31 protein-coding genes and 2 pseudogenes are annotated in these 46,533 nt (G+C 41.9%); 16 read left to right on the plus strand and 17 right to left on the minus strand.

Features of this window, described 5'->3' with window-relative positions:
* Positions 1–293: 293 nt before the first annotated feature.
* From BCU84_RS08415 to BCU84_RS08425, 3 genes are all read right to left on the minus strand, one after another.
* The gene (locus BCU84_RS08415) at positions 294–842 is read right to left on the minus strand and encodes a hypothetical protein (RefSeq protein ID WP_241906393.1); all 549 of its coding nucleotides are present in this window, start codon (positions 840–842) and stop codon (positions 294–296) included.
* Between the two features lie 170 nt (positions 843–1,012).
* Positions 1,013–3,361 carry a YgiQ family radical SAM protein gene (locus tag BCU84_RS08420; protein ID WP_102527647.1) on the minus strand — a complete coding sequence of 783 codons (2,349 nt, stop codon included), beginning with the start codon at positions 3,359–3,361 and terminating at the stop codon, positions 1,013–1,015.
* A gap of 215 nt (positions 3,362–3,576) precedes the next feature.
* The gene (locus tag BCU84_RS08425; protein ID WP_102527648.1) at positions 3,577–3,972 is read right to left on the minus strand and encodes an MAPEG family protein; all 396 of its coding nucleotides are present in this window, start codon (positions 3,970–3,972) and stop codon (positions 3,577–3,579) included.
* Positions 3,973–4,188: 216 nt separating this feature from the next.
* Here BCU84_RS08425 and BCU84_RS08430 point away from each other — a divergent pair, with 216 nt between their 5' ends.
* The 3 genes from BCU84_RS08430 (at position 4,189) to BCU84_RS08440 (ending at position 8,770) form a co-directional block, all read left to right on the plus strand.
* Positions 4,189–5,412 (plus strand): threonine/serine exporter family protein, encoded by a 1,224-nt coding sequence (locus BCU84_RS08430; RefSeq protein WP_102527649.1) that lies wholly within the window; start codon positions 4,189–4,191, stop codon positions 5,410–5,412.
* 358 nt (positions 5,413–5,770) lie between these two features.
* A complete protein-coding gene (locus BCU84_RS08435; RefSeq protein ID WP_102527650.1) occupies positions 5,771–6,523 on the plus strand; it encodes a putative porin in 753 nt (250 codons plus the stop codon).
* Between the two features lie 726 nt (positions 6,524–7,249).
* A complete protein-coding gene (locus tag BCU84_RS08440) occupies positions 7,250–8,770 on the plus strand; it encodes a ShlB/FhaC/HecB family hemolysin secretion/activation protein (protein WP_102527651.1) in 1,521 nt (506 codons plus the stop codon).
* Between the two features lie 103 nt (positions 8,771–8,873).
* On the opposite strand, the gene BCU84_RS08445 is transcribed toward BCU84_RS08440, so the two are convergent.
* The 3 genes from BCU84_RS08445 to BCU84_RS08455 all read right to left on the minus strand — a co-directional run bounded on the left by BCU84_RS08445 (position 8,874) and on the right by BCU84_RS08455 (position 14,526).
* Positions 8,874–9,539, minus strand: a complete 666-nt coding sequence (locus tag BCU84_RS08445) for a transporter substrate-binding domain-containing protein (RefSeq protein WP_157936208.1) — start codon at positions 9,537–9,539, stop codon at positions 8,874–8,876.
* A gap of 357 nt (positions 9,540–9,896) precedes the next feature.
* Positions 9,897–10,313: a DUF6491 family protein gene (locus BCU84_RS08450; protein ID WP_241906390.1), complete on the minus strand. Its 417-nt coding sequence runs from the start codon at positions 10,311–10,313 to the stop codon at positions 9,897–9,899.
* Between the two features lie 364 nt (positions 10,314–10,677).
* A complete protein-coding gene (locus BCU84_RS08455; RefSeq protein WP_133146627.1) occupies positions 10,678–14,526 on the minus strand; it encodes a S8 family serine peptidase in 3,849 nt (1,282 codons plus the stop codon).
* A 531-nt stretch (positions 14,527–15,057) separates the two neighbouring features.
* Here BCU84_RS08455 and BCU84_RS08460 point away from each other — a divergent pair.
* From BCU84_RS08460 to BCU84_RS08480, 5 genes and pseudogenes are all read left to right on the plus strand, one after another.
* The gene (locus BCU84_RS08460) at positions 15,058–18,702 is read left to right on the plus strand and encodes a S8 family serine peptidase (protein ID WP_102527655.1); all 3,645 of its coding nucleotides are present in this window, start codon (positions 15,058–15,060) and stop codon (positions 18,700–18,702) included.
* A gap of 351 nt (positions 18,703–19,053) precedes the next feature.
* Positions 19,054–21,135: a winged helix-turn-helix domain-containing protein gene (locus BCU84_RS08465; RefSeq protein ID WP_102527656.1), complete on the plus strand. Its 2,082-nt coding sequence runs from the start codon at positions 19,054–19,056 to the stop codon at positions 21,133–21,135.
* 350 nt (positions 21,136–21,485) lie between these two features.
* Positions 21,486–23,936, plus strand: a complete 2,451-nt coding sequence (locus tag BCU84_RS08470) for a prolyl oligopeptidase family serine peptidase (protein WP_102527657.1) — start codon at positions 21,486–21,488, stop codon at positions 23,934–23,936.
* Between the two features lie 245 nt (positions 23,937–24,181).
* Positions 24,182–25,239, plus strand: a pseudogene (locus BCU84_RS08475) (zinc-binding alcohol dehydrogenase family protein).
* 141 nt (positions 25,240–25,380) lie between these two features.
* A complete protein-coding gene (locus tag BCU84_RS08480; protein ID WP_102527658.1) occupies positions 25,381–26,001 on the plus strand; it encodes an antibiotic biosynthesis monooxygenase in 621 nt (206 codons plus the stop codon).
* Between the two features lie 74 nt (positions 26,002–26,075).
* Here the strand turns inward: BCU84_RS08480 and BCU84_RS08485 are convergent, their stop codons facing one another.
* The 7 genes from BCU84_RS08485 to BCU84_RS08515 all read right to left on the minus strand — a co-directional run bounded on the left by BCU84_RS08485 (position 26,076) and on the right by BCU84_RS08515 (position 35,124).
* On the minus strand, positions 26,076–27,026 hold the full coding sequence (locus BCU84_RS08485) for a LysR family transcriptional regulator (protein WP_102527659.1): 951 nt from the start codon (positions 27,024–27,026) through the stop codon (positions 26,076–26,078).
* A 177-nt stretch (positions 27,027–27,203) separates the two neighbouring features.
* Positions 27,204–29,228 carry a Fe(3+)-hydroxamate ABC transporter permease FhuB gene (gene fhuB / locus BCU84_RS08490; RefSeq protein ID WP_102527660.1) on the minus strand — a complete coding sequence of 675 codons (2,025 nt, stop codon included), beginning with the start codon at positions 29,226–29,228 and terminating at the stop codon, positions 27,204–27,206.
* The gene (locus BCU84_RS08495; protein WP_102527661.1) at positions 29,228–30,241 is read right to left on the minus strand and encodes an iron-siderophore ABC transporter substrate-binding protein; all 1,014 of its coding nucleotides are present in this window, start codon (positions 30,239–30,241) and stop codon (positions 29,228–29,230) included. The genes fhuB and BCU84_RS08495 overlap by 1 nt, the downstream gene beginning before the upstream one ends.
* A complete protein-coding gene (locus BCU84_RS08500) occupies positions 30,235–31,002 on the minus strand; it encodes an ABC transporter ATP-binding protein (protein ID WP_102527662.1) in 768 nt (255 codons plus the stop codon). Before BCU84_RS08500 ends, BCU84_RS08495 begins: the two co-directional genes overlap by 7 nt.
* The gene (locus BCU84_RS08505) at positions 31,002–31,751 is read right to left on the minus strand and encodes a siderophore ferric iron reductase (protein WP_102527663.1); all 750 of its coding nucleotides are present in this window, start codon (positions 31,749–31,751) and stop codon (positions 31,002–31,004) included. Before BCU84_RS08505 ends, BCU84_RS08500 begins: the two co-directional genes overlap by 1 nt.
* Positions 31,752–31,854: 103 nt before the next feature.
* Positions 31,855–34,062, minus strand: coding sequence for a TonB-dependent siderophore receptor (locus BCU84_RS08510; RefSeq protein WP_198589550.1), 2,208 nt, complete (start codon positions 34,060–34,062; stop codon positions 31,855–31,857).
* A 171-nt stretch (positions 34,063–34,233) separates the two neighbouring features.
* A complete protein-coding gene (locus tag BCU84_RS08515; protein WP_102527665.1) occupies positions 34,234–35,124 on the minus strand; it encodes an AraC family transcriptional regulator in 891 nt (296 codons plus the stop codon).
* A 368-nt stretch (positions 35,125–35,492) separates the two neighbouring features.
* Between BCU84_RS08515 and BCU84_RS08520 the strand changes: the two genes are divergently transcribed.
* From BCU84_RS08520 to BCU84_RS08530, 3 genes are all read left to right on the plus strand, one after another.
* Positions 35,493–36,047, plus strand: a complete 555-nt coding sequence (locus tag BCU84_RS08520) for a carboxymuconolactone decarboxylase family protein (protein ID WP_102527666.1) — start codon at positions 35,493–35,495, stop codon at positions 36,045–36,047.
* A gap of 85 nt (positions 36,048–36,132) precedes the next feature.
* The gene (locus BCU84_RS08525) at positions 36,133–36,780 is read left to right on the plus strand and encodes a DsbA family oxidoreductase (protein WP_102527667.1); all 648 of its coding nucleotides are present in this window, start codon (positions 36,133–36,135) and stop codon (positions 36,778–36,780) included.
* A gap of 172 nt (positions 36,781–36,952) precedes the next feature.
* On the plus strand, positions 36,953–37,924 hold the full coding sequence (locus BCU84_RS08530; protein WP_102527668.1) for a sensor domain-containing diguanylate cyclase: 972 nt from the start codon (positions 36,953–36,955) through the stop codon (positions 37,922–37,924).
* A 74-nt stretch (positions 37,925–37,998) separates the two neighbouring features.
* Here the strand turns inward: BCU84_RS08530 and BCU84_RS20975 are convergent, their stop codons facing one another.
* The gene (locus BCU84_RS20975; protein WP_241906391.1) at positions 37,999–39,483 is read right to left on the minus strand and encodes a lytic polysaccharide monooxygenase; all 1,485 of its coding nucleotides are present in this window, start codon (positions 39,481–39,483) and stop codon (positions 37,999–38,001) included.
* A 640-nt stretch (positions 39,484–40,123) separates the two neighbouring features.
* Here BCU84_RS20975 and BCU84_RS08540 point away from each other — a divergent pair.
* On the plus strand, positions 40,124–41,230 hold the full coding sequence (locus BCU84_RS08540; RefSeq protein ID WP_102527669.1) for an acyltransferase: 1,107 nt from the start codon (positions 40,124–40,126) through the stop codon (positions 41,228–41,230).
* A gap of 786 nt (positions 41,231–42,016) precedes the next feature.
* On the opposite strand, the gene BCU84_RS08545 is transcribed toward BCU84_RS08540, so the two are convergent.
* The gene (locus BCU84_RS08545) at positions 42,017–42,670 is read right to left on the minus strand and encodes a pseudouridine synthase (protein ID WP_102527670.1); all 654 of its coding nucleotides are present in this window, start codon (positions 42,668–42,670) and stop codon (positions 42,017–42,019) included.
* Positions 42,671–42,781: 111 nt separating this feature from the next.
* Between BCU84_RS08545 and BCU84_RS20605 the strand changes: the two are divergent.
* Positions 42,782–42,898 (plus strand): annotated as a pseudogene (locus BCU84_RS20605) (hypothetical protein); the annotation flags it as partial.
* A 22-nt stretch (positions 42,899–42,920) separates the two neighbouring features.
* Here the strand turns inward: BCU84_RS20605 and BCU84_RS08550 are convergent.
* Both BCU84_RS08550 and BCU84_RS08555 read right to left on the minus strand, forming a co-directional pair.
* Complete coding sequence (locus BCU84_RS08550) at positions 42,921–43,598, minus strand: haloacid dehalogenase type II (protein ID WP_102527671.1); 678 nt, start codon at positions 43,596–43,598, stop codon at positions 42,921–42,923.
* Between the two features lie 56 nt (positions 43,599–43,654).
* Positions 43,655–44,251 carry a TetR/AcrR family transcriptional regulator gene (locus BCU84_RS08555; RefSeq protein ID WP_102527672.1) on the minus strand — a complete coding sequence of 199 codons (597 nt, stop codon included), beginning with the start codon at positions 44,249–44,251 and terminating at the stop codon, positions 43,655–43,657.
* 296 nt (positions 44,252–44,547) lie between these two features.
* Here BCU84_RS08555 and BCU84_RS08560 point away from each other — a divergent pair, with 296 nt between their 5' ends.
* From BCU84_RS08560 to BCU84_RS08570, 3 genes are all read left to right on the plus strand, one after another.
* Positions 44,548–44,943, plus strand: coding sequence for a hypothetical protein (locus BCU84_RS08560; protein ID WP_102527673.1), 396 nt, complete (start codon positions 44,548–44,550; stop codon positions 44,941–44,943).
* A 161-nt stretch (positions 44,944–45,104) separates the two neighbouring features.
* Positions 45,105–45,800, plus strand: coding sequence for a HupE/UreJ family protein (locus BCU84_RS08565; protein ID WP_102527674.1), 696 nt, complete (start codon positions 45,105–45,107; stop codon positions 45,798–45,800).
* A 71-nt stretch (positions 45,801–45,871) separates the two neighbouring features.
* Entirely contained in the window at positions 45,872–46,504 is a 633-nt protein-coding gene (locus BCU84_RS08570) for a hypothetical protein (RefSeq protein ID WP_102527675.1), read from the plus strand.
* Positions 46,505–46,533 lie beyond the last annotated feature (29 nt).

Here is a 46,533-nt window from a genome sequence, read left to right on the forward strand (position 1 = left end):
TACTAACAAGTTTTGGGGCATAAGCTTGTTAGGGATTTAAGAAAACTCAGCATATTTATTATTAAGCTACTCGTTATCCAGCTCTCGACCCTCTGAATAATCAACTCACTCTTGAGCTTTTATTAGAAAATGCCAGTAAGTTAGTATCAAATAAAAAACCTCTTCCCACACAAAGTAAGAAGAGGTTTTACTGCCTTTCGGCAGGAGTATCAAAATCGACTTTTAAGTCACGATTTTCGCGTGTTTTAGCTGCCTATGATGTCATTTATGCAGGCTTATGCTTTGAGCAACAGTTACTCATGACCCCAAGGCGTTGGCGGTAATGCCACTGGCTTAGTTAAGTCAAAATCGACTCTAAAATCACGGTTTTCACGTGTTAAACGATAAGTAAATACACTTGGTTCAATATACATGTGCCACACGTTAGTCACCGAAGCTGTTAAACCATTTTCGTTAAAGTTATCAATCGACTCTTGGTCAACAGGAAATGATTGCTGTGTAGCAGTGCCCATATCTGCAGTATCACCGCCGTACATAGTCACTTTGTCTTCAGTGCCATCTTCATGGCGATGATCATGCTTTAAGCGCAAGCCAGTCTCTGTTTTAGTAATAACCCAAGTACGCGAGTGATCATCACCCACATGAAATGGGATTTTAAGTTCTGTATTGCTGCATTCACGCACATGCATAACCAATGCTTTGTTGCTGAATGCTGAGTCAGCTTCATTGCCAGCGGTCACTTCACCTGCGAACGCTTTACCGCAATGGGCAGCAATGGCATCAAAATATTGATGTTGCGGGTTTTCTTTAGGGGCATGAGCCATAGCCATCGCAGGCACCATGCTGCTGATTACACCAGCGACCAATATTTTTTTCATTATTATTCCTTTTGGTATCGATCAATTAACTTTTATTAACACACCACAGTAACAGTGATTGTTTAATTTAACCTGAAAAAAAACCGCCTGCAAAGACGGTTTTTTATATGAGACTCATGACTAGCTATCAGGCTTTATTTCGCTTTAGCTGGTCGTTTACCTTGCTTATGGCTGGAGTTAGCGCCATTGTTAGCCCCTTTTGATGGGCCTGAACTTTTAGATCCGAATGGCTTTTTCTTTTGCGACCATCCCGTTTTTGCTTTGCCCGCAGTGTTATCTTTACCATGACCTTCACCAGCAGCTTTGGCTTTATTCGCAGCGGTTGGCTTTTTACCTGATGACTTTCTATCATCAAACTGATTACCTGAGAAGCGAGTGAAAGCTTTTTTACTGCCATCATTCTTACCGCCACCTTTACCATTTCGATAACTTTGACGTTCATTGCGCGACTCTGGCGGTACGATATGCTGCACGCCATTACCAATTAAGTGCTCTTTGCCCATAGCAACCAGCGCTTCACGAATAAGTGGCCAACCTGCTGGGTCGTGATAACGCAGTAATGCTTTATGTAAGCGACGTTGACGACCCTTTTTAGGCACGGTGACTTCTTCACTGGTATGTTTTACGTTTTTGAGCGAGTTCAGCTCAGTATGATAAATCGTAGTGGCATTCGCCATTGGCGATGGGTAGAAGTTTTGTACTTGATCAAGTTTGAATTTCTCTGATTTCAGCCAAAGCGCCAAGTTCAACATATCTTCATCAGTTGTACCTGGATGCGCCGAAATAAAATACGGGATCAGGTACTGTTTTTTACCCGCTTCTTTCGAGTAAAAATCAAATAACTCTTTGAATTTATGATAACTGCCCATACCCGGCTTCATCATCTTACTTAATGGGCCATCTTCGGTATGCTCAGGAGCAATTTTTAAATAACCACCCACATGATGTTTGGCTAACTCTTTAACGTAGCGCGGATCTTCAGTGGCTAAATCGTAACGCACACCAGATGCAATTAAGACCTTTTTAATCCCAGGGACATCACGAGCTGCGCGGTATAAATCAATGGTGTGTTTATGGTCTGTACCTAAATGGCCGCAAATACTCGGATAAACACAAGATAAACGACGACACGTGGTTTCAGCCTTAACACTGGTACAGCCCAAACGATACATGTTGGCTGTAGGGCCGCCTAAGTCAGAAATAACCCCGGTAAAACCTGGCACTTTTTCTTGAATATCTTTGATTTCTTTGATGATTGACTCTTGCGAGCGGCTTTGAATAATCCGTCCTTCATGCTCTGTAATAGAACAGAATGAACAGCCACCAAAACAACCTCGCATAATGTTAATCGAGGTTTTAATCATGTCATAAGCTGGAATGACCGCTTTACCATAACTTGGATGCGGCACACGCTGATACGGTAAATCAAATACCGCATCCATTTCATCAGTATTTAATGGCCATGCTGGCGGGTTTACCCATACTGAGCGGTTGCCTTGAGCTTGGAATAATGCCCGAGCACAACCTGGGTTTTGCTCTTGATGTAAAATACGCGAAGCATGGGCATACAAAAATTTATCGTCAGCCACTTTTTCATATGCTGGCAGCAACACATAGGTTTTTTCCCATGGCTTTGGTCTTGCAGGCTGCACACTGATGGCTTTAGGCGCATCATTGTCAAAAATTTTCTTATCTGTTGGGCCAGAAAGCTTTTCACAACCCACATCATCCGCGCCATAGGGGTTAGGAATTGGATCGATTTTATGCAGTTGGTCGAGCTTGCGAGAATCCATGCCTTTCCAGCCCGGCAATGGCTCGTGACGAATGACGGCTGTACCACGAATGTCGTGTAAATCGGCCATTTTCTCGCCGTTAGCAATGCGATGAGCCACTTCCACCAGCGGACGCTCTGCATTACCGTATATCAAGATATCGGCTTTGGCATCAAAGATGACACTACGACGCACTTTGTCAGACCAATAATCATAATGGGCGATACGGCGCAAGCTTGCCTCAATACCACCAATTACTACTGGCACTTCTTTAAAGGCTTCTTTACAGCGCTGGGTGTAAACAGTCACTGCGCGATCTGGACGTTTACCGCCTTCATCATTTGGGGTGTAAGCATCATCACTGCGAATACGGCGATCGGCAGTGTAACGGTTAATCATCGAGTCCATGTTGCCTGCGGTAACACCGAAAAATAAATTCGGGCGGCCTAGCTTCATAAAGTCGTTTTTATTCGACCAGTCAGGCTGACAAATAATACCAACACGGAAACCTTGGGCTTCAAGCATACGGCCAATAACAGCCATACCAAAGCTTGGATGGTCGACATAAGCGTCGCCGCTGACAATGATAATGTCGCAACTATCCCAACCAAGTTGATCCATCTCTTTTCGAGACATAGGAAGAAACGGCGCCGTGCCATAGCATTCGGCCCAGTATCTTGGGTAATTAAATAACGTGGATTCAACTTGCATGAGATTTGCCTACATTAAAACATCATCAATCTGGTGAGTTGCACTACATCAAGTTTAGTTCAACTCACCCAACTTTTTTCTGGAGGCGGAGTATAGCAGTTACGCCACAGCAAGTGTGACTAAAAAAACACCAATTATGGTGTTTTTGTTGTTTTAGGATAATAATATAACCTTATTAAAAACAATGACTTTATAAATTTTGCAGCTTAACTATCTTATAAACCGATAAAAAAACCAATATTTACAATCGCTAAGCCGATAGTCACCACCCAAGTCAGTAAAACACCCCAGATCCGTCCAAAATGCACGCCGCCTTTTCCTGCTGTCAGTCCGATAGCATGTAATAACCGCGCCACAATCCAAACCGTACCAAAACAATGTAATAGTGCCGCAGACAAACCGTTATATTCTGCCAGCAAGAACAAAATCAGCACCATAGGTGCGTTTTCAAGTAGGTTCTCGTGTACTCGTTTTGCTAAGGCTAAATCGCTATTGCCACCAGTGCCGATACCGACTTTGTTAAGTCGTCTTTGTTTAATCACTCGTATCGATAGCCCAATGGCTAATAACGCTGTGATACTTGCGTAAAAGCCTGAAATCATCAATGACATGTTCGATATTTCCTTATTGTTATTTTTTACAGCATAAAGCCATTTAGTGACTACAATGGAGTATTCATTCTATACAGATTGAGCCAAAATGGAATTATCACATTTTTAACAAAGATTTGATGATTTGATGATTTGAAGGTATTCAGCCACCCCCATTTCGGTTACTATTCGCGCCAATGACCCACTACCGATGTTAACTAGAGTGACCAACGCCAAATGAACGATGACAACTTCATTGAAAAACGCAGATTTATCATAAGATTAGGCAAAGCGCTGCACAAGTTTGGTACCCCAGCTTATCGGTTAGAATCTCATCTTCAAACCGTGTCTTCTACACTGGGAATTGAGGGTTATTTTTTAATATCGCCAACCTCTATGACATTCGTACTCCAACATGACACCGAGCAAGAATATAATCATGTTGCGCGAGTGAAACCTGGCGACTTGGATTTAGGCTCTTTGGCACGTACGTTCGATTTAGTTGAAGAACTCAGCACGGGTCAACGCACACTGTCTGAAGCATTAGACCGATTAGAAGAAATCAGCAATAAACCTAATCCATATGGTCATGGACTTACCCTAATGTCATTTGGCATTAGTGCGGGTGCTTTTGCCATGCTGATGGATACCAGCTGGAATGACGTATTTTGGTCAGGCATGCTCGGATTACTTGTTTACGGTTTGGTTTTTTGGGCTGAAAGATCTAAGCGTGTTGCAGAAATGCTCGAACCGTTAGCCGCGGTTGTTTGTGCAATTTTAACCTGCGGCATTGCTGCTGTGATTGACCCCAGCATCAATATTCCGGTGGTGATTTTATCTGGCATCATTATTTTTGTGCCCGGTTTAGCGTTAACACTCGGTCTTGCTGAGCTTGCTGCTCGCGATTTAATATCAGGAACCGCGCGCATCATGGATGCGATAATGCTGTTATTTAAACTGTATTTTGGCGCCGTCCTTGGAATGACACTGGGTAAAGTAATGTTCGGCGAATCGGTATATATTGAACCAGACGCCTTGCCTCGCTACGCCTCTTGGGCGGCTGTTCCGCTATTATCAATGGCATTAGTTATCATCTTTAAAGCACGCATAAAAGATTCACCATGGGGCATTTGCGCTGGTATCGTGGCGTATTTTTCAGCCATGTTAGGTGGCCTTTATTTAGGCGAATCTATTGGTATTTTTGTAGGTGCATTGGCCGTTGGTATTTATTCAAACCTTTATGCTCGTTGGATGAAAGCGCCAGTTTCTATCGCCCTGCTTCAAGGTATCGTTATCTTAGTGCCCGGAAGTAAAACCTATATAGGCTTAAATACGATGATTTCGGGTGAAACCATGCTGGATCAAGCGCATATTGGTACCCAAGTCTTCTTAATTTTCATGTCCTTGATCGCAGGGCTGATTTTTGCCAACGTTATCGTGCCACCGAGAAGAAGCTTGTAACTTAACGGTTAGCGCTTGATCATAAAGGGAGCATTTAGCTCCCTTTTTTTTGTTTAAGCACAATAGTCATCTCTAGTTGCCGCTAAAAATAACGCCCTTCACTAATACTATTTGTTGTACCCAACGGTTACACCCACCCTAAATAATTAGTAAAAATCATTTATTTTCAGCAATTTAAATAAAATCGTTTCTTTGTTTATCAATCTATATTACCTTGTGCGCCGCTAGGAAAGCATGTGGCCCGACTATGACGTTAGGCTGCATTTAGGTTTATGGATGAATAACCTTTTTTTGACTTCACCATTGCCTATCTTGCTTGAATTACCTAGCGACAATAAATCAAATAAAGGAATGATTGATGAAAAACGTTACAGCTTTAGCACTTTTAACTAGCTTATTCGCATTACCTGCTATGGCAGCTCAAGATGCACCATTTCAACATGAAGCGGGTCTTAAATACTCTGCTAATTCTGAAGAATTCGGCGACGGTACTTGGAATGCAAACTACCGCTACTACGTGGCACCAGTATCTCAAGATAATGGTCCTTATGCGCTAAACGGCTTCCTAGCTCAAACGACAAATATTGGCGCAAACTACTCAATGTTTGATGCTGCTGACACTGACACATTCGGTATTGATGGTACTTATGTGTTTGACAATAACTGGTTTGTTGGTGGTGAATACCAACGCTTTGAAGTCGGTGACTTCAGTGGCAACCTTTATAAGCTTGATGCTGGTTATTACTTCAACGACAGCTCAAAAGTAGCTGCATTTTACGTTGATGGCAGCGATAATTTCGAATCTGTCTATGGTCTTGAAGTTCGTAGTTTCCTTGCGCTTGAAAGCACTTCAGGTATCGATTTAGGCGCGATGTGGACTCACACAGATAACGACGATATTTTCAATGTAAATGCTGACTGGTATGTGACTAAAGCATGGTCTGTTGGCGCTGGATATGAAGATGATGGCTTTGATGATAACTTTGCACTAAAAACAGCTTACTGGTTACGTATGTCAGATTCTTTCTCTGCAACGTTTGAACTATCAAAAGTACTTGATTCTGATGCTGATGGTTTCGGCGCTGGTATCGGTATTGTAGGTCGTTTCTAAACATTAATTGCAATCTTAACAATGGATGATGATCATCGTCCATGGTGACCCCTTCTAAAAGGAGCCCTGATGAGGCTCCTTTTTTACGTTTACAATACGGATGATAAAGTTCATCGCTGCGCAGCTTTAATCAAAAAGCGCTAGGGCCAGCTGACCTTTGCAGGTTGAGCTTTGCTGGTTATTTTTTGTTCGAAACAAAACAAGTTAAGCGCGTTGAGTGTATTTCTGCCTAACAATCTAAACACTCTTTGTTCGCAAGAATTAACTCAACCAAGCATAATCCGTTTATAGCCGCCCCTTCAGGCAGCGTTTGTTGCTCATTTTATTACCTTATAGGCTTTTTCTGTAGCATGACTACACCACACAGCTTTAGCCAGTCTAAGTGAACAACAGCTCGCAGCAAAAACAATCTTGAAGGATCTACAACCCGTAATTATTATTGTAAAAAATCAGCGAAACTTTGAATACCCGCCATACTTGTTAAAGGTAAATAATTTCAAGGTTCAAGATTAAACCTCTATTTACTCAATAGCTTAATTAGCATCACCTTTAATAATAATTGGGTAGGTATTAATAATAAAAACAAAACAAATAGCGATAAATTTATCTCAATGCGCACTGAGACTTATCGTTGTCAGCATACTCCTTCTGCCCATTCATACGGCAAATGCTAACCAGCAGCCAAAAGCAGAAAAAGCGGTAGCTGAAAAAAACCAACAAGCCCCTATGACAGTCGATAACATTGTCGTGGTCAGTAATGCTATTTTCGATGAAACCGATCCCGATGCTTTTTTTATCCATCACTGGGCTAATTGGCTACACATTAATACCACTGAACCCACTATCTTAGACAAACTCACTTTTGAAGAAGGTGATGTTGTCAGCGAGAAAACCTTTGCAGAATCCCAACGCCTATTACGCGCTGAACCATATTTACGTGACGCCAAAATATATACTTCGAAAAAAGCCCCTGATGCCGATACTCACGAACAAACTGTGGTTGTCGAAACCTGGGATAACTGGTCTTTACTCCCCACTTTTAGCTTAAGCTCTAGCGGCGGTGAAACTAAATATTCAGTAGGGATAAAAGAAGATAACCTCATGGGACTGGGGATTAAAACGCGCCTAAAATATCAATCAAATGCTGATAGAACCGGTTATAAATTTGGTGTTAGCGCGCCCCTTAAAGTCATTAAACACGCCACTGTTTCAGCCAATATTTATGATAATAGTGACGGTCAAGCAGTGCATCTTTATTTTAATAAGCCATTTTATTCGCTAGATAGTCAAAATCAGTATTTTGCTGAGTATTTAACAGACCAAAGACTCGATACCCTAAGGCAAAATGGCGAAGACATTAATGAATTTGAACATAATGTTGATTATGCCGCTCTATCTTATGGTTGGCTGTTAAATAAAACTGAAGCAGACTTATCAAGGATCACCCTAGGTATCACCCAAGATAAGCATCAATTTGCCCCCAGTGACACTTTTCCAAATGGCGCTTTACCTCAGGACCGCGACTTTATTTATCCTTGGCTTGGGTTTGAATACCTACAAGATGATTATCATGTATTTACTAATATCCATCTTATTAATAACAACGAAGACTTTAACCTAGGCTGGCGCCATTATGCACGGCTTGGGATTGAGACTAACGATGTCGATGAAAACTCCTCTGTAGGCTACCATCTGAATATGAGTTCTAGCAGGGGGTATCAACAAGATAAAAACCTGCTACTCCTAAACTTTAGTGGCCAAGCCAGCTTTAACACCAGCCAAAAAGACTTTTATAACATCAGTGCACAAGCTGAATACTTTTATAAAATTCACCCCAAGTGGACAGCCTATGCCAAAACCCGTATTGCGACCTCACAAAATAACTATCTCGATAAGCCATTTGCTTTAGGTGATGACACCGGCGTACGTGGCTACCCCAATAATTATCAATACGGTGATAATCAATGGCTGGTCACTGGCGAAGTCAGATATTACCCAAACATTAATTTGTATCAGCTAGCCGAATTAGGCTGGGCAACTTTCGTGGACATGGGGCATGCCTTTGGCGGAACAGATGCAAACAATGAAGTCACGACTCCCATTGGCAGTGTTGGGATTGGTGCTCGGATATATTCTTCTAAATCGAGTTACGGCAGTGTTGGCCATATTGATTTAGCGGTGCCTTTTACCAACGGCGAAAATGTCGATGATTGGGAATGGCGATTTCAGGTTAGAAACCGCTTCTAGGTAAACCTTTAATGCTAAATATTAAATGATAAGCGCATGCCTACTTTACACAAGTCAGCATTATAGAATGACACAAGCGTGACATGTAAAACAAAGCAGTAATTTAAAAAGAATTGCTTTCAGCTTCTAAAATAATATTGTTCATCTCACCTGATGCCATAAGCTTGTTGATTGTATTATCAATAATTGGCGCTAATTCAGCATGGTTAGGATGAATATAAATATACAAAGGATGGGTATCAGTTACCGCTGACAACTCAACAAAATTATCAGCTCTCATTGCGGTAATGGTGGCTTTACCATCAACATAACTACTCACAATCGCATCAACTCGCTTTCTGGTGAGCAAGTTCACAAGTTGCTGTGGCGTTGAAGCTTTAATCACACTTTTTGCCTCAATAGCTAAGTTTTGGCTATGTTTAACGCCTTCTAACACCCCTATCGTCAGCCCCTTTAAATCTGCGGAGGTTTGAACGTTAATGTCACTTCCTGTTCGAACATACACTGCCGTTTTAACACTGTAATAAGATGTAGGTACTCTAATAAAGGTGGGATGTTCTTCACCGTAACTCCACACTCGCATCACTTCACCTACAGCCTGTGAAGCAACCATACTGCGCTCAGCACGAGGTGCAGGTAGCATTTCAACATCGCAATTTAATTGTTGTTCAATGCACAACTGTTGAAAAACTAACTTACCGATATTTTGAATAGAAGAGCCTTCAACTCCTACAAAATGATAGTCCTCAGCCACCGTTTGTTGGCTCAAGATTATCATTGGCAACGTTAGTATGATTTTACTCACTATAGATTTAGTAGCTTGAGCAAGATTCAATATTGAACTCAAAATGGCAAATGTGGATTTTAAGACCTTATAAGTAAATGATGTTTTAGCTAACAATGTGAACTCCAATTCCATTCTTATTAGTATAATTTTATATTGAACTGAATAAATAGTAGATACGCATCTATATAGCGTAGTTTATGGAAATTAAATTGCAGCAACTTCCACTAATTAAATCTAACCATAGATTATGGCTGATAATAACAAAAAAGCCACATATGCAATGTGGCTTCATCTGATATCCCACACAGACAGAGTGAGTGAGTGAAATATCTTAATCAATTAGTCTTCTTCAGAAAACGACTCAATTTTCGCTCTAACCTGTTGCTCTTGTTCTTTACTTTCGATGCGATAAATTTTCTTTATCTGGGTTTTAGATCTTGGCTCTGAACCTGTTGAAACGCTATCAAACCCCGTAGAGACTTTACCCATTCTTGACGAGACCACTAAAGCTTGAGCAAACTTCAAATTACTATCAACACCATTTAATACTATTAAGTATGTTTCCCGAGGCCGACTATCAACAAACACGGTGCGATTATCCATAGTGCGCCAACCATCCATACGAAAATTATCGATTGAATTGACTTCAACCAGCTCATCAAATTGATAAAGCGCAGCTTTCTTTTGTGCTGACTCAGATGCTGTACAGGCTGTCAGTAGCAGCATTGAGCAGATAAGTATTAATCTTTTAATCATAAACATCCCCTTTCACCTTAATCGACTTAATTAGCCATCACCATGCTCTAACGTTATGACATTTATATGAAAATAAACAATAGCACCTTTAATATATATTTGAGTATAGTGAAAAAAGATCACTCAATGCACTTTTAAGAAGTTAATGCGATTACATCATTCCATAACTAGATTTTTAATGATGTATTGAGTTGAATTCCTGTATCCGACTAAGTGCCAAGTCAATGATATAAAATCTTTGATATCAAGTCGCTGACATAAAAACAGCCAAGCTTTTTCAAGTAAGTATTCAAAACCTTAGAAATAAAAAAAACCGCATCAAAAGATGCGGTTTGGTAACAAGTTTATGCCTCTTAGATTCGGTTTATTTTGACGCTTTTTTACGTCTAAAGCCTAATAAACCTGCTAATAGGATAAATCCTCCCATTGCACCACCACTTGAATCTGAACCTGATTCAGGCTCTGGTGTCGGTGCAATCACCTCAGCCGTGATGGCAATATTAGCCACTGCCGCTACTGCGGTTTTATTACCGTTACTCACCACTAGCTCAATTACTGCCGTACCGTCAGCATCAACGGCAGGTAGCGTTAGCTCAGTTTCCATCGCTGTTGCATCAGCAAAGGTTACCACAGGGCCAGAAACTTGAGTCCAAGTGTAAATCAGCTCGTCGTCAGTATTTGGTGCTGTACTACCAGCAGCAGTTAATGTCACGCTAGTAGACTCATCAGCGGTTAATGACACCGAAGTGGCACCATTAATCATGGCAACAGGGATCCCTTCAAGCATCACTGGCGCAAGCTCATCAGATAAGCTTAGCTCTCCTACCTGATGAGACACGTTAAACGTTAATGCTTGCGACATCACAATGGCTTGAGTATCAAAAGCTACAACAATCGTTTGCCCAGCTTCATTCGCTGCTTGAACCATTTCCCAGCTGATCATATCACCTTCAAGTGTTCCTTCATGGCTATCACTATCAATACTTAACCCTTGTGGAATGGTTGCTGACACAGTAATGGTACGCTCTTCATCAGTGATATTATCTGTTAAGGCAATAGATAAAGTGACGATATCACCTGTATCGGCAGCATCAACATCAATACTACTAAAAGCAAAACTTGGAGTGCGATAAAGCTCAATAGGCATTAAACCGATATTGTCTTTCACATCTACACCAGTACCTAACTCCAATACCGTAGTATATAAGGTGTCTGACTTTAACGGCTTATTCCAATTTAGCACCAGTTCAATATCTTCATTACTACCGACTTCCGACTTATAATCTACTGTCAACGCGCCATCATCTTTACCAATGATTGCAAGCTCTAAAATCATTTCATCTTCAACATCTGAAGGTGCTGAAAAGTCACCGAAGTTATGCACTGTTACGTAATATGAACCTGGCTCTGGATCATTAATCTCACACACTTCATAAGCTGTTTCTGTTGCACTCATACATATCAGAGGGTCCATCTCTAATGCATTATCAGGACGGCCGTTATAGTTACTATCTCGACCAATATACATATCTAAATCTGGTGAGCTAGTATGCTTTACTCTTGCCACAATACGTTTAGTATTTGGGGTCACATTAATTAACTGAGAATAATATTTACTAGGGTCATTATAGACATTAGTTGGCCAGTATGAGTTATCACTGTCATCACGCGGAATGGTCGTTTCAATCACTTCCACTTCAGCTAATTCAAATACACCTACCTGTAAATCACTTGATCCAACGGTAGTAATTCCTGAGATTTCTGCACTGCCATTATCTTTTGCTGTTGATAATTGCACATCGCTTGGGAAACTCCCTGCAACAAAGCTACCAATAATCGGCATTTTTGAGGGTGTTAAACCATTATCGCTTGGGGTTAATACTAAATGCCCCATGCCATATTCTGATGCGTAGCCATTACCAATAGATGCTGTCACATCGAGAGTAATACTTTCACCCGCTGCCAATGTAAAGCTACTTGGTGTAGCGCTTACTGACATACCCGTTGTATCAGAAGAACCAGTCACAGCCCAAGTTGAGTCTGCAGTTGCTGTAAAGGTACGAGTCCAATTACATTCCATCATGCATTCATTTTGTAATGCAGATGCTATGTTCATGTCTTCAGGGACACCGTCTAAGCCAGGGTTTGCATTAAGGTAATCGTCATGAGACATGTCCATTAATAAACCGGCATTTAGCGCAGCATTAATACGTGCACTACCTGCTCCAGCAACGAAGAAGTCAGAAGGGGTCACGCCATCTTCTAGTAAAGTATCGGTTTCAGCACTGAGCATTAGCGCTGACTGAGCCTGCGCAGGTGTCCATTCAGGTCGCAATGCGGCAATCAAGGCATAAGCGCCAGTAATATGTGGTGTCGCCATTGATGTACCATCCATGAAGGTGAATGGTGATTCGTTTTTATTAGCGTCGTCATGCCAAGGCTGGTATTCAGTATTAGCCGCATAAATTGCCACACCAGGCGCTGCAATATGTGGCGTTAACCAACGATTCATAATTGATTCTGGACCGCGAGATGTAAACGAAGCGGCAATATCGGCTTTAGAAGGATCTTTTTCCATCACTGATGCACCAATGGTGGCGGTGTGGTCACTACCTAGTGCTAACCAATCCATGAGCGACTGACCCTGGTCAATATCCAGATGAATCGCGGGTAATACATGTAAATCTGCATCAACGGTTTCATCAACACTGGTGACATTAACAAGCACTAACCCACTTGCACCACCAGCAAGCACATTTGTTCCCTTACTCACTCGAGCAATTTCACCACGTTCACATACAACAATTTGATCTGAGAATGTGCCTGCATCAAATGGCTCAAGACAACCCGCATCCCCAAAATCACCAGCAAACACAATATCCCCTGATATTCCGCTAGTCGCTCCTTTACCTGATAGTGCTTCTAAGTCGTAATCTCCTCCTGTAAGGGTGACGTCCTTGTCTGTGAAGTTACGATCATGGGTATAAGCCGCTACGGTGGTTAACCACGGAGCATTACCCGGAGAGCCAACAGTTTCAGCGCCAGGGCCGTCATTGCCCGCTGCCACAGCAACATGAATGCCCGCTTCACGTGCTGCTAGAAATGCCATTGCATCGCTATCATTCCATGGATCGCTTGCGCCGCCACCGATTGAATAGTTAATGGCTTTTACACCATGCTCAATTGCATGCTCTACGGCATCAGCAGTGATGTCAGTCCAACAACTACCATCAGCCACACACACCTGATATGAAATAATATTTGCATGAGGAGCAACACCACTGATTTCGCCTAGGCTAAATTCTGCTTCCTCGCCGACAGCATTAAACACTGGGACATTTTTAACCACATTACCAGCTGTGGTTGATGCTACATGAGAGCCATGCCCGTTATGATCTATGGCAATTAAATCGTCACCTTCAGGGGTATAATCAGCAAGAAGTTCAGGATGCCCCCAAATGCCGATGAGCTTGTCATTACAATAATGTGCTAACTCTGACTTGGCACAATCACCGGTGTAAACTCCTTCGCCTAATGGATTAGTGTGGTCATAACCATCTGCACCAACGTCAGCAAATGAAGGATGCATTGCATTAATACCGGTATCAAAAATCGCTACTGTGATACCTTCACCCATGCTGCTAACACCAGTTGCAGTGCCATCCCATGCACTTGGTGCTTCAATATGTGACGGGCCGCTATCTGTATTGATGTGACGTAATTCGACTTTTTTAACGCTTTTAATCCCAGCAACTGAAGCAAGCGTTTGTGCTTCTTTATCTGATAGTTCAGTACTAAACCCATTTAAGGCAATTTGGTATTCACTTTTAATTTCGATTTGACGATTGAGTCGTGACTTGGCTTGAGCAAGCGTTTGTTGTCTTTGGCTTTTTAAATACTGAATATAGTTCTGGCTGGCGGCACTGTTAATATTTAATACGCCATTACCTTTACGGCTATTAGTTGGATTACTTAGCAAGCTCGTCGCCGCTAAATTATCAACATCACCACGGTATGTTGCCAATGGCTGATCATCTAAAAGCACAATATAAAGATTTTCAATATTACGCTTACTTGTTGTAGCTAAGCGCAGATTAGTTACATTTCCATCCGTATCCAAGCCTCGAGTATCAATAACATTGGCATTGATGCTAGGGGCGAAAGCTAAAGATAATGCAGCGGCTATTAAGCTCTTTTTATAAATCGACGTCACAATGTCTTCCTCGTTATCATTATTATTTATCTCACAAACCGACCGCGGATAATCTTGAGTGTTAGCCTGCAAATTGGAATGTTGTTGTTTGCTATACCTTGATACTCGATTGATTTATTGCGAGGCAAATATACGGCGACTATTCGATTTCATTTAAGCTTCAATTTTCTTTCAATTCCTTTTTTTTCATGCAGTTACAAACCACACTTGTATCCATATGTATCAAACTATCACTAAAAAAAGTCATTATGGCTCCTAACACAAAAATATGACAATTATCTGGTAACTCATCAAAGAAACCTCAAAAAATGCAATCTGTATCTTATTGTTTTAAAAGCAATTGAAAGTTTTATGAAACATAAAAGAAACAAAATCAACAGCGTTTAACTTGTGGTTTAGCTGCAATTGAATGAAAACCTTATGTACGAGTGTTGAGCAGGACTGTTCTGACTTAACTCGCCGAGGAAGCAAGAGGCTACTCAAGCAAAAAAATAATAAAACGATTAAACGTTAACTTTGAAGGGAAACCCTATGTCATTTAAGAAGTCAAAACTCGCAAGCTGTATCGCGCTAGCAGCATTAGCACCTACTGCAGTCTATGCCGCCACACAAACAGATACCTTAACTGCATTTTCAAGTTCTGTAGCACAAACCCAAAACGCCACTCTATTTGTTTACCTGTCAGAACAGGGTTCATTGACTAAGGCAACGATCAATAACAAACAAAAATTTGCTGCATCTTTAAAGCACATCGAAACCAATCAACAAGCAATAATTAACGATATAAAAGCGCTTGATGGCAACATTAAAACACTACCTGGCTCAAAGCTTGTCAGTAATTTCATTCGAGTTCAGGCAGACAGCAGCTACATCGAAAAAATTAAGAAAATGCCAGGTGTTCAAGCGGTTGTCGTTGCAGCCTCTCCTATTCAAGTTCCTCGAAATGCCCTTAAAACAGCCAACACTGCAAAACCAGCAACAGATTCAATTAAAGCACCTGCATTATCAGATGATTTGACCGCTGGCGAAGGCGTTAAAGTCGCCATTATTGGTAGTGGTGTGGATTATACTCACACATCATTAGGCGGCGATGGCACGGTTGAAACTTATGCCACCGCGATGGAAAACTCGATCAATGCTTTTGATGGTTTTCCAACAGAGGTCGTGGTTGAAGGTATGGATTTAGCCAGTGATGCAGGCTGGGGAGTTGACCCAAACCCAATTGATCAAAATGTTTATTTTACACGTGATTATGATGGTGCAACTCACAATACGGGCCACGGCACACGTCTAGCGAGTGTGGTACATGCCTTAGCACCAGCTGCAAAGATAGCAGCTTATAAAACCTCTAACGTGTCAGACCCATACGGTTATGGATATAGCCTTGCAGCAGAAAGCTCAAGCAGCTTTATGATGGCATTAGAATACGCTTTAGATCCAAACCAAGATGGCAGTTTTGATGACAGAGCCGACATCATTGTCGTTGATGCCCTCGGCGGTAATGCATTCTATGCCGAGCATGATGATGGCGTTTCTAGCGCTGTGATTGAAGCATATGCTATTCAAATGGCCTCAGCATTAGGCAGTTTAGTCGTGGTTAATGCTGGTAACGGCGGAGAGTGGTACGACAATAACTTCAATATGACATGGCGTGGCGCGGCACCTAGTGCCCTAAGTGTTGGCGGTATCACAGCTGACGCTGAAGACAATATGATGGTGACTGAGAAAACACCTTATGGCCCTGTGCGTGGAGCAACCAATTACACTAAACCTGATATGGTCAGTTATGCTGAAAACATCGACGTGGCTGTTGTCGGTGGCGGTGATGAGATGGACACCGAGTCTGACACCGTCATGGCTGCTGCACGAGTGGCTGCTGCCGCTGCGATACTAAAATCTAAACGCCCTGAATTATCAATGATTGAAATCAAAGCTTTATTGATGAACACGGCCAACAACGCGGTAATGGATCGTAATGACAAGCAAGGTGAAATTACCCTCATAGGTAGCGGTGTCGAGAACATTGACGCTGCATTAATGTCAAATGCCGTAGCTTGGGAGAAAGGTAGCTATCAGCCGAATTTAAATTTTGGCTTCCACGAAGGCACTGGTACTCAGCGCTTCATGAAAGAAGTGCAACTTAAAAACTTATCAGAAGAAACCGTCACCTATGATGTTGCTTTAAATAGCATAGAGAAAAGTGGCACTCCTGCTCTAACATGGGAATACCCTTCAACCATCAGCGTACCAGCAGGTCAAACTGTTGTATTCCCAGTGACCATGGTGGTTAATTTTGACCAACTTGAAAACTGGCCAATGAAAATGGGTACAGACTTAACCATAGAAAATTGGCAGGCGATTGAACTATCGGGTCAATTACAATTAACCGCAGATGAAGTGCCGACGATTGCCATTAGCTGGTTAGCCAAGCCACGTAACAGCAGTAAAATAGCTCGTAACTTTAATACTTTTGAAGAGCACTACGGTACTGAATTAACAGCAAAATTTAGCGCAGATGCTGGCGCCCATGTTCAGCAGTTTAGTAATGACAGCACTACTGACACCACCTATGCTGTATTCCCTGCCATGTATAACCGCACACAAGTTCCTGTAGGCAAAGAAAACACCCAAGGCAACATGTTAAAAACCGTAGCAGGTGGTGTTTATGATGAAGCGATGTGTTCATCAGGTAAAAAGATGGTTGTGGCTGGTCAATTTTTTAAACCTAACGATGTCGGCATGGCAAACCACTTTGATAAAGCGGGCGTAGCACTCGTTTATTGGAGCGCTTATCAAGAACAATTTGTTATTGATCAAGGATTAGATCAAGAAGTCACTGGCGATCCATATATGTGGGATGAAGCGACCCAAGCAGCCATGAGCGGATTTATTGAAGTCGATGAAAATGGTCAACCACAATCTTGGTATATTGATTACAAGAAAGAGTATGACTGGACAGATCATTATGGTCGTTACACTAAATCGACCCTTCCGACTTATTTTACCGGCCATGGACAAAACTTTGTGGCGCAATACTGTATGGAAGAGCTTTATCACGGCGAAAACATGGCTAGCATTGAAGACTTTGATCAAAACCAAGGTTGGATATTTGGTACTGACCGTGACGCTGCAGATAGCTTAGGTGAACCTATCATCATGTTCAACCCTGTGAAATACGGTAAAACCGTAACATCTGAAGTATTTGATTGGATGACAGGTGAGATGATTGAAATCGAATCTAATGGAGGAGCCCTGCCTCTATTATCTCGCCCAGTGGAAGAAGGCGACACCAAACAATACAGCCCAATGGAAACATTAGCCCCCGGTGAAAGTATTGAACTTGGTGTGGCAAGCACCTGTAGCTTTAGCTTTGGCTTTGGCAGTGTAGGTTGTGATAACCCTGGCATGCTATTAATGAGCCTTGAAGATAACTGGGCAATGGCGACACCGGTTGGCCAAGGCAGCTACGCCTTTATTCCGCATCCTAAAGACGGTCAAATGCACACTATTGATGAAGATGCAGAAATGGGTAGCGTGGTAGCTACAATTGAGCTTGATGCTGAAAGTTTCTTTGCCAACGGTAACTTTGAAGCTGAATGGTCTCCTTACTCTATTTCTTTGGCTAAAGCGATTCCTGGGGATCCATTCACTGTGACCAATATCGGTGAGATTGTGGTCAATAACCCTGAAGCATTAGACTATGATGCTGGCAACACTAGCTATGAGTTGGAAGTGATCGGCAAGCAAGGTCAAGTTTTCACGGCAGTATCTAAAGTGATGATTAACATCAATAATGTTAATGATATTGCTCCTGTATTAAATGAAGCTATGCCTGCGGTCACTATGGCTGACCAACAAGCTGCTGAAATTGATGCATCAATGTACTTTAGCGACGCTGAAGGTGATGCATTAACATTTAGCGCCACAGGCTTACCAGAAGGTATCAGCATTGATAGCAAGACAGGTATGATTTCAGGTACCGCTGCTGCGGGTACTTATGAGGTTGTTGTCACCGCTGACGATACCGTTAATAAGACTGAAGCAAGCTTTACCATGACGATTAATGCCCCTGTAGTTGTACCAGAGCCAGAAGCGGATAATGATGATGGCGGTAGCCTAGGCTTTTTAAGCCTTAGCTTATTAGCTTTATTCGGTTTACGCCGTAGACAGAAATAATGAGTTAATTTCATCAAAGTGAATAAAAAGCGCCTCAGGGCGCTTTTTTATTCTTTAGGATACAAATTGAAACATATAATTAACATTTGATTAATAACAATTAAATCCATGTTATTAAAGGCTAAAAATAGCAAATAGTTTCATCGCCTCAAATTTAAAAACTCATTGTTTGTTTCAAAAATTAATAGATCGGTTATGTTACTCAAGGTTATTTAGTAATGCGTAAAACGCATCAATCAAATATGACGACTAAATGAAAATCAAATAAAACTTCATTTTTAGCCGCTATGACAAAATAATCCTCTGAACATAATAATAATTAGAAAATACTCAGGAGTTTATGCTGCATTCATGATTTCTCTTCCATATCAGCGATATCAAATTGGTCAATGCACTATCAACTGTTATGACATGACCATCACTTCAAATGACAATACGGTTGCGTTACCTGCAAAAGTATTCGAATTTTTGAAGTTATTGATCTTGTACCCTGAACAAACTGTCACTAAAGAACAGGCAATTGAACAGGTATGGCAAGGTAATATTGAAGTCGGAAAACGTGGCACTGGTAATGCGATTTGGCAGCTGAGGAAGTCCTTTTCTGAGCTAGGGCAACAGCCTGAACATTATTTTAAAACCGTCACTAAAGTCGGTTATCAGTTATTAATACAGCCCACCCCCATCATAAAAACGAATAGCAATGTCATTCGCGAAACCGTCGAACATAAAAAAAATGTTTTCATCGCTGTTACCGTATTAATGCTAGCCGCAATAGGCTTATTTGCGGTGCAATCAGCTGATAAACTGACCCAATCAAATACGGTAAACACGTCTATCACGCCACAGCGCATTACCAACTTTGAAGGAGTGGAAGAGCGCGCAGCGATTTCGCCAGACGGACGTTTTATGGCATTTCAATGGCGTAAAGCCAATGCAAAGGGCCACTTGTATATTAAAGATCTTGATGATGATAAAGCGCCATTGAGGCAAATTTCGATGAGTAAAGACACTGAAGGCGTACCGACTTGGTCACCTGATGGACACTCATTGGCATACATGCGCCATACTGCAGATAATCAGTGCTTCATGCATGTACGGGATTTAATTACCAACCAAGATAAACAAATAGATTCAGGTTGTATAAGTAAAGGCTATTTACACAGCCTTGAATGGTCGCCCAACGGCAAATATTTAGCATATTCAAAAGCAAAAGAAAATCGTTCAGTCATTCATCAATACCGCTTCAGCGACAACACCGTCACGGCGCTCACCTCGCCTATTGCCGGTGAACACGATTTGATGGTGACTTGGTCAGCTGACTCAAGTCAATTAGCCATCATGCGATCACAAGAAAATATGATAGCCAAAGTCATGCTCCATACTCTTAGCACCAATACAACTGAGGTCATTGCAGATAATGAAACCTTAGTCATTGGCTTAGATTGGGATCACAACAGCAATTTATTGTATTTTACTGCATTAAGAGAAGCGGCATTTATCATCCAACGCTACGACTTTGACACACAAACATTATCAAGCTTCCACCAAGATGAAACTATCAGCAGTATCACTATCAGTGAAGCCACCAATGACTTGTATTATTCGCGACATATTTCGCAGGAATTCATTACCCAGCGTTCATTGACAGATGGCAGTATCGTCAAACAACTGATTTCATCATCACGGGATTTATACGGCCAATACTTTGCCAAAACAGATGGGCTCATTTTTCTTTCTAATCGTTCAGGGGACTGGGAGTTATGGTTAAAAGAAGATAATAAAAATACCATGCTGACAGATGGAATGGGAATGGTCAGTATTCCTGCAACATCGCCCCAGAATTCAATGTATGTCGCCCCGATAAGAACCAAAGGCTTGGATTACAACGAACTGTATTTAGGCGATACCGCCAACCAAAGCTTAGTGAAAATTCCACAAGTTAAAGGTAACGTTCGTTACGCTTCTTTCTCGGTTGATGGCAGTCGCGTTTATTACTCCTCGCTGATTGATGAGCAGTGGGGGTTTTATCAATATGACTTAGCCAGTGAACAGGTAAAACTCATCCTCAATGACAACATTAAATATGCCGTTGAAGATAATAATCAAGGCATGTATTACACCTTAGACAATGTCGCAGGCATTTACTATTTAGCAGCAGGTTCAACACAGCCCATTAAGGTTAATAACACATTAAGAGCCAAAGATTGGGGCAGCTTTTTCTTCCAAAATAATGCGTTGTATTATCTTGAGCGTAGCGACGAAAATGATTTAATTAAGCGCTTAACCTCCAATGGAGAAAGCGAGATAGCGTTTAAATTACCCGCAATGAGCATTCGTAATGAGCGCAGTATTGCAGCAGCAAGCGACGATACCATCATCGTGAGCATGCAAGGGATTAATGACGCTGATATTTATCGCATACCGCTGCACTGATCCAATCCCCCAATTTAAACAGATAGTTGAAACTGATAGTTAAGACTGATAATTAAACCTGATAATTGAGGCTGACAGTTGAGACTAATAATCGAGCCTGATAATCGAGACTAATAATCGAGCCTGATAGTTGAGACTAATAATCGAGCCTGACAGTTAATGTGTTTCTATCAGTTTCATGGCTAAGATGATTTCAATTCTTTACTGACATATTCTTTTGCAATTCAATAACCTTTTCCGCCTCAAACCCAGTGCATTTTCACAACAGATTTGACACACTGTGAGGTTAAATATTGGGTTTAGAACAAAATAAAAAACAAAGTAAGAATCAATAACAACAAGGATGCCCCATGAAAGCACTTTCTCTGGTTTGTGCCAGTATCGCTTTGGCGTTTTCAGGCTTTAGCCATAGCGCAGACATTGACAGAAATAACATTCAACAAATTGGCCCAGTCGCCACTATCACTTCACAAACCTTATCTGCTGGCAGCCATAGTGATGCGTTAACCGCAAACCTTGCCGCAGCGCTGGCACAAGATAATGACGACATCCGCATATTTGGCCAAGACTACCCATGGCAATCAGCAACTGCGGCAGCTGACAAAGGCTGGTTAGGTTATAAAGTGCAGCTGAGTGTGGATCGCTTTACCCAAGGAACCTTAACGGTCAATGGCCTAAATGCACCGAAAATTTATCTCAACGGCACTTTATTTAACGCAGCGAATGAAGCAAAACTTAAACTGCCAAGTGGCGATCATCAAGTCCTTATCCTTGCCGATGGCAACGATACTGAAACCGATTTCAGTCTAGACTGGCAAGGTGAAACCGATATTGATGCGCCAAGCTTTAGCCAAACCAAAACCCAACGGGTATCGGCTGAGCAGTTATTTGACTCTGAAGTCATTACTAGCCTTAACTTATCGCCAAACGGTAAATATTTACTGCAAACCAAAAGTCATTATCCAGCCAACAATGACAACAAACCCGTTGCAGTGACAGAGTTAATAGACACTTCAGATAAAGAAGTTATTTATCGCTGGCAAGACAGCGCACCAGCAAGTGCAGCCTGGTCAAACAACAGCAAGCAGCTAGCATATGTTGCTGATAATCAAATTCAATTGCTGACAGTTTCAGACATCAGTATTGATATCGCAGCAACTGATATGGAAAACGTATCTAACCTGCATTGGTATGGCGACAATGTATTATTCAGCTGGCAAAAACCATTCAAAGCAGACGAAAAAGCCACTAACAAGCGCTTTAAAGCATTAGAAGATAGATGGAGTTACTGGCGTAATAATAGCCAGATTTATTTATTGGACAAAGATTCAGGTTTTATCCGCCAACTGACTGATGGCGAGCTCAGTAGTAATCTAGTCGATAGCCACATCGACAACAACACTCTACTACTCACCCGTAACCCAGTGGATTACAAACAACCTGCCCACGGCCTGACTCAGCTAGTTGAGCTTAATCTTGCTGACTTAACTGAAACCCAGATTGGCGAGTACCGCACCTTTAATTCTGCCACTTATACCGATGACGGTATGTACATCATGGCAGGGCCAGACTTTATGAATGGCTTAGGCGTTCAGGACCCCAAAGTGGTGGTTAATAACTATGACGGTCAGCTTTACTGGCGTGATGCTAACGGTAAGGTCATTGCACTGAGTAAAGACTTTGACCCAGCCATTGGCGGCGCGGCAAAACTCAGTAATGATGACTTAGTATTGCGTGTTGGTGAAGGCGATCGTGGCCAGCTGTATTTGTTTGATTTAAGCAAAAAACGCTTCAGTAAAATTAGCGCTGGCATGGACATGGTTAACCGCTACAGTGTGGCAAGTGACTTATCAAAACCAGTAATCGCTTATGCTGGCACCTCTGCAACAGTGCCGCAAAAAGCCTACTTTATGAAGTCAGGTAAAAAATCGCTACTGTTTGATAGCAAAGCTGCCAGTTATGCGGATACACGCTTAGGTAAAATTGAAGATTTCGATTTCACCAACAAGCATGGACACAACATCGACGGCCGTGTGTATTTACCCGTCGATTTTGACGCCAACAAACAATACCCAGCCTTAGTGTATTACTACGGTGGCACCTCACCTGTAACCCGTAACTTCACAGGTCGCTGGCCATTTAACCTCTGGGCTGCAAAAGGTTACGTGGTATATGTACTCCAACCAAACGGCGCAACCGGTTACGGTCAAGCATTCAGTGGTCGTCATGTTAACGCCTGGGGTGATTACAGTGCTGACGATATTATCGAAGGTACGCAAGCTTTCTTGAAAGAGCACACCTTTGTTGACCCTAAACGTGTAGGTAACATGGGCGCCTCATACGGCGGCTTTATGACCATGTATTTAGCCACTAAAACTGACATTTTTGCAGCATCTATGGCGCACGCAGGGATCAGTAACTTATCGGCTTATTGGGGCCATGGTTGGTGGGGTTACGGCTACTCAGGCGTAGCAAGTAAAGGCAGCTTCCCGTGGAATAATCGCGACTTATACGTAGACCACAGCCCGCTGTATCATGCAGATAAAATCAATACACCGATGTTACTGCTTCACGGCAATGCCGATACTAACGTACCAGTAGGCGAAAGCCATTATATGTACACGGCCCTCAAGATGCTTGATAAGCCAGTTGAACTGATTGAGTTCAATGGGCAAGATCATCACATTAATGGCCGCCAAGCACGCTTTGACTGGTGGGATGCCACATTGGCATGGTTCGATTTACATCTAAAAGATGAACCACAATGGTGGAACACGCTCTACCCTGAAACAAAAGAGTAATAAGCCCTATTATTCATCATTGATAATCATCAAAATCCCTGCTCGATTAAGTGGGGATTTTTTATCTCTGCCTCTTCCTCAAACAGCCGTTTGATGCAAATAACCCACTTAACCATCTCGTTAACTCAATAACCTCCCAATCGATTACGGACTTTAATCACCATAATAATTGGTGATTACGTCTCTTTTTCACAATAGAAAAACACGGCACTATAACTCCATCAAACAGACATTGGAGCTAGATTATGAAAGCCATCGGATACCAACAAAATTTGCCTATTACTGATGTTAGCGCATTACAAGACATTGAACTGCCAACACCAGTTGTGAGTGGCCGAGATATTTTAGTTGAAGTAAAAGCCGTGTCTGTTAACCCAGCAGATTATAAAATTCGCCAAGATATGCCAGCAGAAAAGACCAATGGAAAGTATTAGGCTGGGATGCAGCTGGTATTGTAAAAGCGGTTGGCGATGAAGTGAGTTTATTTAACGTAGGCGATAAAGTGTGGTACGCCGGCGACATCACTCGTACAGGTAGCAATGCACAATTTCAGTTAGTTGATGAACGCATTGTAGGCAAAATGCCAAATAGCCTTTCTTATGCTGAAGCTGCTGCACTTCCTCTTACGACTATTACTGCATGGGAATTACTATTTGATCGATTAGATGTTGAACGCTTACAAGGCCAGCGCCAGCAAGAAAATAGTTCAGATAGTTCTGCGCAAGAGCAGCCTGCTAAAAAACGCATTCTAGTGATTGGTGCAGCTGGAGGCGTAGGCTCAGTAATGGTGCAATTAATTAAGCAGTTAACTAATCTTGAGCTCATTGCAACGGCGTCACGACCTGAAACCGTTTCATGGTTAGAAGATTTAGGCGCTGATCATATTATCAACCATCGTAATCCATTAAGTGAAGAATTTGCCGTGCAATCGTTGGCTGAAGTTGACTATGTGGTGAGTTTAAATAATACCGAGCAACATTTAATCGAAATAGAAAAAGTCATTAAACCTCAAGGCAAGTTCGCCTTAATTGATAACCCTGATACGCTCAATATCATGCCGTTTAAAATGAAGTCGGTATCAGTACATTGGGAAATGATGTTTACTCGCTCTTTATTTAAAACTGAAGATATGCAAGCGCAACATGAGTTACTTAATGCTGTTTCTACTTTGATCGATGATAGCGTCATCAAAACTACGGTTGGCAATCATTTCGGCACTATAAATGCCACAAATTTACGTCAGGCTCATCAATTACTTGAGAGCCAAAAAGCCAAAGGAAAAATCGTTTTAGAAGGCTTTTAGCTTCTCGCATAAGGCGGCGCATAAGTCTTGGGATCAGTTATCGAGCAAGTCATCGAATTTGACCATGACACAATCGCCTATTAAGTACTATTTAATCCACACCACATTGGGCTTACTCAATGCGGCATCAAGGAAATGACGATGTTAAATCAAATTGTAAAATTTACGGTAAAGCCAGAATACCAAGCAGAATTTAAAGCAGCTTTAATGACAAATAAGCAAGGCGCCGCGAATGAAGCTGGCAATGTTGAAATGAAAATGTTTGTTGATAATAGCAATCCAAATGTATTTTTTGCCTATGAACGCTGGGCAGATAAGGCAGCCCTTGAACATCACATGACACTACCGCACACAGCTGCAATGATCGCTTTATTTGAATTGGCACTAGAGCAACCTGTAGAAGTGTTTCATTTAGGCGAAACCAACCCACAGCCTATAGCAATTAAGCCTGCTGATCCTGAAGATGAAGTATTTATTATCTTTTTCATTTTCAAAATCAATCCACAAATGCGCCAGCAATTATTGGCTCAATTTGAAGAGCATATTAAACACTCTCGTACTGAACAAGGTAACTTGTTGTTTGATTTGTACACCGTCGAAGGTGACGACAGCACGTTAGCTGTGTATGAGCATTGGCGCAAGGAATCGGACGTATGGGACATTCACTTTCAGCAGCCTTATGCCAAAATCACTGGCGCCTTGATGGAGCAAGCTGTGGTAGGTGATATGCAGCAATATATGAATTTTGTCACTGAAATATAAATTTATTCAGGTTAAATGGATGAGAGCAGCTAAACTCTCATCGAATATTGGGCTTCAAAGCAGCCCAATTTGCCTCACTTATACATATTTTTATAGCCAGGCATATGATCAAGCCAAAATGGCGGAGTCCCAATATGTTCTTGCACCGCTTTGATAAATTCACTGACTAATAAGGTTTGTTTACGGTGTGGGTAAACGGCATAAATGCCAGTATCTACAGTCGATAAGCCGTGATTGGTCAATAACGGTAACAACTGAGATTGGGTGATTGGCTCATCCAAATTAAACAAATCAATTAAGCTATAACCTAAACCTGATTTCACTGCTTCAATCAATGTGCGCACATCGCTGACTTTGTAATTGCCACGCATTTTATACATCTTGTATTGCTCGCCATGAGGCGCTTCCGTCAGGCACATCTGATCTAAACTGACATTACCATTGCTGTAAATGACAGCTGGTAACTGAATTAACTCCTCAGGAGTTTGCGGTATTCCATGTTGCTCGATAAATGATTCTGATGCCACTATCGCGAAATGGGTTTTAGCAATTTTTTTGGCGATTAAATTTGATTCAGCCAACTTGCCCACTCTAAATGCCACATCAAAGTGATCAGAAATAATATCGGTCCGCTTATCATCAAGTGACAGCGTGACTTTGACATTGGGATACAAGGTCATGAACTTGGCAATCACAGGTTGTAAGTACTGCTGGCCGAAATAAATGGCTGATGAAATACGAATGATGCCTTTGGGTTCTGACTGATAGGAGTCAGCAATATTTTGAATTTGGGTTAAGGTTTCCATCAAATTTTGAGTTTGTTCTAAAATCTCTTCCCCTGCAGAAGTCAGCGAAAAAGAACGTGTAGAACGGTTGAGCAGTTGCACCCCAAGCTCAGTTTCAAGCTTTTTAATCTGCTTCGACAGTAGCGAATTATCCATATCATGCAAGGTGGCAGCTTTTGTAAAAGAACCTTGCTGAACCACATCAAGAAAAAGGGCTAATTGCTTGGTGGTGGATGACATAAGTTAATTCCTATACTGATAAGTGTAGATAAAACAAAGCGTATTAAGCATCGTATTTTATCCATCTTAGCAGCTAAGTCGCGATTGTTGCTGCTCTCAGCCACAACAAACTTGATCTGAAAGACAATAAGGCTCACTTATAATGATTGCAGTGAGCTCTTTATTAATTCATCAAAGCTAACTCATCGAGCGCCTGCCTTTAAGCAGCAATAAAATAAAGTAAATGCCACCAACTATCGACACGATAGTGCCCGCTGCAATTTGCGATGGATAGACTAAGTTTTGCCCTAGCCAATCAGAAAACACCATCAAACTCGCGCCTAGTATTGCCGCCGTGGGCAATTGCATCTCCACTTTTTTCGCGCCCAAAATCACCGCCATGTGCGGCGCTAACAATCCAATGAAAGAAACCGGTCCCATGGTTGCCGTAACCGCAGCACACAATAAAGCCACACAACACAGCAATAACACAAACGCCCGCGGCACATTTAAACCACGCGCTTTAGCAAACTCACGCCCTGTTGAAATCAGCGTCAGCCAACGACATGTGACTAATGCAAAGCCAATCAAACCAATTACAATCGCGGCTAGCATTACTGCCGATGACGGCGTGACTCGGTAGGTTGAGCCCGCAAGCCAACTTAAAATAATGTAGGAGGTTTCATCACCCTTAGCTAAGGCAAACTGCACTATGGCTTCAATCAATGCAGTCAGCGCAATACCAATTAAAATCAGCATTGAAGGCGCGTACTGGTGACGTTTACCCAGTACAAGCAATACCCCTAGCACCGACATACTGCCTAAAAAGGCAATCACAGGTGCGGTGCTAAAGATGTTTAACCCAATAAAAATCGCCCCGCCAACCAATGCCAGCGTTGCCCCTGCAGAAATACCTAAAATATCTGGGCTGGCAAGCGGGTTATAGATCAAACGCTGTAATAACACCCCTGCTACCGCAAGCCCTGCACCAGCAGCAGCTGATGTTATCAATCTTGGCCATTGAATTTGCCAGCCAAAGGCATCAGGGGTTGCCCATATCCAGCTGACTTCTTGTCCGTTTGTCACGCCTTGACCATGAGTGACTTGATTAAACAAGGTAGTAAATAGTCCAAGGGCCACCAAGACAAACAATAAGCCCAATAACTTAGGTTGGCTCATTGCATAATGACTTTTCGGCATTGAAAATGACAATTGATCTTGCGCCGATAGCTTACGGCGGGTGAACCATATTAATGCTGGCGCACCAATCAAGGCTGCCGCGGTACCAGAAGGAACCAGATCAAATGTGAGTACACTTAACCCCACTGCTAAAGCGTCGGTAATCACTAAGATAACGCTGCCTAACAACATGCTATAAAACAGTTCATCTTTAGGGGTTCTTGCCCCAAGTTGACGGGCAATATTAGGCGCCAACAAGCCAATAAAACTAATGACGCCCACAGTGGTAATGCTAGCAGCGACTAACCATAAGCCAATGGCAAATAAACCGAGAATCGCCGGAATAATGTTTAATCCACGAGCTGAAGCACTCGCTTGGCCCATGCGCAATAAAGCCAGTACTCTTGGCGCAAATAAGAAAATCAATATTGCAGCTGACAACTTAGGGAGTAACCATTGCACTTGCTGCCAGCCATTTTGTGCTAAATCGCCCGCGCCCCATATGAATAGGTTTTTAGCATATTGATCATTCAGCAAAATGATCGCCGTTGCTATTGCGCCCAATAGAATATTAACTGCCATACCCGCTAGTACCACAGGTAAGCCTGCAAGGTTACGCACACCTGCAATCAATATCACTAAGCCAAGGGTCAGCATGGCGCCAATTAACGCCGCTACAGAGGCATAATCGCCCACCAGCGTTGGAAACCACACATTCATAATCACTAACGCAAGCCAGGCGCCAGAGGCGGTACCTAAGGTCATCGGTGACACCAGCGGGTTTTGGGTCAATTGCTGCATTAAACTGCCCACTAACCCCAGCATCGCGCCGACCATAATCGCCATGACAATACGAGGTAGTTGAGACTCTACAAACATGATGGCATCAAAATTATCTGCCAATGCTTGTCTGTCAGCAAAATGCATCAATAAACTGAGCTGCTTGGAAACTTGAATTTGGGTATCAATTTGAGCCGACACCAGCACGGCGAGGACCAAGCCAATAAAGGTTAATGCATATCGATTAATTAAAGGCTGACTCATTAAAGCTCTCCTTCAATCGCTGATTTATCAGAGCTCATTAACTCTGCGTCGATGGCCATTGGCGCTGTATTAACTGAATTGGGGGCAATGGCTAATAAGCTTTTAGTCAGGGCTTGTGCCATATATTCAATTGAAATTGCCCCTCCGTAGTTCCATGCTGGGGCAATACTGTTCATCTTGTTATGACGCACAAATGGCATGGCATTCCACATCACGCTCTGGCTAAGTTCAGTTTCTTGGGCAAATGGCTCAAAATACAACGCGACACCATCACCAATATAACGCAGTGATTTTAAACGCTGCTGTTTAAGGCCCCATTGAGTGGCTTCAACTTTTAATGCGGGCTCAATGCCTAATAATTTAAGTGCGTATTGCGCTGTCGAGTTATCACCGTATAAATATACCGAAGTCATACTGGCAAAACGAAATGTACTCACTTTTGGCAAAGTGCCGTTATAGGCACTCAGCAATTGCTGTTTTTGTTCGGCTATCACAGCATGCATTTGAGCAATTCTCGTTTGCGCCTCAGGCTCTTTGCCTAATAGCTTGGCGATGCTCAAAAAGTTATCTAATGCAGCTTGAGCATTATCATGGTGTTCACTGTAGGTTTGAAAAAATAACACTGGCGCGATTTGTTCAAGTCGTGGCAATAAATCTAATTGTGGTGAAGCGATAATAATCACATCAGGTTTCAGCGCTGCCAAACGCTGAAAGTTCGGTTCAACGCGAGTGCCCACATCCATCACCTCATCAGGCACAGCAGGATTCATTACCCACTCTTTGTACCCCGCGACATCAGGCATTGCGATGGGCGTTACGCCTAATTCAAGTACTTGCTCAGCAACATCCCAATTCAACGCGGCAACTCGAGTGGGAATGCTGGCAAACTGCTGAATACCATTGCTATCTTTAATTTCAATTATTGAGTTAGTACTACTGAGCTGATCCGTAAAGCCTTTATGTGGCATCATCAGCACAGCGGTTAAGCACAATAAAACCACGACTCTTAGCATACAATCGCCACCTTATGCGGCTTGCTTGGGTGATCGACTAATGTCACTGGTGTCGCGTATAAATCACTGAGTAAGGTTTCATCTAACAAAATATCGGTATCACCTTGAAAAGCGATTTTGCCTTTCTTTAGTGCAATAATTTGGGTAGCAAAGCGCAGTGCAAGGTTCAAGTCATGCAAAATCACAATCACGCCAACCCCTGTCTCTTTATTAAGACGGCTGAGTAATTCCATTAACTGGTACTGATGCTGAATATCAAGCGCAGAGGTGGGTTCATCTAGAATCATCAATTTGGCTTGCTGCGCCAGTAACATCGCCACCCAGGTACGTTGACGCTCACCACCTGATAACTGTTCCGCTAAAGTATCTTTAAAATCAGAAACGCCGGTTTCTGCCATTGCTTGCTCAATAATCGCTTGGTCTTCATCGCGCCAGCGCCCTAAAGTACCGCGCCATGGAAAACGCCCTAAACGCACTAATTCAGCCACGTTGAGTCCTGCCACCTCAGGCAGTTTTTGTGGCAAATATGCCACAGTACGAGCTAAGTCTTTTGCGCTGTATTTACTTAACGTTTTATCTGCCAAGGTGATTTCACCTTGCTCAGGCTGAAATTGATTGGCAAGTAAATTAACCAGTGTCGACTTACCCGAGCCATTATGCCCAAGGACCACAGTCAGTGCATGAGGGTCAATATTGAGTTGCTCGATATCAAGAATGGTACGTTGATCGCGGATAACTTTGACGTCGTTCAGTTGGTACATTAAACACTCTTCTGTTTTAGCTTGGGACAATTAGCACATTTCTGGCCAGTGACGGTTTTATACACCGAGCAGCAACTTGAACGAGTAAATACTAATTGGTTGGTTATAGGTGATAGCTGAATTTTCTTAAGATGTTCGTCTGGCAATGACAACGCATTTAACCATAATGCCGCCTGCTGACGGATAAAATAGGTTGAAAACTCAGGGTTAGTCTGTTGCAACAAGAGTAGACGATTCAATAAGGCATCTGCAATTAAATGCTCTACAAATCGAGGCCGACAACGGACTGATTGATCTAATTCTTGGCGAAAATGTTCAAAGATAGTCAGTAATTGCTGACCCGCTGCACTCACTAACTGATGGTACTCGCCCGTGCTGCAGTCTGTGCACGAAAAGCAAAATCCTGCCACTACACCGTCTTGATGACGCTGGGACATATTGCATAAATCAGGTAAGGCTTGGCAATGATAAATCGCTGTAATAGCAACATACAGCGGCTGCCAAGTCAGCAAGTCCCAGCTGCGAGTCAACCAATAAGCTTGGCCCGCTTCAGGCGATTGCTGCCTAATACTTTGATGCAGAGAACGAATGTTTTGTAAGTTCGATTGCTGAGATGAAATCAGTGATGAATCGGGAGCGTCAGAAACCAAAATCTCCCCTTTAAGATAAGGAGAGATTTGTTCGCATTGCTGATAAATATCGTTAAAAACAGATAAACTCATTGCATCGCCACTTATTACATTGGTCATTTAGCATTCATTACTAATAGCTTTTATTACTAATAGCTTTTATAAATAAGTAAAACCATAAAACGAGGCTTTCGCCCCGTATTTATGGCTATCGTAAACGCAATTAGAAGTTATATTTGAAGTTTAATTCAACGTTACGTTCTGCGCCGTACCAACAATTCACTGAGTCATAACAGGTGTAGTACTCTTCGTTGAATAGGTTATTAGCAACTAAATTAACGCTAGCACCTAATAAACTGCTGCTGAACTCACCAAGGTCATAACCTACTGATAAATCCACTAAGGTGTATGATTCAACTTGGTCAGTGTTCATCGCGTCCATTTGCATTTCGCCCACATAACGCACACCACCGCCAATACGCATGCCCGCTAGCGCACCATCATCAATGTGGTAGTTAGTCCACAATGATGCTGCATGCTTAGGCACATAAATTGGTTGAGTACCTTGCAAACCGTTACCGCTGTCTTTGGTAATTTCCATATCGATATAGGTGTAATTAACCGCAACATCGACATTGTCATTAACAAACCACTGGCCTTCGAATTCAGCGCCGCGAGATTCAATCTCACCAATTTGCAGTTTATCGCCCCAAGGATCATCAGGGTTTGCCATTAAGGCATCACTTTTAACAATGTTAAAGAATGACAAGGCCGCCGTTTTGCTTTGATCTGCTGAGCCATACTTCAAACCGAACTCAAACTGCTCGCCCATTTCAGGTTTGTAAGTTGAACCATCGGTTTTAGTCCCCGCAACTGGCTCAAAACTGGTGGCATAGCTAACAAATGGCGAAATCCCATTTTCAAACTCGTACATTGCGCCAACGCGGTATGAGAACTCTTGATGATCAGCAGCTGAGTTTGTATCAGCATAATCATCTGAATATTCACTCGATGAGCTGTAGTCATCGTAGCGGCCACCCAAAATCATAATTAGATTGTCGTAGCGCATTTGGTTTTGGAAATACAAACCCGTTTGCTCAACTTTAACGTCATCCGTCGCATCATAAGTCGAAGTTAATTCGGACGGGTTAATCATGTCGTTATTCGGATTAAAGATGTTGAACGTACCAAACTGGCTGGTCATCCCATATTCTGAATAAGCCGAAACACCATCAAGTTTTTGGTAATCAAGACCGAACAACAAGTTATGCTCAACATCACCGGTATAAACTAAACCTGATAATTGGTTATCAATGGTGAAACCTGTTGAGCTTTCTTCAGTACTGTAAATGTTACGATCTAGGATGCCTGTTTCAGGATCAAAGTTATCACCTAAATGGTAAGTATTCTTTTGCGTTAACGTCGCATCCATATAGCGGAAGTTTTGCAAAAAAGACCAGTTATCGTTGAAATCATGATTGATTTTATAACCCGCTAATACAAACTCACGCTCAAACTCAGACCAGTTTTTGTCGCCAGCGAAAGTCGATGAGCTAGTGCTGCCGTTTGGATTGTCATAAATCATGCCTGATGACGGCAATGATGAGTTCATTCCCATTGATGGATCGTTCTGGTAGTACAGATTGAAGTTTACGTAGGTACTGTCTGACACGTTCCAATCAATCGAAGGTGCGAACACAAAACGTTCTTCTTCGGTATGATCAACTTGACCATCTTTGCTGCGCGCTAAGGCAATCACGCGATAAGAAAAATCACTGTCACCAATTTGGCCAGTGGTATCAATAGAGGCTTCGATTAAATTATCAGAACCTGCCGCCACATTCACTTCAGTGCTGCGTGCATCTTGTGGGGTTTTAGCAATCATGTTGACCATGCCACCTGGTGGCATTGAACCGTAAAGTACTGACGTTGGTCCTTTAAACACTTCAACTTGCTCAAGCGCTACAGGGTCAATTTGAGGCTGTAAGTTCCAACCCGTTAGTGACTGCAGTACTAAGCCGTCATAGTAGCTTTGGTTAACATCAAAACCACGAATATTAAAGGTGTCATACATGGTGACAGCGCCACCTTTTTGCTCAGTGGTCACGCCTGGCACATATCGCAGAGCTTGGTTTAATGACTTAACACCGCGTTGCTCAAGTAATTCGCTGTCTATTACAGTGACGCCTTGAGGTGTTTCAAGCGGCGTTAGCGATGTTTTAGTCGCTGTATTTCGATAGGCTTGGCCAAGAACTGTAATGGTTTCAAACTTTGGGATTTCAATCGATAAGTCATTAATGTCTTCAGCTAACACTTGCTGGCTATAAACCATAGATGCGCTCATCGCTGCTGCAACCATGGATAATTTAAATGACTTACTACTGTTAGATGAGACCATACCGCCCTCTGCCTTTTTAACGTTCAATTCCATGTCAGTAAACATGAATACTAATGAGAATGATTATCAAGCGCGGATGATATAGTGTTTCAACTAGATACATTTAACAATTTGGTGCATGAAGGGAGGAATTTATAAAATAAATGTTATTTCGAGAGAAGTGTCACACTTACAAGATGCAAAGAGAGAGGCAATAGAAGTAAATTAAGTCACGCTTTTAATCGGCAGCCAATACTCCATATGGGAAGGTTCATCCGTGTTGATACTTAGGGCACCATAATGCTCTAAATCAAAACCATCAACGCCCTCAAAACCTGATTGAGGTAACCAGTCACAAATTAACCATTCAACTAGCTGACCAAAACCGCTTAGCAAGCCATGATAAGACACCACTGCATATTCTTGGCTTGGTATTGTTAAACAGGTTAATTGCTCCGACTCGACTAACGCCTGAATAGCCAAAGGCAACTCATTATCGACCTTAAGCGCAGCCCAGTAATGCAGGTCTTTAGGTAATCGGGTATCAACAACGCCAATCATTTGCGCCGTTAAAGCCCCTTCATCGTCAATCAGATTGAATAACGACGCCCATGTAATCGGCACTATGGTCGCAAAATTCGGCGCCTCAGCCAGTAAACCATTCACAGGAGTAGATACACCATAAACGGTAAAGCCCGGCCTATGTTCAATACGGGTTTGTAATGAGGTGCTATCAATAAAGTGCTCAGCGCGTTGAGTTATCGCATTGCGCAAGCCGACTTTGGTACCACGTCTGCGATATTGGCTAGGGCTAAGCCCAAAAAGTTGCTTAAAAGAACGACTAAAACTCACCTCTGAGGTAAAGCCAAATTGATAGGCAATATCCAACATTCGATCATCAGTAGTCACTACTTTACCTGCAGCCAGACTTAACTTTAGTTCTCGAACATACTGCGCCACATTCAAGCCCGTTTGCTGCTGAAAAATACGTTGTAATTGCCAGCGAGAAAGCTGGCACACTTCAGCAAGCTCATCTAAGCCGAGCGTCTTATCACTATTGTGATGAATATAATCAAGCACGCGTTCTATTCGGCTATAAGGCGATTGGCCTTTCATAAAATCTATCCAAAATCTCAAATGATACAAATAATAGGGTGACACGATGAAATATCAGTAAGTCATTATTATGTATAGCAAGTTAACACTTAAACATAAAGCTCGAAGGCTATTTAGCACATGCCATGATGGTTATTTATCGTTCTGCCACTTCAATCTCACCAAAAAAATTATAACGATAAATCATAGAGGTAAGCAGTCACAACCTTATTTTTGAACACTTGTTCAAAATATAACTTGAACGAACGTTCAAATTAAAGGTATAGTATTTCCATACCGAGCGATTAACCCCGGCACTTTTTTAAATGACATCCTATTTTAGGGTTTTGTCAGCTTAAGCCCTATTAAATAAAAATTGGAGTAATACCATGAGCAAATTTACTATTCACAGTATCGAGACTGCACCACAAGCAAGTAAGGCCATGCTAGAAGGTTCTCAAAAAGCCTATGGTATGGTGCCAAATCTGCACGGTGTGTTAGCTGAATCACCAGCAACATTTGAAGCGTATCAGTCACTGCATAACCTCTTCACTCAGTCATCTTTTGATGCTGAAGAGTTAACGGTCGTATGGCAAACCATCAATGTTGAGCATGAGTGTACTTATTGCGTACCGGCTCACACTGGGATTGCTCACTCAATGAAGGTCGATGCTGCGTTAACTGAAGCATTAAGAAACAGTGACGCAATGCCTACAGCTAAACTGCAAGCGCTGCATGACACCACATTATTAATGGTGCGCAATCGTGGCGTGTTATCTGACGCAGAAATGGAAGCCTTTTTTGCAGCTGGTTATGGCCAACAACAATTACTGGAAATCATTTTAGGCTTATCGCAAAAAGTGATCAGTAACTATGTAAACCATGTTGCTAAAACCCCCGTTGATAAGCCATTCCAACAGTTTAACTGGCAAGCGACTAAGTAAATAACATACTAGAAAAGAGTGGTGCATTATCCACTCTTTAATGTTTTACTGCCCCCTCTTTCTATTCAGCAGTATAAGGTCTTTTATGTCGACAAAAATTAAACTCGACGTTGTCTCAGACGTCGTATGTCCATGGTGCATCATTGGTTACAACAGCTTAAACCAGGCGATTGTTGAACTCGGTATTGAAGATCAAATTGAGCTTGAATGGCAACCGTTCGAACTCAATCCCGATATGCCAGCAGAAGGGGAAAACTTACGTGATCACGTTGCGCGTAAATACGGTTCTAGCGCACAAGATAGCGCTAAAGCTCGAGAAAACATCACCCAACGTGGCGCCGAACAAGGGTTTGCATTTAACTTTAATGACGATTCAAAAATCGTTAACACCTTTGATGCTCATATTTTACTGGATTATGCCAAATCTCAAGGTAAGCAAACAGAGCTAAAACTGCGTTTATTCAGTGCCTATTTTACCGAGCATAAAGATGTCTCCGACAGAAATGTACTAGCCAGTGAAGTTGCCGCAGTCGGCCTAAATTCCGACGAAGCCATGGCATTACTGGATAACCCAGAAGTCAGAGCACATCTAAAAGCAGAAAAAGATCAATGGACCGCGGCAGGTATATCGTCTGTTCCGACGGTCGTGTTTAATCGCACCAGCGCATTAAATGGCGCTCACCCAGTTGAGACTTACAAGCAAGTGCTGACTGAGCTGCTCGCTAAACAATAGCAATCGGCAATTTGCAATCGCAATTCGCCAACAGTGAACTTGCAAATCCCCCTTAACAGCAGCTCATTGAGCTGCTGTTTATCTATATTCATCGCAATAAATAGACCATAAATTTCTACTCAATTTTTTGCACTATAATTAAATTCTTCATGAACGTATGACGGACTGATCAATGAATAAAAAAACAATACTTGATCCCAAAGCTTTCCTACTTGATAAACCTAATGAGCTAATTTCGCTCGATAAATGGCAAAAAACAGTCAACCTTCTCGCCAAAGTGTTTCATGCTCCCGCGGGCTTTTTAGTCCAATACACTCCTGATGGGTTTCAAGTCACTATTGCCAGTCAACAAAGCAGCAACCCTTACGCAGCCGGTATTATCATTGAACCTGAAGCCAATATATTTTGCCGCAGGATCGTTGAAACAGGTGAGCCACTTTATGTTGCCAATGCCCCTATTGATCCCTGCTGGGATACCAACCCCGAAGTCCATAATGATGGCTTTACTTCATACTTAGGTGTACCGGTTTTTTGGCCCGACGGCACGCCTTTCGGCACTTTTTGTGTGATGGACTACGACCAAACAGAATATGAACCCAGCTATCTGGAGCTCATTGAACAGTTAAAAGATATCCTTGAATCCGATCTCACCTTAATCGACCTATATGGCCGAATGCAGCAACTTGCGATTACCGATCCGCTATCAGAAATTAATAACCGCCGAGGCTTTGAAGTCTTAGGTAAACAACGCATATCTTTAGCAAAACGCAATCAAGCCAAACTAGGGTTATGCTATTTAGATGTGGATAACTTTAAACAGATCAATGACCAATTTGGCCATAAAGTGGGAGATGAATTAATCCAACATATCGGTGTGGTGTTAAAAGCAACTGTGCGTCAAAGCGACGTTATTGGCCGCATTGGTGGCGATGAATTTGTCGCATTAGTGCTATTAGAAAATAAGAACGACCAAACGGTGATCAAACAGCGATTACAGAAAGGTTTTTTATCGGCCAGACACAGCCCTAATCTACCTGATTACAGTGTTTCCATCGGCATTATTGACGTGGATCTTAATACTGACTTTGTTGAACTACTCGATAAAGCAGATCAGGAAATGCTAAAAAATAAAAAGCCAGTTTAGCTAACTAAACTGGCTTTAATGTCATTGATTAAGTGGCTCTATTTTTACCAATAATGGCTATTAGCAAAGCGATATTATCGCCAAACGCCCCACTCACCTGTCGTGCCAGGTTGCTCACCTTGGGTCCACCATTTCGCTGTCCAAGTTCGGCCATCAAACGTTACTGTATCCCCTTCAACATAAACCTTATCCGCATCCCAATCACCTTCAACTGGAGGAACTTCAGGCGTTTCTTCTTCACCGATTACAGTGAATCCATATACTGAACTGTCACTTCCTTCGTTGTTTGATACCGTTAATCTAAACGACAATTCATGCTCACCTTGGCTATCTAATTGCTCAGTATTAACCATTAGTTCGCTATACAAACCTTGCTCAACATTTACGGCAGGACCACTTAATTGCGCCCATTGCACACTATCAAACTCACCTTGGGTATTATGTGGATGAAGCACGACTACAGTACCGTGCTCTACCTCAGCAATTTCAATTTCTTGTAAAGCCTGTGGCGTGATAACAGCTTTTAATTGTGGGTCAATTTCTTCAGCAACAATACTGAATACACCTGAAGCGTTTTCACTTTTTGAGTTGAAGTAATTGGCATGTAGGTTATCTCTAAAATACATGTAGTGATTCATTTCAGCATGCCAATCACCAATAAACACATGACCACTGTGATTAGTTTCGTAGTAGCCACTGATTTGCGATGCTAATAAGCGATCCCAATCGAGTTGATTATCAGTAGTGATTTTAATGCTAAATGAGTTATGTACTTCACCATATTGATTCAGCACGTCATATTTAACCGACTCACCGATTTGAGGGGTATTAATGCTGATGTCACTCGGGATAAATTGCTCACCTTTATTTAAGTAAGGTAAGCCTGGATCAACCGGAGGCTGTTCATCACCAGTAATGGTAATGTCGCTACAGTTATAGAAACCTTCACCGACAGGGTCGATACGCTGCCATCTTGTATACAACACGGCATCACCACTGCGATCTGCTGGAATAGTCACGTTCATGCGATACTTTTTATCAGCACCTACAGTAATATCACCGTACTCTTGAATTAATTCTAAATCATCCCACTTAAGAGTTTGGGATACATCAACACCGGGTTTTGTTAGATAGATTTCCCAGTATGACGGGTTATGTGGCGCTGTTGCATTGAAAACAAATTCAAACGTCCCTGGCGCGATTTCAGTGCGCGTCCAGTCTGAATGCGCGATACCTAGACCACTTTTTTGCGAGTCATTGGCATAACATAATGAACCGTCTGGAATGGCTGCTTTAACAATGTTTTGATCAAGGTAATCTGGCGCTTGAATGTTAATAGCCACTTCATTACGTTGAATAAATGGGTAGGTGCCCGACTCTTGCAGTGCCGCAGCACAAGCTGCATTAGGTGGATTACCAGTCCAAAGTCCACCTTGCTCATAACAGATTGATTGTCTCGCCTCAGGAAACTCTACCCAGCCATGAGCTTGAACTGTAGTAGGCACGATGAAATACATGGCAGTAAGAATTGATGAAAGTTTAAATATTTGCTTTGACACAGCAAGTCACTCCTTGGGAGTTAAAGAGATAAAGTAAAATAAGGAAAAAGACTAAATGGAGTGAACTATAGGAGCTGATACTCTGATAAAGTCGAAGCAATTATCTAGCGTAATAATCACTGTTTCAACTAGCAATATTTTGACACCTACGTCAAAGTGTAAATTATGCTAATCCATTGAATTTTAATAGAATAAACTAAAGAGTATCAGCTTAGTTACAGCATTTTATTTCATTATTGACACCAAACTAAAGAATCAAATAATTTCATCTATCTCAATGAATTATAAAACAAAAAATAATTGACGCGTTAGTCGAGAATTAGATGTTATTGACGAGTCATGAGCTAACGTCAAAAGTCGGTATTAGCGCTTTGCTTAAACTCATAACTTCAACTTACTTCATTGGATGTCACAATCTAATATGGGAGGCTTCTACCCTTGCCACATTTGAGACATCGAAGAACGTTGCACAATTAAAGAGTAAGCATCCACTGTTTAGTAAAATTAAGGCAGAACTGTCAAAGATGGTTTAGTTTTTTTCTAATAAAATACAATGTATTGTTGAAGTGGTATAAAGCATCATTGCACTTAATAAAGTGAGCTTAACCAAGTAATAAAGCAATGGAAGGTAAGTTTATCAATGGATAATGATAGGTTTTCAGAATTAGACTGGCTAAGAGTCATTTTAATTTTTGGCGTTTTTTTACATCATGTTTTTATGCCATTCAATGGTGATGGTTGGCATGTGATGAACAATGAGTCGAGCAAATTACTTGACGATATCATGGTTTATTTTGAGCAATTACGCTTACCTTCTCTATTCTTTATAGCCGGTGCTGGCAGTTTGTTATTATTGAAAAAACTGCCCGCTAGCAAGTTTTTACTAAGCAAATTCCACCGTTTATTTGTCCCTTTAATTATTGGCATGATACTCATTGTGCCGCCACAAATTTATTATGAACATATTAATGATTATAAAAATTTAACTACCGCTTACCAGCAATTAGCGCTTTCATTTAACGCGAATCATTTGTGGTTTATTGAGTTTCTAATTGTGTTTATGGTGCTCGCAATTCCGCTGAATAAGATTCTACATTCTCAAACTGGAAATGCTTTTATTCGCGTCATCGAACACATTACTAAGTCTAGATATGGGTTGTTTTCGTTAGTGATTACTCTAATTATCATCCGATTAGGCTGCAAGCATTGGATGCCTTCACAAGATCATAATATTGAAAACCTATCTATTTCTTTGTTCTATTTCTTTTTCTTTCTAGCAGGTATGTGCTTTATAAACAGCCCCCAAATATGGCAGTCACTACGCGAAAGTCGAAAACTAAACTTAATCATTTTTATGCTGAGTTCAGTAGTTTTCTATGGGTATTACTATTCACCAGATCTCAGTGAGTACGCTTCACTAGCAGTTCGCTGGCAGATTTGGTGGTTAGTCTGCACTCTAGTGTCATGGTCGGGGTTATTAGCATTATTTGGCTATGCAAGCGCCATTTGTAGTAGCACACCCAAATGGCTGCGCACCACTAACGAATTGATTTACCCCTTCTACATTTTGCATCAAACCATCATCGTGGTTTTTGCTTTCTATATCGTTCAGTGGGATGCTGGCATTGCTATAAAATCAATATCAGTTTTACTCCTATCGCTAATAACCTGCAGCACAATTTGTTACTTCCTAATTAGGCCACTTAATATCACACGCTACATGTTTGGTTTAAAAGTACTTAAATAAAAATGCAATTGCCTGCATAAGGTTCATACGTTCCCATTGAAACGACAGAAATGCACTGCAGACTCTTTATGATGACTAGGATTTAAGCCTGACGGCTTTATTGGTCGTTGTAACGTAACCCTATTGATATTGGCTAATTTATCTAAACCCACAACTTCAATCTAATCTATTGCCTGCCGCAGGCTTATGTGCTGATACAACTGCTAGACGCTACACGTTTTATAGAAATCAAAAGGTCCCTGAAAGCTCTGCCAAAACATCGATGTTTTGGTCAAATTTGTTCCCGACAATAATGACATTCCTGCCATCCTTGGCAGTCAGAAGCTCGCTGCTGCATCTACACTGGGATTTCTGTCTCTTCGATTTAACTTTATATGTAGAAGAAAAAAGATAAAAACACAAATATCAATAGTTTTACCTGCCCAAAAATTCCATTTGAATTGAGGACGTTGAAGAAAATAGCGTGAGCCTGACAGGACGTCAGGCTAGCTTTCGAGGTGCAGGGATGCACCATCGGAAGCGTTAGCATTTTCGAAGAAGGCCGAAGCAGTAATCAAACAAAGTCAAAAGCTGGATCAATCCCCATCGAAAATCATGCGCTTTTCAGCATTTTTCGTCGGGGCGCTGAGGGTTTGTTAAGGGGTACTAGCGCTTTACCCCTTGACTCTGGTGTGGGCGAAGCGCCACGACTTTCAAACTAAAACTATTCATTTAAAAGGGTTTTATCGATTCAATTTATCCCATCCAACTACCAATCCCTTCCAATTAACTATTAACGATTAACTATTAACTACCCAGTGCTTCATCAAACCCATCTAGCTCAATCACTTCCCCTGCATCCATATCATCAATATGGATATCCCCAATCCGTACTCTCACTAATCGCAATGTTGCAAACCCCACTGCAGCTGTCATTTTACGTATTTGACGATTCTTGCCTTCACACAAAGTAATTGATACCCAGCTGGTTGGCCCATGTCTTGGGTCGCGGATTTTACGCCCTCGACTCGGTAATTCTGGGTCGGCTTTTAACTTAAAGGCTTTGCAAGGTAAGGTGAGATATTTACTGCCATTTATGCCAATTTCAACGCCGCTTTGTAACAGTAAAATCGCCTCAGGGGTAATATCACCGTCAACCTGCACATAGTATTCTTTCTCGATGCCTTTACTGCGAACCTTATGACTCATCATGCCGTCTGTTGTCAGTAGCAACAGTCCTTCTGAGTCATGGTCTAATCGGCCAATTGCCATGGTTTTTTCAGGAAAAGCATGCAGCTCCCCCAGTAAGTGCTTTTTCTTACGAGTTTCAGGCACAAACTGACTTAAAAAACCAAAGGGTTTAAAGATTTTAAAATGCTGATGAGTTTGGGTTGTTTCAGAATTTGGCGCTTGTTCTGAAGCAGTAACTTCAGTTAACCCAGCTTGGTTAATGGTCGGCATTTAGCTGTGCTCGTTGTTGCAATATGATGGGAGTGAGTAGCTAGTATAAAGCGAGATGACTTAGGATGCACAGAGCACTACCCAAGCAGGCTTGTACTCTGTGATTCAATGACGGAGTTTGATGGTTATGCTGGGTACTTGATCCGCAGTAAACCTGCGAGCGAAAATGAAGGTGGTATTCACAGTGGCCAAGGTATTTTAGACTCACTCACCTTAACTGACTCCTAAACTGCATGCGTTAATTAGCTTTTTATTCATCAGAGGCTAATTTCTCAGACAAGCCTTGTAAACTATTAACGACCCGTGTCGGCTTAATCTCCCACGGGTCAAATATAGCTTGAGGACTACGCTGAACCCATGCGGCGTACATGCCAGCTGATATGGCGCCAGTCACATCAAATGGGTTACTGGAGATGAGCCATGTGTTAGCTGCAACACTGTCTGCTCGGCTTAAAAAGTGCTGATAAATAGCAGGGTTAGGCTTAAAGGTTTGAATTTCATCAGCGCTCACTACACCTTCAAAAAATTCTGCAATACCTGCCGAGGTTAATAAGGTTTCAACCGCTTCATTAGTGCCATTTGAGAAAGCAAATAAACGATACCCTTCGGCTTTAAGGGCAAGCAAGCTGGGTTTAACGTCATCAAATGCTGGCAAGGTTTTATAGCTTTCGAGTAAGGTATGTTTTTGAGCTTGAGTTAATTCGATTTGATAATACAGGCAGCTATAATCTAGCGCTTGGCGGGTACACTCACTAAAAGGAACATAGTTTTTCATCAACCCTCGACGAAAAGAATACTCTAATTGTTTCTCACGCCAGGTAGTGGAAAATAAATAAGCTTTGTCACCCATCATAGTGTGCAACTGCGCTAATACACCATGGGTATTAATTAAGGTGCCATAAACATCAAATGCGAGTGTTGTAGCCATGCTAGCTCCCCAAAAAAGCCATCAATAGGCTAGGCGTTTAATTTAACAGAAAATGGTTAACGACATGCTTTTAGCTGTGAGCTATCAAAAACAGCATCGATTAGATCTTGAATCGTTTTATCGTCTTGATTCGCATGTGCATAGGTTCTTATACCTATAATTTGCACCTGAATAAAACGCGCTAATGCTTGTGGATCTTGTTTAGCATCTAGCTCGCCCAATGCTTGTGCTTCAGATAATAACGCGGCAAATTCTGACTCAACCATTGCTAATGCATTTTTGGTTTCTGCTAATAAATCGGCATTATCTTCAGTTAATTCTGCAACTGTTTTCACCAACATACACATACCGCTCGGGGCTGCAGGTTTATTACAAATGACAGAGCGTTCAATAAACAGTTTTAATGCTTTTATTGGCGAGCCAGCATCGACGCGACACTTCGCTAGCATCTCAACACCCATTTGAGCATAGTATTGTAAAGCCTCTTTAAACAGTCCTTCTTTACTACCAAAGCTGGCATAAATACTACCAGGGCGTAGATCGATCACTTCTTGCAGGTTGCGCATTGAAGTGGCGTGAAAACCTTTTTTCCAATATAGGTTGGCCGCTTTTTGAATCGTTTCGTCACGATTGAACTTGGCTGGTTTACTCATAAAACTCCCCTTATCACGGACTCTCACAACGTACTTTCATCACGTATTAAGGTCAATGTTTTGAACGATTGCTCAATTTTATAATGAACGACTGTTCAAGTCTAGTGAGCGTTAACCATGATTTACTATGACCTATAACAGCTGCACTGGCAGTTTTGGGATTTATCTGATTTAATCACCTTAATCACCTTAATCACCTTAATCACTTTAATAAATGACGCAACTTGGTGCCAAGGCTCAAACAACTGAACTTCAATAACCATCAGGCCAAATTTCAATCTAGGCCATTATCCCCAATGACACTATCGATAGTGTTAATGGTATTGCTGTGTCAGTTATTTACCATCAGTGCGGCATTCTCAGTGCAATACCCTCATGGGGAGCACCCATCAGGCATTGTGCTTGCTCATCATCATACCGATTTATCACAGCATACTCATCCTTACCAAGAGGCTGAGAATACCCTTAACATGCCCTTTAATGCCACTGAGTCACAGGCTGAGATATTGGCGACGAATAACCTTGCTCAATCTGCTGACCATGAACATTCTAATCAGTCACTCTCAGCGGCTCATCCACCATTTGAATCCCTATTTGTCGCTGAATTTACCCATACCAATACGCTTTCTGATGATGAAATACATTATCAAAGTTACCAATTTGCTCCCCCAATCCCGCCACCACATCAATAAGTCAGCGACTTTATAATCATATTCATAATAAGAGTGATTTAACTGACTGCGCATTCATCAAGGCCAAACTGAGTTATTTCAGCAGGGCTTCAATGATTGAGCTCAGTCGTAAAGTGATATTTATAACGCGCATTTGTGCGTGACTTATTGGAGTTACAACAATGAGCCAACCACTGGCCACAGCCATAAAAATGGCTGTGATATTCATGGGGCTTTTCGCTTCATTTTCCTTATTTGCCCACGGAGTAGATGAAACTACTCGACAGTTTTTAACCCAAAATCAAGGGGTATCAATACTGCCCTTTATCTATATTGGCGCTAAACATATGGTGACAGGTTACGATCACTTACTGTTTCTAGTAGGAGTGATTTTCTTTTTATATCGTGCCAAGGATGTCCTGTTATATGTCAGCCTTTTCACCTTAGGTCATAGTGTTACTTTATTGTGGGGCGTATTTAACGACATCAATATCAATGCCTATTTAATCGATGCCATTATTGGGTTTTCTATTATTTATAAAGGTTTTGATAACTTGGGAGGTTTTAAACGTTTATGGGGAATTCAGCCCAATACCAAACTGGCCGTACTAATTTTTGGCTTGTTTCACGGCTTTGGTTTAGCCACCAAAATACAAGAATTTAATTTGCCGCAAGATGGTTTAGTCACCAACATTATTGCGTTTAATGTCGGTGTCGAAATAGGTCAATTCATGGCCCTAGCCTTGGTGTTAATTCTAATGAGTGCATGGCGTCGAAGTCCGAGTTTTATGCGTTTTTCAGTCGCGACTAACACTGGGTTAATGAGCGCAGGCCTTATGCTCGTGGGCTTTCAACTAACGGGGTATTTCGTCAGTTAATGGCGTTATTAGCTTAATTATCCACACGCTTTACCCATAACGTTAATAAATTGATTTAAAAAGGATTGACCATGCAACATTCTGACAATAATGACGTGCAAGTGCAGTCAACAGCCACACTAATCAAAGCCAGCGTCATCGCTACCGTTATCGGTATTTTAGTACTCGCGGTCGCCATATTACCTGCTGAATACAGCATCGATCCGACCGGTATTGGCACAGCCTTAGGGTTAACCAAAATAGCTCAAGCAGCTGAAATAGGGACTGTTGAAAATGCAGGAAGTGTGATTAATGAAGAAAGTGTAGATGGTATTGAGAGTGCAGAATTAGTCATTGTCACCGCGCCCTTAGTTGCCGACATTAAACAAGCCCGAAAAACGTCAGCGGTAAGATCGGATAGCGTCAATGTGGTTATTCCTGCAGGCAAAGGCTTGGAATATAAATTACTGCTCAATCAATTTACTCATTTAACCTATCAATGGCACACCCTTGATGAAGCCCCGTTGTTTTTTGACTTTCACGGTGAGCCCCAAGGCGATACCACTGGCTATTATGAAAGCTACAACATTAGTACTGCAAATAAAGTGACTGGCTCATTAACCACCCCTTTTGCAGGTGCCCATGGTTGGTATTGGAAAAACACCAGCGATGCTGCCATTACCGTGGTACTCAGCACGACTGGGGCCTATAACATTAAAGGCTGATTGGCTTAATGGTTAGTGGTTAGTGGTTA

Origin of the sequence: Shewanella sp. 10N.286.51.B7, from assembly GCF_002873615.1 — a bacterium.
GTDB lineage: Bacteria > Pseudomonadota > Gammaproteobacteria > Enterobacterales > Shewanellaceae > Shewanella > Shewanella electrodiphila.

What these genes read in the sequence shown, in the direction of transcription:
- BCU84_RS08415 (WP_241906393.1), bottom strand. Translation starts at nt 842, where the DNA reads ATGGTGCCTGCGATGGCTATGGCTCATGCCCCTAAAGAAAACCCGCAA.
- BCU84_RS08420 (WP_102527647.1), bottom strand. Translation starts at nt 3,361, where the DNA reads ATGCAAGTTGAATCCACGTTATTTAATTACCCAAGATACTGGGCCGAA.
- BCU84_RS08425 (WP_102527648.1), bottom strand. Translation starts at nt 3,972, where the DNA reads ATGTCATTGATGATTTCAGGCTTTTACGCAAGTATCACAGCGTTATTA.
- BCU84_RS08430 (WP_102527649.1), top strand. Translation starts at nt 4,189, where the DNA reads ATGAACGATGACAACTTCATTGAAAAACGCAGATTTATCATAAGATTA.
- BCU84_RS08435 (WP_102527650.1), top strand. Translation starts at nt 5,771, where the DNA reads ATGAAAAACGTTACAGCTTTAGCACTTTTAACTAGCTTATTCGCATTA.
- BCU84_RS08440 (WP_102527651.1), top strand. Translation starts at nt 7,250, where the DNA reads ATGACAGTCGATAACATTGTCGTGGTCAGTAATGCTATTTTCGATGAA.
- BCU84_RS08450 (WP_241906390.1), bottom strand. Translation starts at nt 10,313, where the DNA reads ATGATTAAAAGATTAATACTTATCTGCTCAATGCTGCTACTGACAGCC.
- BCU84_RS08460 (WP_102527655.1), top strand. Translation starts at nt 15,058, where the DNA reads ATGTCATTTAAGAAGTCAAAACTCGCAAGCTGTATCGCGCTAGCAGCA.
- BCU84_RS08465 (WP_102527656.1), top strand. Translation starts at nt 19,054, where the DNA reads ATGATTTCTCTTCCATATCAGCGATATCAAATTGGTCAATGCACTATC.
- BCU84_RS08470 (WP_102527657.1), top strand. Translation starts at nt 21,486, where the DNA reads ATGAAAGCACTTTCTCTGGTTTGTGCCAGTATCGCTTTGGCGTTTTCA.
- BCU84_RS08480 (WP_102527658.1), top strand. Translation starts at nt 25,381, where the DNA reads ATGTTAAATCAAATTGTAAAATTTACGGTAAAGCCAGAATACCAAGCA.
- BCU84_RS08485 (WP_102527659.1), bottom strand. Translation starts at nt 27,026, where the DNA reads ATGTCATCCACCACCAAGCAATTAGCCCTTTTTCTTGATGTGGTTCAG.
- fhuB (WP_102527660.1), bottom strand. Translation starts at nt 29,228, where the DNA reads ATGAGTCAGCCTTTAATTAATCGATATGCATTAACCTTTATTGGCTTG.
- BCU84_RS08495 (WP_102527661.1), bottom strand. Translation starts at nt 30,241, where the DNA reads ATGCTAAGAGTCGTGGTTTTATTGTGCTTAACCGCTGTGCTGATGATG.
- BCU84_RS08500 (WP_102527662.1), bottom strand. Translation starts at nt 31,002, where the DNA reads ATGTACCAACTGAACGACGTCAAAGTTATCCGCGATCAACGTACCATT.
- BCU84_RS08505 (WP_102527663.1), bottom strand. Translation starts at nt 31,751, where the DNA reads ATGACCAATGTAATAAGTGGCGATGCAATGAGTTTATCTGTTTTTAAC.
- BCU84_RS08510 (WP_198589550.1), bottom strand. Translation starts at nt 34,062, where the DNA reads ATGGAATTGAACGTTAAAAAGGCAGAGGGCGGTATGGTCTCATCTAAC.
- BCU84_RS08515 (WP_102527665.1), bottom strand. Translation starts at nt 35,124, where the DNA reads ATGAAAGGCCAATCGCCTTATAGCCGAATAGAACGCGTGCTTGATTAT.
- BCU84_RS08520 (WP_102527666.1), top strand. Translation starts at nt 35,493, where the DNA reads ATGAGCAAATTTACTATTCACAGTATCGAGACTGCACCACAAGCAAGT.
- BCU84_RS08525 (WP_102527667.1), top strand. Translation starts at nt 36,133, where the DNA reads ATGTCGACAAAAATTAAACTCGACGTTGTCTCAGACGTCGTATGTCCA.
- BCU84_RS08530 (WP_102527668.1), top strand. Translation starts at nt 36,953, where the DNA reads ATGAATAAAAAAACAATACTTGATCCCAAAGCTTTCCTACTTGATAAA.
- BCU84_RS08540 (WP_102527669.1), top strand. Translation starts at nt 40,124, where the DNA reads ATGGATAATGATAGGTTTTCAGAATTAGACTGGCTAAGAGTCATTTTA.
- BCU84_RS08545 (WP_102527670.1), bottom strand. Translation starts at nt 42,670, where the DNA reads ATGCCGACCATTAACCAAGCTGGGTTAACTGAAGTTACTGCTTCAGAA.
- BCU84_RS08550 (WP_102527671.1), bottom strand. Translation starts at nt 43,598, where the DNA reads ATGGCTACAACACTCGCATTTGATGTTTATGGCACCTTAATTAATACC.
- BCU84_RS08555 (WP_102527672.1), bottom strand. Translation starts at nt 44,251, where the DNA reads ATGAGTAAACCAGCCAAGTTCAATCGTGACGAAACGATTCAAAAAGCG.
- BCU84_RS08560 (WP_102527673.1), top strand. Translation starts at nt 44,548, where the DNA reads ATGACACTATCGATAGTGTTAATGGTATTGCTGTGTCAGTTATTTACC.
- BCU84_RS08565 (WP_102527674.1), top strand. Translation starts at nt 45,105, where the DNA reads ATGAGCCAACCACTGGCCACAGCCATAAAAATGGCTGTGATATTCATG.
- BCU84_RS08570 (WP_102527675.1), top strand. Translation starts at nt 45,872, where the DNA reads ATGCAACATTCTGACAATAATGACGTGCAAGTGCAGTCAACAGCCACA.